The following is a 55,417-nucleotide window of genomic DNA, read 5'->3' on the forward strand; positions in this document are numbered from 1 at the left end:
GCGTTAGCCTCACTGATGGCGCTGCCGAAACCGCCAACGGCGGTCTTTTGTCACAGCGACGTCATGGCGATCGGCGTATTGTCCCAGGCGAAAAAGCTGGGCTTGCGTGTACCGCAGGATCTGTCGATTGTCGGCTTTGACGATATCAAGCTGGCGCAGTATTGCGATCCACCGCTGACCACCGTGGCACAGCCCCGCTTCCAGATTGGTCAGCAGGCAATGTTGCTGCTGCTGGAACAGTTGCATGGGCAAACCGTGAACAGCGGTTCCCGGTTACTGGACAGTGAATTGATCATCAGAGGCAGCACAGCGGCCCCTAAACGCTAGTCAAATATTTTTGGGTTAAGTAACATGGCTGACCCAGCGCCGGCCAAACCGGCGTAATGATCATTGTTGTGGTCATTTTGCCAGAACCGCTCCCCGGAGCCTGCCTACACCTACAGGGCAGTAAGCTTATGCAAAATGGCCGATAAAATAGCTAGAGGATAGGTTTTAACCTCATCACGACACAGCGGAATTATAGTGGCACAGAGAGACTATGTAGGCCGCGGGCGCTCAGGAGCAGCGCGGCGCAAGACCCCCAGCCGTAAAAAACGCAGTTCTCCAAAGGTATCCAAAACCGTGGTGGCGCTTGCCGTCGCCATTCTGGTTGTCTTTATCGGTGGTCTTTATTTCATTACCCACAACAAACCGGATGAAACGCCGATGTTGCCTACGCATGGCACACGCCCGGGCAACGGTCTGCCACCGAAGCCGGAAGAGCGTTGGCGTTACATCAAAGAGCTGGAGAACCGCCAGATCGGCGTCAAGACACCTACCGAGCCAACCGCCGGGGGAGAGGTCAACTCCAAAACGCAGTTGACCGACGAACAGCGCCAATTGCTGGAGCAGATGCAGGCCGATATGCAGCAGCGCCCAACGCAACTGTCTGAGGTGCCTTACAACGATCCTTCACAGCTGCGTAACGGTGGGCGGCCACAACAGTTACAACAGCCGGTACAGCAGCAGATAGCGCCACCGGTACAGCAACAGCAGACCACTCAGCCTCGCAACCCGTTCAACAACGGCGCAGCACCCGTGCAGCAGCAACCGGTACAACAGCCGAAGCCGCAGGTACAGCAACCAAAACCACAGGCCGTGACTCCGCAAGTGCAGACCCGTCAGCCAGAAGTGAAACAAGAAGTAAAAACGGAAGCGGCCAAGCCGGAAACCAAACCGGAGTCGAAGCAGAAGTGGATGGTGCAATGTGGTTCGTTCCGCGCAGCCGATCAGGCCGAGTCGGTACGGGCACAGCTGGCGTTTGAAGGGGTTGAAAGCCGGGTCACCGCAGGCGGTGGCTGGAATCGTGTGATGCTCGGCCCATACAGCAGCCGCACCGCCGCAGACAAAACCCTGTCGCGCCTGAAAGGCATTGGCATGTCAAGTTGCATTCCCCTCTCCGTCGGGGGTTGAAAAGCGTCAATCTCCCCCCATCTATAGTCTCAATATGCCTCGTAGTCTCTGCCAACGCAGAGGCTGCGGGGACTTCTTTCCGTCCGCAACGAGGGTCTGCTCGTGACAACAATTGTAAGCGTACGCCGCAACGGCCAGGTAGTGATCGGTGGCGATGGCCAGGCCACACTGGGCAACACGGTAATGAAGGGCAACGTCAAAAAAGTCCGTCGCCTGTATAACGATAAAGTGATTGCCGGTTTCGCCGGGGGTACCGCTGATGCTTTCACCCTGTTCGAACTGTTCGAGCGTAAGCTGGAAATGCACCAGGGCCATCTGGTAAAAGCGGCCGTTGAGCTGGCAAAAGACTGGCGTACCGACCGCATGCTGCGCAAGCTGGAAGCCCTGCTGGCGGTAGCCGATGAGAATGCCTCGCTGATCATCACCGGTAACGGTGACGTGATCCAGCCTGAAAATGATTTGATTGCGATCGGTTCTGGTGGCCCTTATGCCCAGTCTGCCGCTCGTGCGCTGTTGGAAAATACCGAATTAAGCGCCCGCGAGATCGTGGATAAATCCCTCAACATCGCCGGTGACATCTGTATTTACACCAACCATTTCCACACCATTGAAGAATTGCCTTCCAAAGCGTAAGGATCGAATACCATGTCTGAAATGACCCCGCGCGAGATCGTCAGCGAACTGGACAGCTACATCATTGGCCAAAACAAAGCCAAACGTGCCGTCGCCATTGCCCTGCGCAACCGCTGGCGCCGGATGCAGCTCAACGAGATGCTGCGTCACGAAGTGACCCCAAAAAACATTCTGATGATCGGCCCAACTGGCGTCGGTAAAACCGAGATCGCCCGCCGTCTGGCTAAACTGGCCAACGCTCCCTTCATCAAGGTAGAAGCCACCAAGTTCACCGAAGTGGGCTATGTGGGTAAGGAAGTGGACTCTATCATCCGCGATCTGACCGATGCTGCCGTGAAAATGGTGCGTCTGCAATCGATCGAGAAAAACCGCACCCGTGCGGAAGAGATGGCAGAAGAACGCATTCTCGACGTGCTGATCCCGCCGGCCAAAAACAACTGGGGCCAGGCCGAAGAGCAGCAAGAACCCTCTGCCGCTCGCCAGGCATTCCGCAAGAAACTGCGTGAAGGTCAGTTGGACGATAAAGAAATCGAAATCGATCTGGCTGCGGCCCCGATGGGCGTGGAAATCATGGCTCCTCCGGGCATGGAAGAAATGACCAATCAACTGCAATCGATGTTCCAGAACCTCGGTGGGCAGAAGCAGAAACCGCGTAAAGTGAAGATCAAGGAAGCCTTCAAGCTGCTGATCGAAGAAGAAGCAGCCAAGCTGGTAAACCCGGAAGAGCTGAAAGAGCAGGCGGTGGAAGCCGTTGAGCAGCACGGTATCGTGTTTATCGATGAGATCGACAAAATCTGTAAGCGCAGTGGCCAGAGCTCCGGCCCAGACGTGTCCCGCGAGGGCGTCCAGCGCGACCTGCTACCGCTGGTGGAAGGCTGTACGGTATCGACCAAGCACGGCATGGTGAAAACCGATCACATTCTGTTTATCGCCTCCGGTGCATTCCAGACTGCCAGCCCTTCCGACCTGATCCCGGAACTGCAAGGCCGTCTGCCAATCCGCGTTGAGCTACAAGCGCTGACCACGGAAGATTTTGAACGTATCCTGACCGAGCCAAGCGCGTCGCTTACCGAGCAGTACAAAGCGTTGATGGCTACCGAAGGCGTCACCATCGATTTCACCGCTGACGGTATCCGCCGCATCGCTGAAGCCGCCTGGCAGGTTAACGAAAGCACCGAAAACATCGGCGCACGTCGTTTGCACACCGTGCTGGAGCGTCTGATGGAAGATATTTCGTACGATGCGAGTGAAATTGGCGGCCAATCCATTACAATTGACGCCGAATACGTGCGCAATCATCTGGATGAACTGGTAGCGGATGAAGATCTGAGTCGTTTTATCCTATAATCGCTCTATCACTGTCCTGTCAGTTATCTTTGTGGGAGGCATTGCCTCCCACATTTATTTTTAACGGACACCGTCTTTTGACTTACTGAAGCGAAATATGAGCTCATCAACCACCACCACCCCGGCCAGAGCCTGGCTGGAAAGTTTACGACCACGAACCCTGCCATTGGCCTTTGCCTCCATCGTTGTCGGTTCCGCGATCGCCGCCTGGCAGGGCAGCTTGAAGCCCGGCGTGGCGCTGTTGGCTCTGCTGACCGCAGGTCTGCTGCAGATCCTCTCCAACCTGGCCAACGATTACGGTGATGCGGTAAAAGGCAGCGATAAAGAAGACCGTATCGGTCCGTTGCGCGGCATGCAAAAGGGCATGATCACCCAAAGCCAGATGAAACGGGCCTTGATGCTGACGGTAGTGCTGATCGCCATTTCCGGTTGCTGGCTAATCGCCGTCGCCTGTGAAAAACCCAGCGATGTGGTGGGCTTCCTGGTGCTGGGCGGGCTAGCGATTGTCGCGGCCATTACCTACACCGTGGGCACCAAACCTTACGGTTATCTGGGGCTGGGCGATATTTCGGTATTGGTGTTTTTCGGCTGGCTCAGCGTGGCAGGCACTTACTATCTACAGACTCACACTTTCGATAGCGTCGTAATGTTGCCAGCCACCGCCTGTGGTCTGCTCGCAGCGGCGGTGTTGAACATCAATAATCTGCGCGATATCGAAAGTGACCGCGCTAACGGCAAAAATACCCTGGCCGTCCGCCTTGGTCCACAGAATGCGCGCTATTACCACGCAACGCTGCTGATTGCCGCCGTGGTCTGCTTTGCCCTGTTTACCCTGCTTAACCTGCACAGCCTATGGGGCTGGCTGTTTGTGCTGGCCATCCCGTTTCTGTATCGCCACGGAATGCGTGTCTTACGTGACCCTACGGCCGTCGGCATGCGTCCAATGCTGGAACATATGGTCAAGGCCGCGTTGCTCGCCAACGTGCTGTTTGCGATTGGCGTGGTGCTCAGTTAGTTGAGACTTGCGTACCAGAACGCATCCTGGCACTGATGATTTTGCCAACGGGGCGAATAAAGGGATATACTGGTTATTCCAGCGGCAAACAGACGTAAAATCCTATGAAATACGATACTTCCGAACTTTGCGATATCTATCAGGAAGAGGTCAACGTAGTTGAGCCTCTGTTCTCCAACTTTGGCGGGCGTACTTCATTTGGCGGGCAAATCACTACGGTGAAATGCTTCGAGGATAACGGCCTGCTGTTTGAACTGCTCGAAGAAAACGGCCGTGGCCGCGTGTTAGTGATCGACGGCGGCGGCTCGGTACGCCGAGCTCTGATCGACGCGGAGCTGGCCCGTCTGGCGACTCAGAACGAATGGGAAGGCATCGTGGTTTACGGTGCGGTGCGCCAGGTGGACGATCTGGAAGAACTGGACATCGGCATTCAGGCGATGGCAGCAATCCCGGTAGGAGCCACCAGCGAAGCGATAGGCGAAAGTGATATCCGCGTTAATTTTGGCGGTGTGACCTTCTTCTCTGGCGATCATCTGTATGCCGACAACACCGGCATCATCCTTTCTGAAGATCCGCTCGATATCGAGTAACCGCAGAAAATGACAAAGGGCGCCTGAGGCGCCCTTTTCGTTGGAGCTAATGGATCAGACTTCTTCCATTTTACCCAGCAATGCGCGCAGGCGATCTTGCCACACGTGCTGCTCTTCTTTCAGCTGCTGGTTTTCACGCACCAGTGACTCGTGGTTACCCGCAGCACTCTGGACTTCCTGAGACAGGGAATTGTTTTTCTCTTTCAGCTCTTCAATTTCCATCTGCAACAGCGTGATGGTATCGATCGCCTGCTGAACTTTTGCTTCCAGTTTTTCAAATACTTCAAATGACATTCTTCAGTCCCCTCATGATAGCAAGGCGTACATCCATAAGTAGCGCCGCAACCTTAGCTGCAGCGACTGCGAATATGCTCGCGTAACCAACAGGCCCAACGCCTGTTTCGATAAAACCTTTCCCGCAATAAAAACGATTGTAAGTAGCCAGCCCCCCAGTGTCTAGCAACATACCGACCCAACGCGCACTCTGTTGCAATTTTCCTACCCTGGCTATCGGTCAAAGCTGAAAGTCACCGCTGCCAAACGGCTGGGTTGTTAACAAATAGAGACAAAATAGCTGGTCAGATCACCGTTTTATGGTGCAGAAAGAACACCGAACAACGCGAATTCGCTCAATTTTATGACGAAGTACACACATTTTGATTTCGCTATTTCTCGTTTATGCTCGTTAACGATAAATTTACATCACATCCTCAACCGATAAGAGGACGTGAAGAAAAACTCTGTAGCTCAAGGCCACAACGCCAACGCGCCAAGCCTAGATAACCTATAACCGTCGTCTGCAGGACAATAATATTATGAGCCAAACCATCAGTCCGACCTTAAAAGGCCAGTGCATCGCTGAATTCCTCGGCACCGGTCTGTTGATTTTCTTTGGCGTAGGCTGTGTGGCAGCGCTGAAACTGGCAGGTGCCAGCTTCGGCCAATGGGAAATCAGCATCATTTGGGGCCTGGGGGTGGCGATGGCCATCTATCTGACCGCCGCCATTTCCGGTGCTCACCTGAACCCGGCCGTCACGCTCGCGCTGTGGCTGTTCGCCTGCTTTGATGGACGCAAAGTACTCCCTTACATCGTTGCGCAGATTGCGGGTGCCTTTTGCGCAGCAGCACTGGTCTACGGGCTGTATTACAGTCTGTTCTTTGATTTTGAAGCCGCCCACCAGATGGTGCGTGGCAGCAACGAAAGCCTCGAATTGGCCGGCATTTTCTCGACGTATCCCAATGCACATATCTCCGTCGGCCAGGCCTTCCTGGTAGAAACCGTGATCACCGCCATCCTGATGTGCCTGATCCTGGCACTGACAGACGACGGCAACGGCATTCCACGCGGCCCGCTGGCACCGCTGTTGATCGGTATTCTGATTGCCGTCATCGGTGCCTCTATGGGACCATTAACCGGCTTTGCACTGAACCCGGCGCGTGACTTTGGCCCGAAAGTGTTCGCCTATCTGGCAGGCTGGGGCAGCGTGGCCTTCACCGGCGCTCGCGACATCCCTTACTTCCTGGTGCCTATCTTCGGCCCTATCGTCGGTGCAGGTTTGGGTGCCTTTGGTTATCGCGCGCTGATCGGTCGCCATCTGCCTTGTGACGTTTGCTTCGAGGAAGAGCAACCCGCCACTAAACCAGAACAACGTAAAGCGTGATTGGCACGGCTTTAAACGGTTAACCACAGTAGGACTCAAAATTATGACAACCGAAAAAAAATACATTGTCGCCCTCGACCAGGGAACCACCAGTTCACGTGCCGTAGTGCTCGATCACGATGCCAATATTGTTGCGGTTTCACAGCGTGAATTTACGCAGATCTACCCGAAGGCCGGCTGGGTAGAGCACGACCCGATGGAAATCTGGTCCTCACAAAGTTCCACCTTGGTCGAAGTGCTGGCCAAGGCCGATATCAGTTCGGACCAAATCGCCGGGATCGGCATTACCAACCAGCGTGAAACCACCATCGTCTGGGAAAAAGAGACCGGGAAGCCGATTTATAACGCGATCGTCTGGCAGTGTCGTCGCACCGCCGACATCTGTGAAAAACTCAAGCGTGATGGCCTGGAAGAGTATATCCGCCACAATACCGGCCTGGTGGTTGACCCTTACTTCTCCGGCACCAAGGTCAAATGGATCCTCGACCACGTCGAAGGCGCGCGCGAACGTGCCAAGCGCGGTGAACTGCTGTTTGGTACCGTCGACACCTGGCTGGTGTGGAAGATGACCCAAGGGCGGGTTCACGTGACCGACTACACCAACGCCTCACGTACCATGATGTTCAACATCCATGAGCTGGACTGGGACGATCGTATGCTGGAGGCGCTGGATATCCCACGCGCCATGCTGCCAGCAGTCCGCCCTTCTTCCGAAGTGTATGGCCAGACCAACATCGGGGGTAAAGGCGGGACGCGTATTCCTATCGCCGGGATCGCCGGTGACCAGCAGGCGGCGCTGTATGGCCAACTCTGCGTCCAGCCGGGTATGGCGAAAAACACCTACGGCACCGGCTGCTTCCTGTTGATGAATACCGGCAAAGAGGCAGTACGCTCCAGCCACGGCCTGCTGACGACCATCGCCTGCGGCCCACGCGGCGAAGTGAACTATGCGCTGGAAGGTGCGGTGTTTATCGGCGGCGCCTCTATCCAGTGGCTGCGCGACGAGCTGAAACTGATTAGCGATGCCGCAGACTCCGAATACTTCGCCACCAAGGTCAAAGACAGCAATGGCGTCTACGTGGTACCCGCCTTCACCGGCCTGGGTGCCCCCTACTGGGACCCGTATGCCCGTGGCGCCATCTTCGGCCTGACCCGCGGCGTCAACAGCAACCACATCATCCGCGCCACGCTGGAGTCTATCGCCTACCAGACCCGCGACGTGCTGGATGCTATGCAGGCCGATGCCAATACCCGTCTGCAATCGCTGCGTGTGGACGGTGGTGCGGTAGCCAACAACTTCCTGATGCAGTTCCAGTCCGATATCCTCGGCACCCGTGTCGAACGTCCTGAAGTGCGTGAAGTGACGGCGTTGGGCGCGGCCTATCTGGCCGGGCTGGCGATTGGCTACTGGAGCGATCTGGATGAAGTGAAGAGCAAAGCCAATATTGAGCGTGAATTCCGTCCGGGTATCGAAACTACCGAGCGTAATTTCCGTTACAGCGGCTGGAAAAAGGCCGTGGCTCGTGCGCAAGCCTGGGAAGATCACGACTGATTCGTTTTACCCTGCAACAGCGCTGCCTTCGGGCAGCGTTTTTTTTTGCCTCGCCCTGCCGCCTCCCCCCTGTGGTAAACTTTGCCGATATTTTCTTCCCTTTTCTCACTGACAGGTTTGCCATGAAACGTGAATTAGCCATCGAATTTTCCCGCGTTACCGAAGCCGCCGCTCTTGCGGGTTATAAATGGTTGGGGCGTGGTGACAAAAACGCCGCCGACGGTGCCGCCGTCAATGCCATGCGCATTATGCTCAATAGGGTGGATATCGATGGCCGGATCGTGATCGGTGAAGGTGAGATTGATGAAGCCCCGATGCTGTATATTGGCGAAAACGTCGGTACCGGGCTGGGCGATGCGGTGGATATCGCCGTCGATCCCATCGAAGGTACGCGCATGACCGCAATGGGCCAATCCAATGCGCTGGCTGTCCTGGCGGTAGGCGATCGTGGCACCTTCTTGCACGCTCCTGATATGTACATGGAAAAACTGGTCGTCGGCCCGCAGGCGCGTGGGGTGATCGATCTCAACTTGCCGCTAGCCACCAACCTGAACAACATCGCTGCCTGCCTGGGCAAACCACTGACGGAGCTGACGGTGATCACGTTGGCTAAACCGCGCCACGATGCGGTGATCGCAGAAATGCAGCAGCTCGGGGTGAAGGTTTTCGCTATTCCCGACGGTGATGTCGCCGCCTCGATCCTGACCTGTATGCCGGAAAGCGAAGTGGATGTGATGTACGGAATCGGTGGCGCACCGGAAGGCGTGATTTCCGCTGCGGTGATCCGTGCGCTGGATGGCGATATGCAAGCCCGCCTGCTGGCTCGTCATCAAGTCAAAGGGGATAACGAAGATAATCGCCGTATTGGCGAGCAGGAGCTGGCCCGCTGTAAAGAAATGGGCATCGAAGCCGGTAAGGTGTTGGTGCTGGATGAAATGGCGCGCAACGATAACGTGATCTTTGCCGCAACCGGCATCACCAAGGGCGATCTGCTGGAAGGCATCACCCGCAAAGGCAATATGGCCACCACCGAAACCCTGTTAATCCGGGGCAAATCGCGCACGATTCGCCGCATCCGTTCGACCCACTATCTGGATCGCAAAGACGCAGCACTGCACGAATTCCTGCTTTAACGCCTAGGGGCGCAGAGCGCGCCCCGTCTCTATCAGGCGGTATGTCCCTGATGCTGCATTCGGCTCGATAGCGGCCACCAGCACAGCAAAATCAACAACGCCATGGCAAACATCAGCAAGCCAAGGCTGAACTGCCCGGTTTGCGGCAGCATGGCCGACAGCCATGTCGCTAGGCCAGACCCCATATTCTGCATGCCGCCCACCAGGGCACCCGCCGCCCCGGCCAGATAAGGGAACGGCTCCATCGCACCGGTGGTCGCCAGGGGGAATAGCATGCCAGCACCAAAGAAGAACAACGCCGCGGGAACGATCAGCGTCCAGATATTCATCACCCCGAACCAACCAGGGATCCACATCATCAGCCCGGCCAACAGGCAGCTGATCACCGAATGCCACATCAGGCTGTGGAAGGTTTTTCCGTCACGCCCGGCATACCAGGCACCAAAGAACGCCGCCGGGATCGGCAGAATAAACAGGATACTGACGGTCAAACCGCTCAGGCCCAACACTCCGCCCATCAACACGCCACAGCTGGCTTCAAAGACGGCGATACCGGCCAGAGCGCCGATCAACATCACCAGATAGCAGCTGAAGGTGCCGTCCGCCAGCAGTTGGCGGAAGCTGGAGAACATGTGGCGTTTTTCCGTCTGCTGCGGCCGGGTTTCCGGCAACCAGCGGAACATGGCAAACGCTACACCGGCGCACAACACCAGCAGGAAGCCATAACAAGCCCGCCAGCCAAACATCATCGCCAATCCCCCGCCAATCACCGGAGCCAACAGCGGGCTGACCAGAATGCCCATATTCAGCAGGCTATTGGCATAACGTAGGGAAGTGCCTGCATACAGATCGCGCGGCATGGTTCTGGCCATCACACCCGCCACGCCGGTGCCCATACCCTGAACCGCGCTGGCGGCTACCAACATCGATAGGCTGTTGGCCAGCAAAGCGCCCAAGGCACCGAGCAGGAAAATCATCATGCCAGCCAGGATCACCGGGCGGCGGCCAATGCGATCGGAAAGCGGCCCGTAGATCAGCTGCGAGAAGCCGTAGGTCAGCAGATAAGCCGCCATAACGCGCTGCACGGAGCCGGAGGGCACCGAGAGATCGCGGGCAATATCGGCGATGATGGGGACATAAATGGTTTGCGCCATCTGACCGACGGCAACCAGCAGGATCAGCATCACCAGCAGGTGGAAGTTCTCAACTTTTCTCATTATCTTCATTAACTTATTCAGTATTGCGACACTCAACCCCGCCCAATACCCCAGGGGGAACCACAGAGCAGCTTCTCAGCGTCGCATAAGCTAACAAATCTGATTTTTTTAGCGAGTTTCGGGCAAATATAGATCGCCGTCACACTGGCACCTATCGCTACCAGTCTCGTAAATCAAACTGTACGTATCTGTTGTCATAACGGGAAAGAGTTAAAAATGATAAACTTGCATCAGATTAGCTTTAACACTTAATCGATAATTATTTCCATCAACTTGAAATAAGATACCGCCACAGGGATTTGGGTTTTATGAAAACACCAGAGCTGATTTTATTGCAGTTAAAAACCTTGGGTCCTCATTCTGCCAAAATGCTGGCAGAGCGGCTGGAAATCACGCCGATGGGGATCCGCCAGCATCTGCAATCCCTTGAACAACGTGAGCTGGTTTGCTACGAGGAAACGCGCGCCAAAGTAGGCCGCCCGACGCGTTACTGGTCTTTGACCCAACAGGGCCATGCCCAGTTTGCCGACGGACACGATCGGCTTTCGGCGATCCTGCTGGAGTCTGCACATGAGCTGTTCGGAGCCGAAGGCATAGAAAAGCTGATCCGGGCGCGCGAGGATAAACTCTATCACCGGTACGCCGATGAGCTGGCAGAGGAAGAAGACCATCTCAGCAAGCTCAACCGCCTGGTTAACCTGCGCCAGCGTGACGGCTACATGGCGGAACTGTTGGAAAGCCCGCAGGGCATGTTGCTGGTGGAAAACCACTGTCCGATCGGCGTGGCGGCCCATACTTGCAGCAACCTGTGCAACTCCGAACTGCAGCTGTTCCATCGCCTGTTTGGTAAAAGTTACCGGATAGAACGTACCGCGCATGCCATCTCCGGCTCACGACATTGTGCTTATTTGATCCGACCACGGGAGCGTTAAAAGTATGGCTGAATGGGTTAATGGCAAAGTGACAGGGGTACAACATTGGACCGATGGCTTGTTCAGCATCACCGTCAATGCCCCGATCGACAGTTTCACCGCCGGGCAGTTTGCCAAGCTGTCACTAGAAATAGGCGGCGAGCGCGTTCAGCGCGCCTATTCTTACGTTAATGCCCCCAGCGATCCCAACCTGGAGTTTTATCTGGTCACAGTGCCGGAAGGAAAACTCAGCCCAAGCCTCCATCAGTTGCAGCCCGGAGCGGAGGTGATGGTCACCAAAGAAGCCGCCGGATTCTTTGTGCTCGAAGAAGTGCCAGACTGCGACACCTTATGGATGTTGGCGACCGGCACCGCCATCGGCCCTTATCTGTCGATCCTGCAAGAAGGCAAAGATCTGGAGCGCTTCAACAACCTGGTGCTGGTGCACGCCGCACGATTTGCTCGCGATCTCAGCTACCTGCCGCTGATGCAGCAGCTGCAACAGCGTTTTAACGGCAAACTGCGCATTCAAACCGTGGTCAGCCGCGAAGAGGTGGCTGGCTCATTGACCGGGCGCGTTCCTGCTCTGCTGGAAGACGGCCGACTGGAAGCGGCAGTCGGTTTGACCCTGGATGCCGAAACCAGCCATGTGATGCTGTGCGGCAACCCGCAGATGGTGCGAGATACCCAGCAAACGCTGAAAGAGAAGTACCAGATGCGCAAACATCTGCGCCGCAAGCCGGGCCATATCACCAGCGAGCATTACTGGTAGTTCAGCGGAATTTTACCGGTTCGGCCTCTGGCCCGAATCGGTTATCCCCTGGGGTGCCCAGAAAAGCCCCCAGATCGATCGCCATCATCACCACAATCAGCGTCGGAATAAAACGCCCCACGCCCCACTGCCAGACCGGTGCCAACATCTGCCAGTTACCGGCTGCCAATATCCACGCCAGGATCAACAGCAACGCCCACCAGCCCTTTTTATTCCTATCGTGCAGGCGCTTGACCAGCACCGCCGCCGTTGGCCACAGCAGCGCCACAATGCAAAAGGCGATGGTCTGGATCGCTACCACATCGTAGTTGGCCAGCGTGAAAGCCACCGCCATCAGCACTACCCAGACAGCCATCCAGATCCAGAAGTCGCGCCGCCCGATACGGCCCTTAAAGGAAAAACACCATTGCTGTAAGCTCATCGATTCATGCACTCTTGGCCTGCCCATATTCTGCGCCGCAGTGTAACATAGGCCATACCGGGTTGAGCTAGCCCCGGAAAAACGCAGACCATCGCACCGCCTTGCGTCAGCAAACGACAATCACGCGGAATTTTTGACAATTCGCCCAGGTTATCGTTTTAATCGGAGTCATCTTTGTTACCGATGCCGTATACCATGCTGAAAAAAATCATCGTTATAGCCTGCCTGTGCTCCCCCATCGGCAGTGCTTGGGCCGATCCACCGGATACGCCTACCGAAGCCCCGGCGAACGCCCCCTACTTGCTGGCTGGCGCGCCGACCTTCGATCTGACGGTGGTGCAATTTCGCGAAAAGTACAACCGCGACAACCCAACGCTGCCGATTGGTGAATTCCGCGTAGTCCCCTCAAGAGAGGATGACTCTCCTTTGCTGACCCGCGCGGCCAGTAAGATTAACGAAAACCTATACGCCTCTACCGCGCTGGAAAAGGGCACCGGTAAGATTAAAACCCTGCAAATTACCCATTTGCTGTTGCAGGATGGCGAAGAAAAAGCGGCCAAAGCCATCGCAGTGAACTACATGGCAGCCCTGAGCCGCCAGTTTGAACCGACACTCACCGTGGAAGAAAGCATCATCAAGGTGAACAACCTGCTGGAAAAAGGCAAAGGCTCCTACTTCTACCAACAACAGGTCGGGGCAATACGCTATGTGGTAGCAGATAACGGCGATAAGGGGGTAACCTTCGCCGTTGAACCGATTAAGCTAACGCTATCTGAACCCTGATACCCCAGCAATTAATGACAAAAAGCAAAGCCTTTGCACTGATTCATCTCTATACTGTTGGGCAGGTAAACTGCCTGTCCGGCAGTTGTCATTTAGACTCTCGCGTCCCCTTTTTGGAGGAAAACACATGCGTCATCCATTAGTAATGGGTAACTGGAAGCTTAACGGCAGCGTTCACATGGTTAACGAACTGATCGCCGCCTTGCGTAAAGAACTGAGCAGCGTTGACGGTTGTGGCGTTGCCATCGCACCTCCAGTCATGTATCTGGATCTGGCCAAGCACGCACTGGGTGGCAGCCGCATCGCTCTGGGCGCACAGAACGTCGACATCAACCTGTCTGGCGCCTTCACCGGTGAAGTTTCTGCCACCATGCTCAAAGACGTCGGTGCTGAATACATCATCATCGGCCACTCAGAGCGCCGTACCTATCACAAAGAAACCGACGCAGCGATCGCCGAGAAATTTGCCGTGCTGAAAGCCGCTGGCCTGATCCCAGTGCTGTGCATCGGTGAAACCGAAGCAGAAAACGAAGCGGGTAAAACCGAAGAAGTTTGTGCGCGCCAGATCGACGCCGTGCTGAAAACCCAGGGCGCTGAAGCGTTCAAAGGCACCGTCATCGCTTATGAGCCAGTGTGGGCTATCGGTACCGGTAAATCTGCCACCCCAGCGCAAGCTCAGGCAGTACACAAATTTATCCGTGACCATATTGCCAAGCAAGACGCTGCAGTCGCTGCCGAAGTGATCATCCAGTACGGCGGTTCCGTGAACGATAAGAACGCTGCAGAGCTGTTTGCTCAGCCAGACATCGACGGCGCGCTGGTTGGCGGCGCATCACTGAAAGCTGACGCTTTCGCCGTGATCGTCAAAGCCGCTGCCCTGGCGAAAAAAGCCTGATTTTATCCGGCCTGAAATGACAAAACCCCGGTTTCCCGGGGTTTTTTATGGCTCAAAATTGGCGATCAGCGCTTGCTGATTTCGTCAAAAATCCCGCCGGTGGCAAAGTGCACCTTCTGCGCTTCAGTCCAGCCGCCAAAAGTATCATCCACGGTGAACAGCTTCAGTTTTGGAAACTGCTCGGCGAATTTGGCTGCAACGGCTGCATCACGTGGACGGTAGTAGTTGTTGGCCGCAATGGTCTGGCCTTCCGGTGAATACAGATACTTCAGGTAAGCCGTAGCCACATCACGGGTGCCGCGCTTATCAACGACCTTATCCACCACCGATACCGTCGGTTCAGCCAGAATGGATTCGCTCGGGGTGATGATTTCAAACTTGTCTTTACCCAGCTCTTTCTCTGCCAGCAAAGCTTCGTTTTCCCAGGCGATCAGCACATCACCGATGCCGCGCTCAACGAAGGTATTGGTTGCGCCACGTGCACCGGAATCCAACACTTCCACATTTCGGTACAGCTGTTTGACGAACTCCTGAGCCTTGGCTTTATCGCCACCGTTCTTGTGCAGAGCATAACCCCAGGCAGCCAGATAGTTCCAACGGGCACCGCCAGAGGTTTTCGGGTTCGGTGTAATAACCGACACGCCAGGCTTCACCAGGTCAGCCCAATCATGGATCTGTTTTGGATTATCCTTACGCACCAGGAAAACGATGGTCGAGGTGTAAGGTGCCGAGTTGTCTGGCAGGCGCTTGATCCACGCTTTATCAATACGACCACGCTCGGCAATCGCGTCCACGTCGTATGCCAACGCTAGCGTGACCACATCCGCTTCGATGCCGTTAATCACCGAGGTCGCCTGCTTGCCGGAACCGCCGTGTGACTGACGCACGGTAACCTTATCGCCGGTCTGCTGCTGCCAATACTTACCAAACGCCGTGTTATATTCCTGGTAGAACTCACGCGTAGGATCGTATGAGACGTTCAGCAGTTGAATATCTTTCGCCATAGCACCCGATGCCAACAGCAGTAAAGTCAGACCCACACCCCATTTTTGCATTGCCGTTCCCCCAGAAAATGACGCAACCTCAAGCGGTTGATTTAGCATCAAAGCCTGCCAGAAACTTCCCTCACAATTAAAGAATAAAAAATGTTGTACTAGACCATTCTGGAATATAGCGGCTACCGATAAAAAAAAGCCCCCAACAAAGGAGGCTATTTCGCGGCGTTCAAGCTGGATTAGTACAGCTTTTTCGCCGTTTCCAACCAGTCACCCTTGAACGGACGCTTCATGTTTTCGATCGCGTCAACGATGTCGTGGTGCACCATCTTCTCGTTCTGGATCCCTACGCAGCGGCCACCGTAACCTTGCAGCAGCAGGTCGATGGAGTACGCGCCCATGCGGGAAGCCAGAATACGGTCGTAAGCAACCGGTGAACCACCACGCTGGATGTGGCCCAATACGGTAGCACGGGTTTCACGCTTGGTTTCCTGCTCGATATGGCGTGCCAGTTCGTCGATATCACAGATATGCTCGGTGATCGCCACGATGGCATGCTTTTTACCTTTGGCGATACCGGCTTTGATTTCGTCAACCAGATCGTCACGGCTGAATTCGATTTCCGGCAGAACGATAAATTCACAACCACCGGCAATGGCCGCCGCCAGGGTCAGGTCGCCACAGTAACGCCCCATCACTTCCACGATAGAGATACGTTGGTGTGATGAAGAGGTATCGCGCAGGCGGTCAATGGCTTCCACCACGGTTTCCAACGCGGTGAAGTAACCGATGGTGTAGTCGGTGCCTGCAACGTCGTTATCGATGGTGCCAGGCAAACCGATGCAAGGGAAACCCTCTTCGGTCAGGCGCTTCGCCCCCATGTAGGAGCCGTCACCACCGATGACCACCAGCGCATCAATGCCGCGGTTTTTCAGGTTTTCAATCGCCTTGGCGCGCACGCTGTCATCCCTGAACTCTGGAAAACGCGCAGAACCCAGGAAGGTGCCGCCGCGGTTGATCATATCAGACACGCTATAGCGGTCTAATTGCTCCATACGATCTTCGTACAAACCAAGGTAGCCATCGTAAATACCAAATACTTCCAGACCTTCTGTGAGCGCGGCACGCACAACGCCACGAATGGCAGCGTTCATACCTGGGGCGTCACCGCCACTCGTCAGTACACCGATTTTCTTGATCATGACTACCTCTGAACTGTAGATGCAATTTCTTAAGAATTCTGTATTCGCCGACTCACCGGGTATCTCTCCAACGGCGCAAAACCAGCTTTACGGCTTTTATTGCTGGATATTATAACAAAAACACCCAGCTGAATTGATTCAGGTCACGCAACATCAAGGAAAAAACTTCACATGGCACGGCGTGCTAACACCGTGTTTTCTCAATCCACCCAACATTGACCTATGTCAGTTGATTATAGTTCCCAATGCCCCTGTCGGCCCTGAGGAACAACAGAACAGGGATCTTGGTGAATAATCACGTCGGCTCCGGGGAAACGATGCAACAATGCCTGCTCCACCTGTTCTGCCAGAATATGCGCCTGCATCAACGGCAGGGTGTCTTCCATTTCCAGATGCAACTGGATAAACCGCGTTGGCCCAGACTGCCGCGTACGCAGATCGTGGGCACCTTTGATACCCGGCCAAGACGATACCACATCGATAATTGCCTGACGCTCTTCATCCGGCAAGGCGCGATCCAGCAGGGACTGCACCGCCTCGTACCCCATACGCAGCGCGCTATAGAGAATATAAACCCCAATGCCCAGGGCAAACAGCGCGTCCGCACGATGAAATCCGTACCAGCTTAGCCCAAGTGCTATCAAAATAGCACCATTCATCATCACATCTGACTGATAATGCAGCATATCGGCCCGTACCGCCTGGCTGCGCGTTTTTCTGACTACCCAACGTTGATAGGTCACCAGGATGAAAGTGCTAATCAACGCAATGATAGTTACAGCTACCCCTATGCCCGGCGAATTCAGGGGCTGCGGGGAATACAGATGCTGGAAGCCGGTCAAGAACAGGAACAGGGCAGAACCGGAGATAAACATGCTTTGCGCCAGCGCCGCCAGCGACTCGGCCTTGCCATGGCCAAAGGTGTGCTCTTCATCAGCCGGCTGCAACGAGTAGCGTACCACCAGCAGGTTGGTTAACGATGCGGCAATATCCATCAACGAATCCACTAAAGCCGCCAACAGGCTGACCGACCCGGTGAGATACCAGGCAACAATCTTGATCAACAGTAGAATGGAAGCCATTCCGGTGGCGGCTAAAGCAGCGGACTGTACCAGCCGCGCGTATTGCTGTTCCATAAAAAACCCCAACTAACGTTTATGGGCTTCAGTATAACGGAATGCGGGGTAAAAAAAGTCCCGCCATCATGACGGGATGCGTGTCAGCTAAGCAAAAAAATCTGGCAAAACGTGCAGTAATGTCGCTCTCCCTAGATAAGTATTCATAAGGTATCCAGGTTTGAAGGCGCGTCCACATACTGTCCACACTCAACGGTTTTTGAAAATCCTCAGCCTTCCAGAAAATAGCCAACAAATTGTTTTTTAAGTAAATTTATTTAATAGGAATAAAAAAAACCCCCTCATCATGAGGGGGAAGACAGGGATGGTGTCTATGGCAAGGAAAAACAGGGGATTACTCGGTCATACTCAACTTCTGGGCAGAAGTTTGCTGCAAACCAGAAATCTGTTGCTTCATCAACTGCACACGCTGCTGATGCTTCTGGTCTAAAACACTTTTTTGCTCTGGCGTCAGCAGGTTATACATTTGGTTGCGTACCCGGGCCATTTCGACCTGGCGCTTAACCTGTTCCTGAGCCATCTTTTCCGCCTGGGCCTGCACGGCGGCTTCATCAAATTTATCTGCGGTGACCAGCTTATGCATGGTTTCCACTTCATCTACATTAACACCAGGCAGATCGTAACGGGCCTGGCGCATCAAATCGCGCATTTGCTGGCGTTGCTGTTCGGTCAAGCGAACGCCGTCGAACATGTGATTCTGGCCAAGCGCTCTCAACAGTGCATCATTAGCAGGAGGTTGGACAGTTTCCGGTGTAGTATCAGCAGCAAAGGCAGCGGTAGAACCAAATGCCAAAATTGATGCCATAACTACTGCGGTCACCTTAACCATTTTTACTCCTCGAGCTTTCTCACTTTGCGAATCAACGAGGAGCAGTGTATCGCTGCACCTGCAAACATGCGTCAGGGCATGTAAAACTACGTAAAGTCATGGAATAGCAACAGTTGATGACGTATTTTGCGTCAGGAGGTAAATCACATATGCACAAAATTCTGTTAGTTGACGACGACCGCGAGCTCACCTCGCTACTGAAAGAACTGCTTGAAATGGAAGGCTTTAACATCGTCGTGGCTCACGACGGTGAACAGGCGTTGTCGTTACTGGACAGCTCCATCGATCTGCTGTTGCTCGATATCATGATGCCGAAGAAAAACGGTATCGATACGCTGAAAGAATTGCGTCAGCACCACCAGACTCCGGTGATCATGCTCACCGCTCGCGGCAGCGAATTGGACCGGGTACTTGGCCTGGAACTCGGTGCGGACGACTATCTGGCAAAACCCTTTAACGATCGCGAACTGGTTGCGCGCATCCGGGCCATTCTGCGCCGTTCCAACTGGAGCGAACAGCAACAGAATGTGGATACCAGCGCACCTACGCTGGACGTTGACGGCCTACAGCTGAACCCCGGCCGCCAGGAAGCCAGCTTCGACGGGCAAGTGCTGGATCTGACGGGCACCGAATTTACCCTGTTATATCTGCTGGCACAGCATCTCGGCCAGGTAGTATCCCGTGAACTCCTCAGCCAGGAAGTGCTGGGCAAACGCCTGACGCCATTCGATCGCGCCATTGATATGCATATCTCCAACCTGCGGCGCAAACTGCCGGACCGCAAAGATGGGCATCCTTGGTTCAAAACCCTGCGCGGACGGGGCTACTTGATGGTATCTGCAGCATGATCAACAGCTTGACGGCACGCATCTTCGCCATTTTCTGGTTCACATTGGCCCTGGTGCTGATGTTGGTGTTGATGGTGCCCAAACTCGACTCCCGCCAAATGACCACGCTGCTGGAAAGCGAACAGCGGCAGGGGTTGATGCTGGAACAGCATGTCGAAGCCGAACTGCAAAACGATCCGGCCAACGACCTGATGTGGTGGCGCCGCCTGTTCCGCGCCATCGAAAAATGGGCACCGCCGGGCCAGCGCCTGTTGTTGGTGACCAGCGAAGGGCGGGTGATCGGCGCGCAGCGCAACGAAATGCAGATCGTGCGCAACTTTATCGGCCAGTCGGACAACTCCGACCAACCGCAAAAGAAAAAATATGGCCGCGTCGAGCTGGTTGGCCCGTTCTCGGTGCGCGATGGTGAAGACAACTACCAGTTGTACCTGATCCGCCCGGCCAGCAGCTCGCAGTCCGATTTTATCAACCTGATGTTCGACCGGCCGCTGCTGCTGCTGATCGTCACCATGCTGATCAGTGCCCCACTGTTGCTGTGGCTGGCCTGGAGTCTTGCCAAACCGGCGCGTAAGTTGAAAAATGCCGCCGATGATGTAGCCCGTGGCAACCTTAAGCAACACCCTGAGCTGGAAGCCGGGCCGCAGGAGTTTCTTGCCACCGGGGCCAGTTTCAACCAGATGATCAGCGCGCTCGAAAGGATGATGACGGCCCAGCAACGGCTGATCTCCGATATCTCCCACGAATTGCGCACCCCGTTAACGCGTCTACAGCTGGCAACCGCCCTGATGCGCCGCCGCCACGGTGAAGGCCATGAGCTGGCGCGTATCGAAACCGAAGCCCAACGGCTGGATTCGATGATTAACGATCTGCTGTTGCTATCCCGTGGCCAACAGAAAAGCGAGCTGGTGCGCGAACTGCTGAAGGCCAACGAACTGTGGGCCGACGTGCTGGACAACGCCAGTTTCGAAGCCGAACAGATGGGCAAACAGCTGGAGGTCACCTCCCCTCCTGGCCCATGGACGATTTACGGCAACGCAGGTGCCCTGGACAGTGCGCTGGAGAATATCGTGCGTAATGCCCTGCGTTATTCCAATACGCGCATCGCGGTGGCATTCAGCGCCGATAATCAGGGGATCACCATCGTGGTGGACGATGATGGCCCTGGCGTCAGCCCGGAAGATCGTGAGCAGATCTTCCGGCCGTTCTACCGCACCGATGAAGCACGCGATCGCCAATCCGGCGGCACCGGGTTGGGCTTGGCCATCGTTGAATCCGCCGTCAATCAGCATCGCGGCTGGGTGAAAGCGGAAGACAGCCCGCTAGGTGGCCTGCGTCTGGTGTTGTGGTTGCCGCTGCATCAGCGTTAATCGCCAGCACCCAAAGATTTTGCTATTCTGCGCCCCTCGTCATGAGGGGCTTTTTACATGCTGAATATCGTTTTATTTGAACCTGAAATTCCGCCGAATACCGGCAACATCATTCGCCTGTGCGCCAACACCGGTTTCCAACTGCATCTGATCGAACCTATGGGCTTCCCGTGGGACGACAAACGCCTGCGCCGTGCCGGGTTGGATTATCACGAATTTGCCTGCATCAAGCGCCATGCCGACTATGCCGCCTTCCTCGCCAGCGATAATCCACAGCGGCTGTTTGCCCTTACCACCAAAGGCACACCGGCACATAGCGCCGTCAGCTATCAGGCTGGGGACTATCTGCTGTTTGGCCCGGAAACCCGTGGTCTGCCCGCCAGCATTCTGGATGCCTTGCCCGCACAGCAGAAGATCCGTATTCCCATGCAGGCCCAAAGCCGCAGCATGAATCTGTCCAATGCCGTCTCGGTGGTGGTTTACGAAGCCTGGCGCCAACTGGGTTATGCGGGCGCACTGCTTAAAGAGTAATCTCTATTGGGCGATCGCCTGCCAGCCAGGCGACGGTTAAACCCCGTCGCCTTATTTTTAACGCCGTACTATTTTTTACTATAAATAATAAATGAGGTTCTTTGGCCAATTTTATCGTACAGCGAACGGGCAGAAGAATTGAACTCCTGGGTCATCCAGTAAACACGGCTTGACTCTCTCACTTCCGCCTGTTGATAAGCTTCATTAAATAAGCTCTCCGCTACGTTTTGTCCCCGCGCGCTTTTATCAACGAACAGATCTTCAATATAACAATAGTTTTTATCGCTCCACGTCGAGGCGTGATAAACCAAATGCATAAAGCCCAGGATCTGCCCCTGATCGTTAACGGCGACCAGGCCGACCAAATCCTGTTTTTGGCACAGGCGGATAAAGGTTTTTTCGGTAATTTCGGCGCTGACATCGGCACGATAAAAGTGCAGATACTGCTGCCACAGATGTTCCCAACCCGCTCTATCTGAAGCGATTATTTCCCTGATGGTAACGCCATTTTTAGTCATCAACATAGTCCTACCCCTGCATGTTCAAAGTGGCGCAAGTATAGGCGATGCCATAGGGTGGGGTTAATGGACCAATCCGTGATAGACACCGGACCATTTCAAGCGGCTAATTAAGCCTCTCGTTTAAACAGCGCGTTAGCAACTGGGAAAACTGCTCGACGTTATAGGCTATCTCAATAGGATCCAGAGCCGCGAAACCCAGCAACCAGCCAGATAAGGGAATATCTGCAGTACAAAACTCGGCAACGCTTCTAAGCGTTAAATTATACTCAGAAGCGCGATGGGCAACAGCTTGCTCCAGCTGTTTACTTTCCACCAGGCAGAGTATTTGCAAGCCGCAGTTAGGCACTATAACCTTCACCTTTAAGCCGCAGTGCTTGTTGATCTCGTTAATAAACAGCGCCGCACGGGATGAATATATTTTCTTCATGGTAAGGACATGTTCTCGATAATGTCCCTGCATAATGAATTTTGCCAGCGTACGCTGAGCGATCCCCGAAACCTGGCTGTCCGTATTCGCCCGCGCGGTGGTCATGGGTTTTACCAGCGCTTCTGGCAATACCATATAAGCCACATGCAGATCCGGGAACAGGGTTTTACTGAAGGTGCCCATATAAATGGTGCGCTGATGGGGGTCTAACCCCTGCAAACAGGCCGTCGCAATGCCTTGGTAGTGAAACTCGCTGTCATAATCATCTTCGATGATCCACATATCCCGTGTTTTAGCCGCCTCAATTAATGCCAACCGCCTGGCCAGCGAAAGTGCTCGCCCGGTAGGATATTGGTTAGAAGGGGTGACATAGACAAATTTGCCGTTAGCTTGAGAGCGAATGATTTCATCGGTACAGATCCCCTGCTCATCCACGGTAATCGGGATAGGCTTTAGCTGGGCCGCCCGCAAGGCCTTAATCGCACCGGTATACCCCGGATTTTCGATAAAGACGCTATCGCCAGCATCCGCCAGGACCTGCGCACATAAAGACAGCGATTGCTGCGTACTGCTCACAATCAGAATTCGATCGGCCTGCGCCTTCACGCCCCGCTCGGCCAGCAGGAAATCGCAAATCGCCTCCCGCAGGTGAATATTGCCCTGCAAGTTGCTGCCCGCCGAGATAGACAGCCCCTCTTCTTTGACGGTTTGCTGATATAGCCTGAGCCAGGTATGGATCGGAAAATTTCGGGTTTCAGGCATGCCGGGGCTAAATGCCCGCTGCTGGGGCAAGTTGCCTGATTCAGGCCTGATATGCTGTGACGATCTCCGGCTCAATGTGACCTGGCCGCCGAAAGGTGCAACTGAGCGCTCGCTAGTCAGGCCCAGCAAAGGTTGCTGTCTTTGCGCGACAAAGCTTCCCCGCCCCACCTCTCTGCAGACGTATCCCTCGGTTTCCAGCGCCGTATAACAGTTCTCGATGGTCCCTCGAGATAACTGCAGTGAGGCTGCCAACGCACGGCTGGCCGGTAAACGTTGGCCGGTGATGAACTCACCCTGCTGGATCATCGTCTTGAAAGCAGCAGCCAGCGCCGTAGTTAATGAAACTTCGGGAACTGTTTGCTTGGCGAGGTTTTTTTGCAGCAAGAGAGTCTGGAGCTGCTTTTCGGTCAGGCGGTTCAAGGCGCAGCTCCACGGAGAGAGAAAATAACGCTGTCGTTAATCAGAAGGAAATCGTCACATGATCAATACCGCAAGCTTTTGCATAGCGAGCAATGGTTTCAACGCTCGATTTCGTTACGTTGTTTTCCATTCTGCTGACTGTTGAAGCATTCACACCCATTGCCTTTGCGACTTGTGCACTAGTAAGTCCTGCGATATTTCGCCACTCTGCCAAGGTTGCCTGCAAACGCTCTTTGCGCATTTCATCCTCAATCGCAGCCTTAAACTCGCTGTTTTCCATCATCTCGGCCTGAACTTGCGAATGTGTTTTATACTTTGTCATTGATCATTTCCTCCAGTCGCTGCATGGCCAGATCTATCTCATTTCTTGGTGTTTTTGGCGTCTTTTTAATAAAAATTCTGAGCATAAAGATCCTCTCACCCTTCTGATAAACCCACATGCCACGTGCGATATCTTTGCCCATGGAACGGATCTCATAGAGTCCATTACCTAGGGGCTTTGTATCTGGTTCTCTCAGTTGTCGGGGATCACTTTCAAGCTTGCTGATAATCCGGGACAGTTTTGCCGCAACGGTCGGGGGCAACGCCTTCAATTCCTTTTCCGCTTCGTAGTGATAGATTACTGTAAACATCTTTCCATCCCTGTGTCTTTGCCACTATTGCACTATAATGCAACTTGCATTGTAGTGCAATTTTCATGTCTTTCTTCAGGGGGACACACAGGGATAAACCGGTATGTGATTTTGTTTCCACATGCCGGTTTACAAGGGGTTTAGTGGGTATTAGAGATAATTAGCAATAACGACTGAAAAGCTATTCAGATACCGTCGCCGTACTCAAACCCGTGATTGGCACCGTTGAAGTACTGGTCCATATCCATCGATGGCGTATCGCTCTCCGGGCGGCCAACAATACGTGCGGGCACGCCTGCGGCGGTAGTATGTGGTGGCACGGGCTGTAGCACCACGGAACCGGCACCGATCTTGGCCCCTTTGCCCACTTCGATATTGCCGAGGATTTTAGCCCCCGCACCAATCATCACGCCTTCGCGGATTTTAGGGTGGCGATCGCCGCTGGTTTTGCCTGTCCCGCCCAGGGTTACCGACTGCAGGATAGAGACGTTATTCTCCACCACGGCGGTTTCACCGATCACAATGCCGGTGGCGTGGTCGAGCATGATGCCGCAGCCGATGGTGGCCGCCGGATGAATATCCACCCCAAAGGCAACCGAGATTTGATTTTGCAGGTAGATCGCCAATGCCTGACGGCCCTGCATCCACAACCAATGGCCGATACGGTATGCCTGCAAGGCATGGAAACCTTTCAGGTATAGCAACGGCGTTGAATATTTATCTACTGCGGGGTCGCGCAGCCGCACCGCCAGAATATCGCGGGCCGCTGAGACGATCATTTGAGCGTCGGAACGATAGGCGTCTTCCACCACCTCACGCACGGCGATTGCCGGCATGATCGGATTAGCCAGTTTGTTCGCCAGAATGTAGCTGAGCGCACTGCCCAGATTTTCATGCTTGAGCAAGGTCGCGTGGAAAAAGCTAGCCAGCATCGGTTCACAATCTGCCAGTGCTCTCGCCTCTGATTTAATGCTGCTCCAGACCTGTTCTAACTCTTCTGACGACATCGCTTCCTCTCTGCCAAAACAGGCTGCCCCGCCTGATCCCGGCAGGGTAACCTAATCAAATTGTCGTGACGCGATACATTGCTGCACCGCAGCCAAGGTCAGGCACTGTGCTTTTCGTCTTTCTTGGTTCGCCCAAGTAGAGTCAACGCTGCCTCGCGGGCATTTTTATTACAGTACAGCACCTGATAGATCTGTTCGGTGATCGGCATTTCCACGCCAAAGCGCTGCGCCAGTGCCAATACCTCTTTGGTATTGCGATAGCCTTCAACCACCTGGCCGATGCTATCCTGCGCTTCCTGCACGCCCTTGCCTTGCCCCAGCATAATACCGAAACGACGGTTGCGCGATTGATTATCCGTGCAGGTTAACACCAGATCGCCCAACCCAGCCATGCCCATAAAGGTGGAAGGATCGGCACCCAATGCCGAACCGAGGCGGCTCATTTCCGCCAGACCACGGGTGATCAATGCGGTACGCGCGTTGGCACCAAAACCGATACCGTCGGACATACCGGCACCGATGGCAATCACGTTTTTCACCGCGCCCCCCAGCTGTACCCCGATGAAATCCGGGTTGCTGTAAACGCGGAAGCTTTTGCCACAGTGCAACAGCTGCTGTAAATCTTCAGCAAACTGCTCGTCGGTGGCGGCGAGGGCGATCGCCGTTGGCAATCCGGCCGCCAGCTCTTTGGCAAACGTTGGCCCAGAAACGACCGCCAGTGGGATGGTATCCCCCAGAGCCTCACGAGCCACGTCTTGCAACAGCCGCCCCGTTTCCGCTTCCAGACCTTTGGTCGCCCATACGATGCGGGCATCCGGGCGCAGGTGAGGTTTCAACTGACGCAATACGTCACCAAACACGTGGCTGGGCACCACCACCAGCACATCACGGCTGGCCGCTAATGCACGAGCAAGGTCGGTTTCGAGCAACAGGGTATCGGGGAAAGGAACGCCGGGAAGGAACGCCTGATTGCAGCGATCGCGCTGCAGAATCTGGATCTGCTCGGGGTTATGCCCCCACAGCACTACCGGGTGGCCATTACGCGCCAGCGTAATGGCTAAAGCGGTGCCGTACGAGCCGGCACCGATTACAGTCATTGAAGCATTGACGGTATTCATCAGGCATCCTGATGAGGTTCAGCGCTTTCGCCTTCCGCCTGCTGCTGCAAATAGCTCATGAACAGCGCGTCAAAGTTTACCGGTGCCAGATTCAACTGCGGGAAGGTACCGCGAGAAACCAGGCTGGTGATGCACTCACGTGCATACGGGAACAGGATGTTCGGGCAGTATGCACCCAGGCAATGTGCCAGTTGCGTGCCTTCGATACCGGAGATGGAGAAGATACCTGCCTGCTGAACTTCACACAGGAATGCAGTTTCTTCACCCAGAGAGGCGGTAACGGTAACGCGCAGTACCACTTCGTAGACGTCGTCTGCCAGGTGGCTGGAAGCCGTATCCAGATCGAGCTTAACTTCTGGCTGCCATTCTTGCTGGAATACCTGCGGAGCGTTTGGCGCTTCGAATGAGATATCCTTGGTGTAAATGCGTTGGATCTGGAAAGCCATCTCTGTGCTGTTTTGTTCTGACATGTGTGTAATACCCTTGGTTAACTATCCTTAGAGACACTCAGTGGTTGCAATACCCACATCTTGGCAGTGGGACCGCCGCTGGTTTACAGCAGCGGATCCAGCCCACCGCGAGCATCAAGTGCATGTAAATCATCACAGCCGCCAATATGTTGGCCATCGATGAAAATCTGAGGCACGGTGGTTCGCCCACTGCGCGCGATCATTGCTTCGCGCTTGACGTTATCACCATCGATGGCAATCTCGCTAAACGCAGCTCCCTTGCTGTTCAGCAGCGCCTTGGCGCGATGACAGAACGGGCAGGTTGCCTTGGTGTAGATCTCAATGTTAGCCATGGAAACCCCTTCAATCACACTAAAATTTACTTGCCACGCGCCAACGGCAGGTTTTCCCCACTCCAGCCGGCAATGCCGTCTTTCAGGGTATAGACCTGTTCAAACCCGGCTTTGCTCAGGTTTTCTGCGGGTTCGCGTGAGGTGGTGCCATTGGCACAGACCACGATGACCGGCTGGGCCTTGTGTTTATCCAGTTCGCCGAAGCTGCCGGTTTTGATCTCGCTCGCCGTCAGGTTGATCGCGTTGGCGATATGGCCTCTGCGGAAATCATCACGGGTACGGGTATCGACCACTACCGCATCTTCTTTATTAATCAAGCGAGTAGCTTCACCGCGGGCGATCTCTTTAACCTTGGAGAAACGGCTCTTGAAGGTCATGACGATCACGGCAGCCAGCAGACCGACCCAGGCCAGACTAAGTATGGGGTGCCGGCTAACAAATTGCATAATTTCTTGCAGCATGGGGTGTAACAACTCCCGTCAGTTAAGGGAAAAATAAGTCAAGGTTTCAGAGTATACCTGCCGAATGCGTCAAATACAGCCAATAAGCAAACGGGAATGCAGAAACTGCGGAGTACACTGGAAAATTACCGTCATGACGTTGAGAAAGTCGAGGCTGTTCACCGCATCTTTGATCTCTTTGGGCTCTTTTTAGTCGGTCACAATGTAGTATCATCGGGTTCCAGAGGGTGAATAGCCATCATTCCAGTGCCCACGGGCTGATGGCTATTCACAACTTAAAACGATCATAAAGAGGTTACTGCAATGTCGAGCAAGAAAAAGCCCATGGTACTGGTGATCCTGGACGGTTACGGCCACCGGGAAGAGCAACAGGACAACGCGATCCTGAACGCCAAAACGCCGGTCATGGACCGTCTGTGGCAACAACAGCCGCATACGCTGATTGCCGCTTCCGGTCTGGATGTCGGCCTGCCTGATGGCCAGATGGGTAACTCGGAAGTCGGTCACGTGAACCTCGGCGCTGGCCGCATCGTGTATCAGGACCTGACCCGTCTGGATAAAGAGATTAAAGACGGTGATTTCTTCACCAACGCAACGCTGACCAGCGCCGTCGACAAGGCCGTGAAGGCAGGCAAAGCGGTACACATCATGGGCCTGATGTCCCCTGGTGGCGTCCACAGCCATGAAGATCATATCCTGGCGATGATCAAGCTGGCCGCACAGCGCGGTGCCAAAGCGGTTTACCTGCATGCCTTCCTGGATGGCCGCGACACTCCGCCGCGCAGTGCTGAAAATACACTGAAACGTTTCAGTGACGAATTTGCCACGCTGGGTGCCGGGCGTATCGCCACGGTGATCGGCCGTTACTATGCGATGGATCGTGATAATCGTTGGGACCGCGTACAGCTGGCCTACGATCTGATGACCCAGGCCAAAGGCGAATTCACCGCCGACAACGCCGTGGCCGCGCTGCAGGCTGCCTATGCCCGTGACGAAAACGACGAATTCGTTAAACCAACCGTGATCCAGGCTGCGGGCGAAGCCAGCGCCGAGATGAACGACGGCGACGCGTTAATCTTCATGAACTTCCGTGCCGACCGTGCTCGCCAGATCACCCGCGCCTTCGTCAATGCCGATTTCGACGGCTTCCCACGTAGCAAAGTGGTCAAGTTTGGTGATTTTGTCATGCTGACCGAATACGCCGCCGACATCAAAACCGCCTGTGCCTATCCACCTGCCTCGCTGGCCAACACCTTCGGTGAGTGGCTGATGAAGCATGACAAAACCCAGCTGCGCATTTCGGAAACCGAAAAATACGCCCACGTCACCTTCTTCTATAACGGCGGCGTCGAAGAACCGTTCAAAGGTGAAGACCGTATTCTGATCAACTCGCCAAAAGTGGCCACCTACGATTTACAGCCAGAGATGAGCTCCGCCGAGCTGACCGAAAAGCTGTTGGCAGCCATCCACAGCGGTAAATATGACGCCATCATCTGTAACTACCCGAACGGCGACATGGTTGGCCACACCGGTGTCTATGATGCAGCCGTCAAAGCAGTAGAAACCCTGGATAACTGCATTGCGCAGGTAGTTGAAGCGGTGAAAGCCGTTGACGGCCAACTGCTGGTCACCGCCGATCACGGTAACGCCGAGCAAATGCGCGATCCGGCCACCGGCCAGGCGCACACTGCCCATACCAGCCTGCCAGTGCCGTTGATCTACATCGGTAAAGCCGCCAAAGCGGTGGAAGGTGGCAAACTGTCCGACATCGCTCCAACCATGCTGTCACTGATGGGAATGGAAATCCCGCAAGAGATGACTGGTAAGCCGCTGTTCATCGTGGAATAATCCTTCCCCATGAGGGAGAAGGCGAATTTTGCACTATCAAGGGTAACCCGAAGCGCAAACTCAGGCAGCCAACCGCTGCCTGAACGCTCCGCGCCACGGAAGTTAACCACACTCTGCGCCAGCGTGTTTTTCGCTGGCGCATTGTTGTTGCCATTCACCAGCAACGCCGCGGAAGATAACAAATCCCAGCTCAAAGATATTCAGCAGAGCATCGCGGAAAAAGAAAAAGCGGTTAAACAGCAGCAACAACAGCGCAGTTCGCTGCAAAATCAGCTCAAACTCCAGGAAAAGACCATCGCGCAAGCCAGCCGTTCGCTGCGTGATACCCAAGGTACGCTCGACATACTGGGCAAAGACATTGCCGGGCTGAACACCTCCATCGCCAAGCTACAAACACAGCAGTCCACTCAGCAGGAAATCCTCGCCAAACAGCTCGATGCCGCCTTCCGCCAGGGGCAACACAGCGCCTTGCAATTGGTGCTCAGCGGCGAGGAAACCCAGCGCAGTGAGCGCATGCTGGCTTATTTCGGCTATCTGAACGAAGCACGTCAACAGTCGATTGAACAACTCAAGCAGACCCGCAAGCAATTGGCAGAGCAAAAGAGCTCGCTGGTGGCCAAACAGGGTCAGCAGAAATCCTTGCTTGGCGAGCAACAAACCCAGCAGCAAAAGCTGGAACAGGCGCGCATCGCCCGTAAAAAAACCCTGACCGCGTTAGAAGCCTCGTTGGAAAAAGATCAACAGCGGCTGGTGGAACTGCGCCAGAACGAAAGCCGTCTGCGCGATCAGATCGCCCGTGCCGAACGTGAAGCCCGCGCCCGAGCCGAACGCGAAGCGCGTGAAGCGGCCAAGGTGCGTGAGCAGGTCAAAGTCAAAGAGCAGCAGGCGAAGAAAACCGGCACCAGCTATAAACCGAGCGAAGGTGAGCGTTCACTGATGGCGCGAACCGGCGGTTTGGGCAAGCCTGCGGGGCAAGCCGTATGGCCAGTGCGTGGCCGCATCGAACATCGCTTTGGCGAGCAACTGCAAGGTGAGTTACGCTGGAAAGGCATGGTGATTTCCGCAGCCGAAGGCAGCGAAGTCAAAGCCATTGCCGATGGCCGCGTGCTGCTGGCTGACTGGCTGCAAGGCTATGGCCTGGTGGTCGTGGTCGAACACGGTAAGGGCGATATGAGCCTGTATGGCTATAACCAGAGCGCTTTGGTTAGCGTCGGGGCGCAGGTGCGTGCCGGTCAGCCTATCGCCCTGGTCGGTACCAGCGGTGGTCAGGGAACGCCATCGCTCTATTTCGAAATCCGTCGCCAGGGTCAGGCCGTTAACCCACAGCCGTGGTTGGGAAGATAGATTTGTACTATAGCAAAACGCGTACTGCCCTGTTGTTGAGTGCGCTGCTGTGCGTTAGCGCAGCGCAGGCAGGCAAGCTCTCTATCGTGATCGATGACGTGGGCTATCGCCCACATGAAGAAAATGCCGTACTGCAAATGCCGACGGCGATCTCCGTTGCCGTGCTGCCCAATGCGCCTCACGCCCATCTGATGGCCACCAAAGCCCATAGCCAAGGCCGTGAAGTGCTGATCCACATGCCCATGGCTCCCCTCAGCAAACAGCCGCTGGAGCGCGATACCTTACAACCCTCCATGAGCAGTGAAGAAGTGCAGCGTATCATCCGTAATGCGGTGAATAACGTGCCTTTTGCGGTGGGCATGAACAACCATATGGGCAGCGCCATGACCTCCAGCCTGCCGGGCATGCAAAAGGTCATGCAGGCGCTGGAAAGCTACCATCTCTATTTTCTCGACAGCATGACCATCGGCAACAGCCAGGCCACGCATGCGGCGGCGGGCACCGGCGTGAAGGTGATCAAACGCAAGGTGTTCCTTGACGATACGGCCAACCCGGACGATATCCGCCGCCAGTTTAATCGTGCCGTCGAGCTGGCGCGCCGCAACGGATCGGCCATTGCCATCGGCCACCCGCGCCCGGCAACGGTAAAAGTGCTGCAACAGATGCTGGCTACGCTGCCCTCCGACATCGTACTGGTGAAACCCAGCTCGCTGCTCAATGAGCCGCAGCAGAGCGGAAGCGGCTATGTGCCGCCATCCAAGCCACACAAACCGCAGCCGAAAAATCCGTTCACCGGTGGCATCAAGCAGTGCAAAGTTAAATTGCCGCAGGAAGGCATGAATGCCAGCCATGCGCTGGGCATCATTGCAGAAAGCGTGGCGCAGTCGCCGGTCGTGCTGGTGATCAAACGCCATTGGCAGCACTGGGTAGGTTCGGAGCCAACCAAGCCGTAGCCCCTCACCCCAACCCTCTCCCACAGGGAGAGGGAGCTGATCCAGTGTCGCGAGTTAACCTGTGCGGCTTCGAAAAGTATGGGGAGCACCAACGAACGCGATCAGCCTGCGCGGCTTCGGAAAGAGTGGGGAATATCAACAAACGCAGATCGGTCCCCTCTCCCTTTGGGAGAGATACCGTCTTGTCGGCTATCCGGCAAGCGGTATTTCCGCATTAAATGTCTTTCCTGATTTCACCACACCATAGGCCAGTTGCAGCAACTTTCGCATCGCCGCACACACTCTTTCTTTGCCCGACTTCCCACGCAACTTCAGCCTTTCTGTTAAGTCTTTAACCACAACATTGTATTGGCCTGCCACTACCGCGGGCATGTATAACGCACTTCGCAGCTCACCGTGCCCCACTTTCGATAACCGGCTTTTCCCTTTAAACATCCCCGACTCACATCGCTGTGGATTCAGTCCTGCGTACGCTACCAGGGCCTTGCTGCTGGTGAACCGACGCAGGTTTCCTGCGAAGGCCAGCAGGCTGGAGCTCAGCATCTCTCCCACTCCAGGGATACTTTTTAGCAACTCGCTGTCCCGTTTCAGGTCAGGGTTATCATCGATGTGCTGACTGATTTTCTTTTTCGTTTCTCGTATCAGTTCATCCAACGTGGCGATGTGCTCATTGAGTGAAGGGACGATGACTGCTTCGGCCACCTCCAGGCGATTTTCTTCCATCTGACGCATCTCTTCCAGGTTCTTAAGATGCCTGACCAACGCGGTCAACTGGCGCTCGCTCAACGGGGCTGGGAACCACGGGGCAGGCTGATGCAGTGCGCAGTAGCGGGCTATCATCGCTGCATCGCTTTTGTCCGTTTTGTTCCGGGCCAGTTCTGTATTGCCGAAGGAATGGATACACGCCGGGTTCATCAGACTGACGTGGTAGTTGTTGTCTGCCAGATAAGTGGCCAGTTCCGTGCTGTAGCTCCCGGTGGCTTCCATACAGACATGACAGTCGCCAAAGCGGCTCAACCAGGCTGCGAACTCGCGGCATCCAGAAGGGGTATTGGCAAACTTTTTGGTTTTATACTTCTGATTGTCCAGCAGTACGGCGACATCAAATTTGTGTTTAGCGATATCAACGCCGACAGGGGTTCTACGCATTATGGCACTCCATAACCATGTCTGAAATTTATCGCCGGACCATCCTTATATGTAGGTGCTCATAGGCACAGGATACCGTTCGGTCTACAAGGCGACAGGGAAATAGACAGCCGGGGCACAATCTCTCCCACGGGCTCATAGGCACTAGGGTTAGGGGGAGCTCACCGGCTATCTCCCGATGATCAGTCGGGGATCTTCTCCGCTAAGGCGGAGAAGATCAAGACATAAGGGTTAGGGTGAGGGGTATCACATCAATCCCAGCTCAGCACCACTTTCCCCGACTGCCCGGAACGCATGGCGTCAAAGCCCTGCTGGAACTCATCAATCGAGAAACGGTGGGTGATGATCGGCGTCAGATCCAGACCGGATTGGATCAGTGCCGCCATCTTGTACCAGGTTTCGAACATTTCGCGGCCGTAGATCCCTTTGATAAACAGCCCCTTGAAGATCACCTGAGTCCAGTCAATCGACATATCTGAAGGTGGGATCCCCAGCATCGCAATACGGCCGCCGTGGTTCATGGCATTGAGCAACGAACGGAACGCCGGTGGCGCGCCGGACATCTCCAGGCCCACGTCAAACCCTTCGGTCATGCCCAACTCGGCCATCACGTCCGTCAGGTTTTCTTTGCTGACGTTTACCGCACGGGTCACGCCCATCTTGCGCGCCAGCTCCAGGCGATATTCGTTCACGTCGGTGATCACCACGTGGCGTGCGCCAACGTGTTTACATACCGCCGCGGCCATAATGCCGATTGGGCCTGCGCCAGATACCAGCACGTCTTCCCCAACCAGGTCGAAGGAGAGCGCGGTATGCACGGCGTTGCCAAACGGGTCGAAGATCGAGGCCAGCTCGTCCGAGATATTGTCCGGGATTTTGAAGGCGTTAAACGCCGGGATCACCAGATATTCGGCAAAAGAACCTGGGCGGTTTACGCCCACGCCGGTGGTGTTGCGGCACAGATGCGTACGGCCACCGCGGCAGTTACGGCAGTGGCCACAGGTGATGTGCCCTTCGCCAGAAACGCGATCGCCAATGCTGAAACCTTTGACTTCCTGACCGATGGCGACCACTTCACCCACATATTCGTGGCCCACGACCATCGGTACCGGAATGGTTTTCTGCGACCATTCGTCCCAGTTATAGATATGCACATCAGTACCGCAGATAGCGGTTTTGCGGATCTTAATCATGACATCGTTGTGGCCCAGCTCAGGCTGAGGCACATCGGTCATCCAAATACCTTCTTCCGCTTTCAGTTTTGCTAATGCTTTCATCGAATTACCTTATGCAATAACGCCAAGCGTCTTACCGATGCGGATAAACGCCTCAACGGCACGTTCAATCTGCTCCGGTGAGTGATCGGCTGACATCTGGGTGCGGATACGTGCCTGACCTTTTGGCACCACCGGATAGAAGAAACCAGTAACGTAGATGCCTTCCTTAAGCAGTGCGTTGGCGAAATCCTGCGCCAGTTTTGCTTCACCCAACATCACCGGGATGATGGCGTGATCGGCCCCGGCAAGCGTAAAGCCCGCTGCGGTCATTTTTTCGCGGAACAGGCTGGCATTGGCCCAAAGGCGATCGCGCAGGGCGTCCCCGTCTTCGAGCAATTCCAACACCTTAATCGACGCTGCCACAATGGCCGGCGCCAGCGAGTTGGAGAACAGATAAGGGCGTGAACGCTGGCGCAGCCACTCCACCACCTCTTTCTTGCCAGCGGTATAGCCGCCGGAAGCGCCGCCCAGCGCCTTACCCAAGGTGCCGGTGATGATATCGACGCGGTCCATCACTTCGCAGTATTCGTGCGTCCCACGCCCGTTGGCGCCGACAAACCCCACAGCATGGGAATCATCGACCATCACCAGCGCATCGTATTGGTCCGCCAGATCGCACACGCCCTTCAGGTTGGCGATCACGCCGTCCATGGAGAACACCCCGTCGGTGGCGATCATGATGTGGCGCGCCCCGTCCGCCTTGGCCTGCTTCAGTTGCTCGGCCAGTTCACTCATGTCGTTATTGGCATAGCGATAGCGCTTGGCCTTGCACAGGCGTACGCCGTCGATGATCGAGGCATGGTTCAGCGCGTCGGAAATAATGGCGTCTTCCGGGCCCAGCAGGGTTTCAAACAGGCCACCATTGGCGTCAAAACAAGAGGAGTAGAGGATCGCATCTTCCATTCCCAGGAAATCGGCCAACTTTTGTTCCAGTTGCTTATGGCTATCCTGTGTACCACAGATAAAACGCACTGACGCCATGCCGAAGCCATGGCTATCCATCCCGGCCTTTGCCGCCTCGATAAGCGCCGGGTGGTTAGCCAGCCCGAGATAGTTATTGGCGCAGAAGTTGATCACCTGGCGACCATCAGCCACCGAGATATCGGCCTGTTGGGCAGAAGTGATAATGCGCTCTTGTTTAAACAGCCCTTCGGCGCGAGTGGTAGCAAGCTGCTGTTCCAGCTGCTGGTAAAAAGACGCAGACATTCGGTCATCTCCAGGATAGGGGCATTTTCGGCATATTTTACTGCGTTGCCGGCAAACTGACGACATTCCGCCGCAGAGAATCTGAAAATTGCAGCAGATATCACGGCAAACCGGCGCATAGTGTAACGGCACGGGATATTAAGAGCCGTACCGATGTTCCCAATGGCATGAAATGCTATTATAGGCAGCATATAGGGTGGGGCATTGTGCACCACCGGGAAGAACACAGGGGTAAACCCAATGATTATCGTCACTGGCGGCGCTGGCATGATTGGCAGCAACATCATCAAGGCACTGAATGAAAACGGATATCGCGATATCCTAGTGGTGGATAACCTGAAAGATGGCACCAAATTCGTTAACCTGGTCGACCTTGATATCGCTGACTATGTCGATAAAGAAGACTTTATCGCCAGCATCATGGCCGGTGACGATCTGGGTGACATTGACGCCATTTTCCATGAGGGTGCCTGTTCCTCTACCACCGAGTGGGATGGCAAATACATGATGGATAACAACTATCAGTATTCCAAAGACATCCTGCACTACTGCCTGGATCGTCAGATCCCGTTCCTGTATGCCTCTTCCGCTGCCACCTACGGCGGCCGCACCGATAACTTTATCGAAGAGCGTCAGTTTGAGCAGCCGCTGAACGTTTACGGTTACTCCAAATTCCTGTTCGACCAATACGTGCGCGAGATCCTGCCAGAAGCGGATTCGCAGGTGTGTGGCTTCCGTTACTTCAACGTTTACGGCCCGCGTGAAGGCCATAAAGGCAGCATGGCCAGCGTCGCGTTCCACCTGAACAACCAGATCAACCGTGGCGAAAATCCAAAACTGTTCGCCGGCAGCGAAAACTTCAAGCGTGACTTTATCTACGTCGGCGACGTGGCGGCGGTCAACCTGTGGTTCTGGAAGAACGGCGTATCCGGCATCTTCAACTGCGGTACCGGCCGTGCGGAAACCTTCCAGGCGGTGGCCGATGCGGTAGTGGAATACCATCAGTCCGGTGCCGTGGAATACATTGAATTCCCGGAAAAGCTGAAAGGCCGCTACCAGGCTTACACCCAGGCCGATCAAACCAAGCTGCGCGCTGCCGGTTATGACGCACCGTTCAAAACCGTGGCTGAAGGCGTGAAAGAATACATGGCCTGGTTGAATCGTCCCGCTTAAGCGCTGAAGGAAGTTACTCACGGTATGAAAATACTGGTCATTGGCCCTTCGTGGGTTGGCGATATGATGATGTCGCAAAGTCTCTACCGCACCCTGAAGGCCGAGCACCCGTCGGCAGAAATCGATGTGATGGCACCTGCCTGGTGCCGTCCCCTGCTGGCGCGGATGCCCGAAGTCAACCAGGCATTGGCAATGCCGCTGGGCCACGGTGCCCTGGCATTGGGCGAACGCCGCCGTCTTGGCCATGCGCTACGCGCTAATGGTTATGACCGTGCCTATGTGCTGCCCAACTCATTCAAGTCTGCCCTGGTGCCCTTCTTTGCCAACGTGCCGCAGCGTACCGGCTGGCGCGGCGAGATGCGCTATGGCCTGCTCAACGATCTCCGCGTACTGGATAAAGCAGCATTCCCATTGATGGTGCAGCGCTATGTCGCACTGGCTTATGACAAGCAGCGGATACAGCGCGCCGAAGATCTGCCGCAGCCGATACTCTGGCCGCAGTTGCAGGTCAGTGACGAAGAGATTGCCGAAACCACGTCGGCGTTTAATCTCACCGATCACCGGCCCATTATCGGTTTTTGCCCAGGCGCCGAATTCGGCCCAGCCAAACGCTGGCCGCATTACCATTACGCCACGCTGGCACAGATGTTGATCGACGCAGGCTATCAAATCGCCCTGTTTGGCTCAGCCAAAGACCACGAGGCCGGTGAGCAGATCCGTGACGCATTGGCAGAAAAGTCTCGCGATTTCTGCTTCAACCTGGCCGGGGAAACCCAGCTCGAACAGGCAGTGATCCTGTTGGCCTCTTGCCGGGCCGTGGTCAGTAACGATTCCGGCCTGATGCACGTTGCAGCAGCGTTGAATAAACCTCTGATAGCCTTGTACGGGCCAAGCAGCCCGGACTTCACGCCGCCGCTGTCCCATCAGGCCAAGGTGATCCGCCTGATCAGTGGTTATCACAAGGTACGCAAAGGCGATGCCGACCAGGGCTATCACCATAGCCTGATCGACATCCAGCCACAGCAGGTGTTAGACGCGCTGACGCCGTTATTAGCCGCCAGCGAGGAATAATCATGCAGGTGCTGATCGTAAAGACCTCTTCGATGGGGGATGTGCTCCATACGCTGCCGGCCTTGACCGACGCGATGCACGCCATCCCCGGTATCCGCTTCGATTGGGTAGTGGAAGAGGGGTTCAGCCAGATCCCTACCTGGCATCCGGCAGTGGATCGCGTGATCCCAGTGGCCATCCGCCGCTGGCGTAAAAATTGGTTCGGCAGTGAAACACGCCAACAGCGCTGCGATTTCAAGCGCCAGGTGCAGGAGCGCGACTATGACATCGTGATCGATGCACAGGGCCTGATCAAGAGCGCGGCGTTGGTGACGCGCATCGCGCACGGCAGCAAACACGGCCTGGACTGCAAAAGCGTCCGCGAGCCTTTTGCCAGCTGGTTCTATAATCATCGCCATGAGATCGACAAGCAGCAGCATGCGGTGGAACGCATTCGCGAGCTGTTCGCCAAGAGCCTGGGATATGCAAAGCCGCAGAGCACAGGTGATTACGCCATTGCCGCTCGTTTTCTAAGCCAACCACCCGCCGATGCCGGGCAATATCTGGTGTTCCTGCATGCCACTACGCGGGATGAAAAACACTGGCCGGAGGAAAACTGGCGCGAACTGATCGCGCTGATCGCTCCGAGCGGCATAAACATCAAGCTACCTTGGGGGGCTGAGCACGAACGCCAACGCGCTTTACGGCTGGCAGAAGGGTTTGAACACGTTGAAGTGTTACCCAAGCTCAGTCTGCAACAGGTTGCCGAAGTGCTGGCTGGGGCAAAAGCCGTAGTGTCGGTCGATACCGGATTAAGCCACCTGACCGCCGCGCTGGATCGCCCGAATATCACCCTGTTCGGCCCGACCGATCCGGGGCTGATCGGCGGTTACGGGCAGAATCAGCACTCACTGATTTCGCCGGAAAAAAGCATGGCCACCCTCACCGCCGACGCCGTTTGGACAGAACTGCAAAAGGTTATTGCATGAAAAAGCTGCATATTATCAATTTAGGCAAGATGGGCGGGGTTGAGCGCCTGTTCCTGCAGTATATCAATGATACCCACGACGGCAGTAACGAGGTGATTTGCGTCAGCAGCGAAGTTGGCGAAGAGATCCGCCAACAGATGCCGAACCAGCAGGTCACCTTTGCCAACCGGCTGTTCAATTCGCTCCCTCTGCGTTGCCCACAGTTCCTGCGCAAATACCTGCTGCAAAGAAAAATCGAGCGGGCAAACGCCGACGTCATTATCGTGTGGGATCTGATCCCAGGGCTGGCGGCCAAGCCCAAGCGTGGCAAACTGGTCTATTATGATCATGGTTGCTCATGGCGCTACGCCAAAAACCACAAGACCTTGCGCTTCTTCGCCATGCTGGATGGCATGATTTCTGCCTCCCATGCCTCAAAACGAGTGATGGAGCTGCGCTTTAATCTGCCTTGCCCGAATCCGGTGGTGATCAACCGCATCAAAACGCCTAGCGGGATCGGTGAAACGCCAAAATCATTGGCACAGCCGATCAGGATTGGGACTGCCTCGCGCCTGGTGAGCCTGAAAGGCATCAGCGTTTCTCTGCTGATGATGCAGGAGCTACTGCGCCGTGGGCACGACGTTTATCTGGAAATTGCGGGCAAAGGCCCGGATCGGACAGCGTTTGAAGCCCTGGCAGCCAAGCTGCAGCTCGGTGAGCGGGTGGTTTTCAGCGGCTTTCAGGATAACGTGGCAGATTTTTTCAACCGCACACAAATCTATATGAGCACGCCGATCACCGAACCCTTCGGCTTATCCTGCATGGAGTCGCTCTATTTTGGCGTACCGGTGATTTTCCCCATGGTAGACGGCCAGCCGGAAGCGGTGAAAGACGGCTACTGCGGCATTGGCTTGACGCCGACGGTATCCATTGAAGAGCACCAGCGGTTAACCGGCATCAAGGTCGATTTCCCACACGAGGTTTACGATCCCCTCTCCGACAGCCTGGTCACGCCGAAGCTGTTGTCGCATATCGATTGTGCGGATGCGGTAGAGAAACTGCTGGTGGCAGAAACCTACCACCAGATGAGCCAGAATGCCCGGCACTACCCCGCTCAACATTTCAGCTATGCTCTGTTCAAAACAGAATTCGACGACACGCTGCAATCCTTTATTGCTTAACCGTAATGTGAGCCGGAAACCTTACTCCATGTTTAAAGAAACAGCCCCGCACCCGATTTTCAGCTACCTGATCTATCTGGGATGCGCCATTGCCTTTTGTACCATCCCTTTTGGCTTCGACACGGGGCGTAACCTGTTTTATGTCTCCAGCTATATTTCCTTTATTGCCGTTTGTCTGCACTTAAGGTACTTCCTGAAAAACAAAAGAAACCTGATCCTGCCGCTGCTGTTTTTCTGCGTAGGCATGGGGACGATTTTCTGGATGAACCATTTCAAGCAGCCCGGCGAATACATCAATATTTACCGCTCGTATATGTCGACCGGTAAGCTGCAGATTGCCACAGCGTTTATTTTGTTGATCGCACTGAACGAGCGTCTTTGCATGCAACGTGCCTTCATTGTCGTAGCTCTGGTCTGTGGTTTGGCCGTCAATGGCTATGCGCTTTATCAGGGCCTGCAGTTAGATATCTCGCGCGTGGAGCTTAACTTCGACCGGGCTACCGTCGTTGCCTACCTGATGACCGCCATCAGCCTGGTCATGATGAAGGCGATACTGATGCTGCGGACCAAGTATCGCATCCCGCTGTACGTGGTTGGCTTCCTGCTCACCTTCTCCACTCTCATCCTAACAGGGACGCGGGCGGCCATACTGGTGTACCCCGTTGCCATCTGCCTGTCGCTGTTGGCAACCAAAGACCTGGTGACCCGCAAGCATAAGATCCAACTGGTCGCCTCGGTGCCTTTATTGCTATTGGCCTGCGGTTTCGCCTTTAAGTCACAGATAGAACAGCGTGTTGCCGATTTCAAAACCAATCTGCAGATGATCGACCAGCCCGAAGTGGATAACTCGATTATTTCCCGCCTGACGATGCAGGTCATTGCCATACGCACCGGCTCGCTTGCGCCAATGGGACAATCTGCCGAACAGCGTGGGGAAGAGATCCGCGCCATCGTTGCGCAGGAGCCGCGGTTGTACGGGGTAACGCCTTACATCAACGTGCATCTGCATAACGAACTGCTGGAAACCTATTCGCTCAAAGGCCTTTGGGGAAGTTTGTTGTTACTGGCGCTGTACATCGGCCTATTCATCTCCTCATTTAAGCCGTATCGCAATGCGCTGTTGCTGGGGGTGACCTTCAGCCTGTTTGTCTACGGGCTTAGCGACGTTATCTTCTTCAGTACCGAAGGCACGGCAGTCTTCTGCCTGGCCATCATCGCCAGCGTGCTGTCGGTGAAAAAGCGTCAGGAACCGTCGGTATGAGTTCGTCACCGATGCTGCTCAGCTTTATTGTGCCGGTATACAACAATGAAGACTTTGTCATCGCCAGCCTGAGCTCGTTATACGATCAGATCGGTGATGATATTGAAGTGGTGATTATCGATGATGGCTCAAGCGATGCGTCTGCGGCCCTGGTGAGCCAATTCCTGGCGGCAAGACAGCACCCGCATAGCAAATTCATTACTCAGGCAAACGGCGGCGTTGCCCACGCCCGTAATGTCGGTTTGCAACACGTCAGTGGACGCTACGTCGCATTTCTGGACGGCGATGACCTGCTGAGCAGCGACTATCTGGCGATCCTGCGCCCGCTGTTACTCAAAGGCAGAGATGACCTGATTGATTTCAACTATCAGAAATTCTCTGGAAACCCGCCAGCAGTGCCCGCCAATAGCGAGATACGCTACCGTAGCTACGATTTCGAACAGCACGGCCTGGCCAGTCTGAAGCCGCTGTTTGAACACTCAATGTGGCACGTCTGGAGCCGGATTTACCGGCGTACGCTGCTGGCTGGGGAAACGTTCGAAAACGGCCGCCGCTATGAAGACGTTATCTTCACGCCGTTCCAATATTTCAAAACCCGCCACATCGCGCATCTCGACCACCCGCTCTACTTATATCGGGATAATGACCGTGGGATCACCCGCAACATCCGGGCGAAAGATAGTGAAGATATGCTGTTTGCCATGCAGAAGATGCTGCGCTTCGTGGACGCTCATCGCGGTGATGAGCCACTGCGGCAGCTGGCTGCCCTGATGCTCGCCAACGCTTTCTCGGAGTTAAAGGCCATGTCGAAGGCGGTCTACGGCTATTATCGCTACCCGCCGGAAACCCTGGCGATCCTGCGCCAAACGGCGGCCCTGTGTAGCAACAGCGACGTTCCGCACAAGAAAGTCCGCCAGATGCGCTTCGCGCGCGTGGATAGCTGCCTGTCTAAAATCCGTCGCTGGCTGAAGAAACGCACCGGGTAACCGATGCGTTTTTTTCTCAAGGGTTCAGTGGTACGTGAGCCACGATCTCATCAAAAACCCGCTGCGGTTGTATGACACCCACCGGGCCTTCCGCTTCCAATGGCATGGTGTAGCCCGTGCGTGACTGATGAATGATACGGTGCAGTTGGTGATCCTGGATCGGCCCGGTTGAGCGCGGGTCTGCGGTGACAAACAGGCTGATGGTCTTGGTTTTCAGGGCCACCGCCAGATGAAGCGGCCCGGTATCTCCGGTCACCAGCACATCCAGGCTACTGATCAGCGTCAGCGCTCCTTGCAGCCCGGTTTTGCCGATCTGGTTGTCAACGCAAGCCTGGGTATTGGCATTGATCAGCCGCTGGAACTGCTGGGCTTTTCCTTCTTCCATCGGCGCACCAATCAGCACGAAGCGCATGTTGTCATAGCGAGCAACCAGCATATCCGCCAGTTTGGCAAAGTGCCCCACCGGCCAGCAGCGTGATTCTGTTGAAGCGCCTAGCTGGAAACCAATGGTGCAGAAATCAGGATTTTTACTGCCTGGCGTATAAGGTGCCGGTATTTCCATGGTCGGATCGTCGCTACGGCAACCCAGAATAGAAACCAGCTCCAGCTTACGGCGGATAAAGTGGCCGTAATAATGAAATACGTAGTTGGTCAACCAAGGCTCCAGCCCACAGATCCCCGAGCTGTAGTTATCCCGGATGACATATTTGGCCCCGGCCATAATGGCGCTGATAATGTCATAAGGCAGATGTGAATGCATGATCAGCGCCAAATCAGGCTGATGCTCACGCAACGATTTCAACAGCGGCCCCAGGGTCTTTATTTTGCTATTCCAGTAGACTACGCGATCGTAATAGCGGCCGTTTTCTACCAGTTCCCTATTCTTTTCATGTACCACCAGCGTGATATGCGCTGCCGGGTAGCGTTCGCGCATCGCTCTTAACACCGGGGTATTGAACATGAAATCCCCCAGTGCCGTCGTGGAATAAATCACGATATTCTCGAACTGGAGACGGCTGTCGAAAGTCGCTGGCGGCTGGAAACGGCCGTGCTTTGCCGTATAGCGCCGCAAGAACCAGTCAGCGGCCTTGATTTTCCATTTTTTTGACATGTTAATTCACTTTCAGTTGATAGTATTCAGCCAAGGTCATGCCAACCGTGCGCTGTTGCAACCAGGCAAACAGCAGCTCCAAATCGCGATATAACGCGTCAATATCCTGCTCGGTCTTGAACGTCGGGCTGCCTCCCGGCATAAACTCGGAGGAGTGCAGCATAAATTCGACGTAATCGTGCCCCTGTGCCAGAGAGCGTTCGACCACCAGCTTCATCTTGTCCAGATTGTTACCGGAGGGACGCAGCCAATGCACCGACGGCGAACGCTTTTTACCCCGCAGGCGGTCATAGCCCTGTTTCACCGCATTCATCAGCGCCGAATGTTTATACTGAATGCTCATTGGCACTTCCAACAGCGTGGAATTACCGGGTTTGGCGATATTGGCCGGATCGATAAAATAGGCCTGCGAGGGGAAATGGCGATAGTCGGTCCCGCCGTTGCCCTGCGGATTGCCGGGCGAATACTGCCAGTTAACGCGCGGAGTGACGGAACAATCGACCTGATAGCCATATTCCAGCAGCAATGAGGCATAAAACTCATTAAACGCCCAGCGCCCGGCACGGTGGCTGAGCATCTTGGTCTGGAAGGTATCTTCCAGCAGCTTGGTCATATGATCGACCTTGGCACGAATTTGATCGGCCGGGTATTCGATCAGATAGGGTTTATGCCGCCAGTCATCATCGGTGAGCGGCGTCAACGGTGGGCTGTTCCAGGCGTGCAGATGCATGCCCACTTCGCCGGTGCCGCGTGCTATCACGTCGCGGGCAAATTCAACGTACTGGGTATCCACCGCCATTTCATAGTTGGTCAGATAAACCGGCTTGCAGGCATATTTTTCACACAGCGCCTGAAAGCGCGGCAAAAAACGCGTGTTCTCGGTCGAAATGCGATCGTGGTTTTGCCACAGATTATCGCCTTCGGTATCAATCGTGATAAGAAACGCCGGTTTAGTCATACATTGGGAACCTGATAGTCACAGATTTACATTATGTTACGCAGCCCCATTCCTCAGGGCAAACGACTTTATCGCCTCGTTTGGACAACATTGAGCCGTAATTGTCACTCTATGCCACTATTTTTTTCTGTGCAGGCAAGAAAACCGAGCAACAGTAGCCACATGCAATCGGGTCATTTAGAATCAAAGATTGGTTTCCCTGAAAGCGACTGACTATGAACGACGCGCCAGCCCCTGTTTCTGCCACGCCCATACAGCGTATTCTGATCGTCAAGCTGCGCCATCATGGCGATATGCTGCTGACCACTCCGGTCATCAATACGCTGAGGCAGAACTATCCCGATGCTCAAATCGACATCCTGCTGTACAAAGAAACGCAGGAGATGTTGGCGAGCAACCCGGCGCTGTCGCAAATCTTTGTCATCGATCGCCAGTGGAAAAAACAGGGCACCAAGGCACACTTGGGTCACGAACTGCATCTGATCCGTCAGTTGCAGGCACAACGCTACGATCTGGTGGTCAACCTGGCCGACCAGTGGCGCAGCGCGTTGATTACTCGCCTCACCGGTGCCCGCATTCGTCTGGGATTCGATTTCCCCAAACGCCGTGGCTTCCTGTGGCGTTACTGCCACACTCAGTTGGTGCCGGTAGCCGGGCACGAGCATCTGCATACCGTTGAACAAAATCTCTCGCTGCTGCAACCGCTGGGTTTACCTGAGCAAAACCAGCAGGTCACCATGAGCTACAGCCCACAAGATTGGCAGGCCAGCCACCAGCTTTTGCAACAAAATGGCGTCACCGGCAGCTATATCGTGGTACAACCCACGTCGCGCTGGTTCTTTAAATGCTGGAGCGAAGAAAAAATGGCGGCCACCATCAGCGCATTGCAGGCCGAAGGGCACCAGTTGGTGATCACCTCAGGGCCGGATGCCAAAGAGCAGGACATGGTGGCGCAAATACTGAAACAGTGCCCACAACAAGGGGTGGTTTCTCTGGCCGGGCAGTTGACCCTGCGTCAGCTGGCGGCGTTGATCGACCATGCCAAACTGTTTATCGGGGTAGATTCAGTCCCCATGCATATGGCGGCGGCATTACAAACGCCCTGCGTGGCGCTGTTCGGGCCATCCAAGCTGGTATTTTGGCGCCCCTGGCAGGTTATCGGCCAGGTGATTTGGGCCGGGGACTACGGCAGCCTGCCGGACCCGGATGCCATCAATACCGGCACCGATGAGCGCTACCTGGACCTTATTCCTACAGACGTGGTGATTGCAGCCGCGCGGAGCACGCTTGCATGAAAGCATTTCGCCTGGCGATTGTCCGCCAAAAATACCGCCCGGATGGCGGGGCAGAACGATTCGTTTCCCGTGCCCTGGAGGCGCTGGAACAACAAGATCTGGATCTGAACGTCATCACCCGCGAATGGCAGGGGGACGTTAACCCTAACTGGCACATCCACCTGTGCAACCCGATGAAGTTCGGGCGCATCAGCCGCGAACGCGGTTTTGCCGAAGCGGCTAGAGCCCTGTGGCAGAAAGAGAGCTTCGATCTGGTGCAAAGCCATGAACGCATCCCCGGCTGTGATATCTATCGCGCCGGTGACGGCGTCCATCGCCGCTGGCTGCTGCAACGGGCACGCCTGCTGCCGGAGTGGCGGCGCAAATGGCTGTTCTCCAACCGCTATCACCGCTATGTGATGTGTGCCGAACGCGCCATGTATGCCGCGCCAGAGCTGAAAGCGGTGATCTGCAACGCCGAGATGATCAAACGGGAAATCATCGCCGATTTCGGCGTGCCGGCCGATAAAATCACGGTGATCTACAATGCCATCGACAATCAGAAATTTTTACCGGCCAATGAGCAACAGCGGCAGCAGTTGCGGGCGCAGTATCAGATCCCGCAACAGGCGCACTGTCTGATCTTTGTCGGTTCAGGCTTCGAACGTAAAGGGTTGGCAGCCGCAATTCGCGCCGTAGCCGCCACCGACAGCTACCTATTGGTGGTGGGTAAAGATAAAGCAGAAAAACGTTACCGCTCACTGGCACAAAAGCTGGGTTGTGGTGACCGGGTGCGCTTCATGGGCGTGCAGAAACAGACGCTGCCGTTCTATCAGGCCGCCGATGCCCTGTTGCTGCCAACGTTGTACGATCCGTTCCCCAACGTGATTTTGGAAGCCATGTCATGCGGGCTCCCGGTGATCACCAGCACCACCTGCGGTGGCGCTGAGTTCATCACTCCTGGGCATAACGGCTTTGTCTGTGATGCATTGGACGTCAGCGCCCTCACCGATGCTATCGTTGCACTGCCACGGCAAGCCTTGGGATCGAGCATGGGAGAGGCGGCGCGGTTGCGTATCATGTCGGCCACGCCAGCACACCTCTCAGAACAGCTCATATCGTTGTATAACCGACTGCTGGACTAACTTATGCGTATTCTGATGATTATCGACGGCCTGCCGGGCGGCGGAGCAGAAAAGGTGGTACTGACCCTGTGCCAGGGCATGCAGCAGTTGGGGCATGATGTCAGCCTGATCTCATTGCGGGACGTCTGCAACTACCCGATCCCCACCGGCATTAATTATCAGGTGCTCAGCGATAACTGCCGATCGCCTTGGCGTAAGCTGACCGAGCTGGCACGCCGCGCCGCGATGTTGGATCGCGCGGTTGCCGCCAACGAGCAGCAGCACGGCCGTTACGACCTGGTGTTCTCCAACCTGCACAAGACCGATCGTATCGTCAGCCATAGCAAAGTGCTGGACAGCACCCGGCTGTGGTTCTGCATTCACGGCATTCTGTCCACCTCCTACCTCGGTCACCGTACCGGCCTCGATCGCTGGCTGAAAAGCCGCAAGGTCGCGGGTGTCTACCAACGGCAGAATATCGTTGCCGTCTCACAGGCGGTGGGCAACGATCTCCAGCAAAATCTGGGGATTGCTCCTAACCGGCTGGCGGTGATCAACAACCCGTTTGATATCGCCGCCATCGAACAGCAGGCAGCAGAGCCTTGTGAGCTGGCAGGCAAAGACTATCTGGTGCACGTAGGCCGTTTTCATCCACATAAACGCCACGACCGCTTGCTGAAAGCCTACGCACTGTCTGGTATCCAGGCCCCTTTGGCGCTGGTGGGCGCCGGTAATGAAGCGCAAATCAACGAGACCAAACGCCTTGCCGCAGAGTTAAACATTAGCGATCGCGTGCTGTTCCTCGGTTTTCAGGCCAATCCCTATCCCCTGATCAAACACGCCGCGATGCTGGTGCTCAGTTCAGACAGTGAAGGGTTCGGTAACGTGCTGGTTGAAGCCTTGCTGTGCGACACGCCGGTCGTCAGCACCCGTTGCCCTGGCGGGCCTGAGGAAATTCTGGAAAAAGCGGGGTTAACCCGTGCGCTAGCGGAATTAAATGAAGCCTCACTGGCGGAGAAAATGGCAGAGATTTATGCTCATCCGCCGGTCATTAATCACCAGCAGCTGCTGAGCTATGGCCTGGAGCCTATTTGCCAACAGTATCTGGCGTTAAAGAAATAACTCCAGGCAGGTTTACCCTGCCTGGTTGTTAATTAATTCAAGGCCTGTATTTCTTGCCACACCTCATCGACGGTAACATCGACGCAATCACCCGACTCGGTTTGCAGGATCCGATATTGTCCGCTCCACGGATGCCAAGACTCTTTATCCGTATCGCCAAAGAAGACCACCATGCTTTTATTCAGTGCCGCGGCCAGATGCATCTGGCCACCGTCGCTGCACAGCACCCTGTCGCATAGCTCGAAACCGGCCAGTAACTCGCGTACCGATGCTGTTGGGTAAAGCGCTACCCTTTCGTTCTGGCAGCCAGCCAACAGCTGCTCCGCCCGCTTTTGATCGCCGATGTCATCAGGCGTTAGCGTTCCCTGTGGTGACCAGAAGATCAGCACGCCAGTGGTAGGATCGGCAATCAGGCGGTTGATGATTTCGGCGTAGCGCTCAATGGGCCAGCGCCGTTTCGGACTGCGGCTGCTGATATGCACGGCAAATACCCGCTCAACCGGGGGCAGCAGACTGTGTAAACGTTGCTGCGCTTGGTGCTGTTCTTCCGCAGTGAGGAAGACCTTCACCGGAGGAATGGCAATGGAGCGATCGGTGATGGCAGACAGGTAGCTGAAGGTGTGTTCCACCTGATGCTTGCCGTGAAAATCCGCCGCGCGGAAAGGGTGATGAATTTCACTGGTACCAAGATCTGCACCGATAATATTTTTAACCCCGGCCATTTTTGCCAGGCGCAGGCTATATTTGCACGGTACCGGATTAGCCAGAATAGCCGCATCAAACTTAATTTTTCTCAGCTGCAAAAATATCATCAGCCGTTCAAAATAGACCCCAAGGGTGGTCTCATTCTTAGCCTTGTGTTTGGCCTTCTTATAAACAAAAACCTTGGTGAGATGCGGGTTATTTTTCACCACATCCTGGCTGACTTTATTGATAAGCAGATAGAGGTTGGCGTCAGGGTAAGCGGTTTTCACCCCTTCAATCAGCGGGGTGGTACACACGAGATCGCCAATATTGTCGCGGCGGATAATTAAAATATTCTTCATTACAAACCTATCGGCGACATCTCTCGCCTGTTGTCCCAACCTGACACCGAGCCACCAAGTTAGCGCCTTTCCCTTCCGGTTATGGTACTATTCTGGATAACCCATATAAATGAAATTGATAGAATGCTGCTCCGTTTATATCAGGTACTACTCTACCTTATCCAACCCCTGATCTGGCTCCGCTTACTGCTGCGCAGCCGCAAAGCACCAGCCTACCGTAAACGCTGGGCGGAACGCTATGGTTTCTGCGCCGGGAAAGTAGTATCGGGCGGCATTATGCTGCATTCCGTTTCTGTTGGCGAAACCCTGGCGGCGATCCCTCTGGTTCGCGCCCTGCGCCATCGTTACCCTTACCTGCCGATTACTGTGACCACAATGACGCCAACGGGTTCCGAACGGGTGCAGTCAGCTTTCGGTAAAGATGTGCATCATGTCTACCTGCCTTACGATCTGCCGGGTTCGATGCGCCGTTTCCTCGACCAGGTGGATCCCAAGCTGGTGATCATCATGGAAACCGAGCTGTGGCCCAACCTGATTAACGCCCTGCACCAGCGCCAAATCCCGCTGGTGATTGCCAACGCGCGCCTTTCCGCCCGTTCGGCGGCTGGCTACAAGAAAATCGGCGGTTTTATCCGTGATATCCTGCGCCGCATTACTCTGATCGCTGCGCAAAATCAGGAAGACGGCGAGCGCTTTATCGAACTGGGCCTGAAGCGTTCACAGCTGACCGTCACCGGCAGCCTGAAGTTCGATATCTCCGTAACGCCAGAGCTGGCGGCCAGAGCCGTTACGCTACGCCGCCAATGGGCACCACGCCGCCCGGTGTGGATCGCCACCAGCACTCACGAAGGTGAAGAAACCATTCTGCTGGAAGCCCACCGCCGGCTGCTGGAAAAGCACCCCGACCTATTACTTATCCTGGTGCCACGCCATCCGGAGCGCTTCCCAACCGCCAAAGAGCTGACGCAAAAAGCGGGCTTCAGTTACACCACCCGCAGCAGCGGCGAAATCCCTTCCGGCAGCACGCAGGTGGTGATTGGCGATACCATGGGCGAACTAATGCTGCTGTACGGCATTGCCGATCTGGCCTTCGTCGGTGGCAGCCTGGTTGAGCGCGGGGGACATAATCCCCTGGAAGCGGCAGCCCATGCCATTCCGGTGTTGATGGGCCCACATACCTTCAACTTCAAAGATATCTGCGCCAAACTCTCCGAAGCAGGCGGGATGATCACCATCAGCGATATCGATTCCTTGGTGAAAGAGATAGAAACGCTGCTGACCGATGAAGATTATCGCCGCTATTACGGCCGCCACGCGGTTGAAGTGCTGTATCAGAACCAGGGGGCGTTGCAGCGCCTGCTGCAGTTGTTGGAGCCACACCTGCCGCCACGGAGCCACTGAATGAGCCACCGTAACAGCCTGTCGGTAGTGATGATCGCCAAAAACGAAGCCGAGTTGCTGAGCGAGTGCCTGCAATCGGTCGCCTGGGCTGATGAAATCATTGTGCTAGATTCCGGCAGTACCGACGGTTCCGTCGCTTTGGCGGAAAGTCTGGGTGCCAAAGTGTTTGTCCATACCGACTGGCAAGGCTTCGGCAAGCAGCGGCAGAAAGCACAAAGCTACGCCACTCAGGATTACGTGCTGATGATCGACGCCGACGAGCGCGTCACGCCAGAATTGCGCCACTCCATTGAGCAGGTATTAGCCAACGCCGACGATAACGTCGTCTACAGCCTGGGCCGCCGTAACCTGTTTCTTGGCCGCTTTATGCGCCACAGCGGCTGGTATCCCGATCGGGTCAACCGGCTGTATGCCAATCAGCGCTATCGCTATAACGACGACCTGGTCCATGAATCCCTCAACACCGGCGGTGCAAAAGTCGTGCCGCTGCAAGGCGATCTGCTGCACCTGACCTGCCGTGACTTTTTTGCCTTCCAGCGCAAACAGCTGCATTACGCCGAGCAGTGGGCAATCCAACGCCACCAGGCCGGTAAGCGCTGCGGTTATCTGTCGATCCTCACCCACACGCTGGGAGCGTTCTGCAAAACCTGGCTGCTGCGGGCCGGTTTCCTCGACGGCAAACAGGGCTTGCTGTTAGCCGTGGTCAACGCGCAATATACCTTCAATAAATATGCCGCACTGTGGGCATTGGGCCGCAACTATTCAGAGAAGTAAACCATGAGCAGCAAAGCCATCTACCCAGGTACCTTCGATCCAATGACCAACGGCCATTTGGACCTGGTCACCCGAGCCTCACTGATGTTTGATCACGTGATCCTGGCCATTGCCGCCAGTTCGAGCAAAAAACCGCTGTTTTCGCTGGAAGAACGCGTTGCCCTGGCCACGCAGGTGACCTCTCATCTGGATAACGTCGAGGTGCTGGGGTTCAGCGAGTTGATGGCGCACTTCGCCGCCCATCAGAACGCCAATATTCTGATACGCGGCCTGCGTGCGGTATCCGACTTTGAATATGAATTGCAGCTGGCGAACATGAACCGCCATCTGATGCCAACGTTGGAAAGCGTGTTTCTGATGCCTTCCGAGCAGTGGTCATTTATCTCTTCTTCCTTGGTGAAGGAAGTGGCACGCCATGGCGGCGACATCGCACCGTTCTTGCCGGATGTCGTCACCAAAGCGCTGATGGAAAAGCTGGCCGCGCAGTAATCATCGCTGGCAGCGGCGGCAGAAGAAGGTGCTGCGCTGCCCGTGTTTGGCGCTCTCGATCGGTGTGCCACAGGCGCGGCAAGGTTCACCTGCCCGGCCATAGACCTGCAGTTCCTGCGCGAAATACCCCGGCTTACCGTCCGACTGCAGGAAGTCACGCAGCGTTGTTCCCCCTTGTTCAATTGAACGCAGCAACACCGCCTTGATCGTTTCGGCCAACAGATCCGCCTGCGCCTTGGTCAAGGATCCCGCCTGACGATCTGGCAGGATCCCGGCGGTAAACAGCGATTCGCTGGCATAGATATTCCCCACGCCAACCACCAGCTTGTTATCCATCAACCAAGGCTTGATCAGCGTACGCTTATTACGGGACTTCTCGTACAGGTAGGCGCCATTGAACTCTTCACCCAGCGGTTCCGGGCCAAGATGAGCCAACACGTTGCTGGCGGCCAGATCGTCACACCATAGCCAGGCACCAAAGCGGCGCGGGTCGGTGTAGCGCAGGATAAAACCGTTGCTCATCACCAGATCGACGTGGTCATGCTTACCTGGCTCGATTTCCTCTGCCAGCATACGCAAGCTGCCAGACATCCCCAGATGCACGATAATCCAGCCGTGGTCCAACTCGATCAGCAGATACTTGGCACGGCGCTGTACGCTGCGCACCGGCCGATCGCTCAGCGCCAGGATCTGCTCGGAGACCGGCCAACGCAGGCGAGCGTTACGCACCATCGCATACTGGATGGTATGGCCAACAAGATAAGGCTCGATACCACGGCGGCTGGTTTCGACTTCTGGTAATTCAGGCATGACTGGCTCCCTCTCCGTTTGCAACCCCTATAAAATGAAAAAACCCGGCCGAGGCCGGGTTTTCATTAATCCACTAAAATTATTTAATTTTAGCTTCTTTGTAGATCACGTGTTGACGGACAACTGGATCGAATTTCTTCAGTTCCAATTTTTCCGGCTTAGTACGCTTGTTCTTCGTGGTGGTATAGAAGTGACCAGTACCAGCAGAAGAAACCAGCTTGATCTTCTCGCGAACACCTTTAGCCATGATGCAGTTCCTTAATACTTCTCACCACGGGCACGCAGATCGGCCAAGACCGTCTCAATACCCTTCTTATCGATAACACGCATACCTTTAGCAGATACACGCAGAGTTACAAAGCGCTTCTCAGCCTCAACCCAAAAACGGTGTGAGTGCAGGTTAGGCAGAAAACGGCGTTTGGTCGCGTTCATTGCGTGGGAACGGTTGTTACCGCTCACCGGGCGCTTGCCAGTAACTTGGCAGACTCGTGACATGTCTTATTCTCCAAAAATCAAATCAGCTCGAGCTTCGTATAGGGTATGGCCGCCTCGTCAGGCTTTTAGAGCCCATCTCAGCAAACTTCATACTGAGGAGACTCTCGTCATCAGGTCAGAAACCTCACATCAGGTTGGAAACCTGCTGAGATAGGCTCTTAACGCCAAACCCAAGATTCTCAAAGGTGGCGTAGTATACGCTCTGAAGCGTAAGTGCTCAAGTCCCGAACAGCTAAAGATCCCTCAAGGATCGCGAAAAAGTTGCTTATAGCCATCCGCGCTCGGCAAAAGAGACGCATTCACCCCGGCCTATCACCAAATGATCGAGCACTCGGATCTCCAATAACCGGCAGGCATTAACCACTTGCTCGGTTATCAAACGGTCGGCGTGACTGGGTTCAGCCTTACCCGAAGGGTGATTATGCGCCAGAATGAGGGCTGCTGCATTAGCCTTCAACGCCGCACGCACAATTTCTCTTGGGTGGACAACGACGCTGTTGATGGTACCAGCAAACATCTCCTGATGGCGAATAACCCGGTGCTGATTGTCTAAAAACAACACTAAAAACACCTCTCGCTCGTGGTGAGCCAGCAAACTGTGCAGATAATGCTGGGTAATTTTCGGGTTCAGCAGCGCGTTTTCCAGCAAATGGGGGCCGGAAAACAGCCGGAAGGCCAATTCGGAAATTGCCTGCAGCTGCGCATAGGTGGCAATCCCCAACCCTTTCTGACTATGAAACTGTTCGTAGTCCGCCGAAACCAAGTGATACAGCGAACCAAAGTGCGTCAGCAACTGTTCGGCCCGCTGTGAGACGTGAACCCCAGGTAGCCCGGTTCGCAAGAAAATTGCCAACAACTCCCTATCGGAGAGCGCCGCAGCACCATCACGCATCAATTTTTCCCTGGGTGCCAAAGCCCCAGGCCATAACGACATATCCTGATTGCTCATTGCCACCTCCCTGCCTGCTACAGCAGCATGTCACGGGGAATTTCATCGTGCGACAGGTGATTGATAATATTGCGAAGTGTTACGAAAACCCGCATGTAACTGGCTGCATACACAGCAGAATCGCTCCACCTGGCAGCGGTTATGCTAAAATGTCCGCCTCTTTCGGATTTCAATCGGACAATCATGATGACGGGACTTTCCGGCAAACATATTGTGCTTGGCATCAGTGGCGGTATCGCCGCTTACAAATGCCCTGAGCTGGTGCGCCGCCTGCGCGACAGAGGCGCCGAGGTAAGAGTGGTGATGACCAGCGCTGCCAAAGCCTTCATTACCCCACTGACGCTGCAGGCCGTTTCCGGCTATCCGGTTTTCGACGATCTGCTGGATCCCGCAGCAGAAGCTGCCATGGGCCATATTGAATTGGGCAAATGGGCCGATCTGGTGATCCTGGCTCCGGCCACCGCCGATCTGCTGGCCCGCGTTGCCGCCGGCATGGCCAACGATCTGCTGACCACGGTCTGCCTGGCTACCGATGCTCCGATCGCGGCAGCACCGGCCATGAACCAACAGATGTATCGCGCAGCCGCCACTCAGGCCAATCTACAGACCCTACAAGGGCGTGGTGTGCTGCTGTGGGGGCCTGACAGCGGTAGCCAAGCCTGTGGTGATATCGGGCCTGGCCGCATGCTGGATCCGTTGGCGATAGTGGAACTGGCTAACGCTCATTTCTCTGCGCCGCAGGATCTGCAACATTTAAAGATTATGATCACCGCAGGCCCCACCCGTGAGGCACTGGATCCGGTGCGGTTCGTCAGCAACCACAGCTCCGGCAAGATGGGTTTTGCTATCGCCAAGGCCGCCGCCGCTCGCGGTGCGCAAGTCACGTTGGTCGCCGGGCCAGTCAGCCTGCCTACGCCGCCTTGGGTAACCCGTGTGGATGTCGTCAGCGCGCTGGAAATGCAGCAAGCGGTACAACAGCACGCCGCGCAGCAGAACATCTTTATCTCCTGCGCTGCCGTGGCGGATTACCGGGCAGAACAGATTGCCGATGAGAAAATCAAAAAGCAGGGTGATGAAATCATCCTCAAGATGATCAAGAATCCAGATATTGTCGCGGGCGTTGCCGCGATGAGCAAAAATCGTCCCTTTGTCGTCGGGTTTGCGGCTGAAACCCAGAATGTGGAAGAATATGCGCGACAAAAACTACTGCGTAAAAAACTGGATTTAATCTGCGCTAACGATGTATCGCTTGCAGAGCACGGTTTTAACAGTGATACCAATGCCCTGCATCTTTTTTGGCAGGATGGAGACAAGCGCCTGCCGCATAGCGACAAGGCACTCCTTGGCCAACGTTTACTAGACGAGATAGTCAGCCGTTATGATGAAAAAAATCGACGTTAAGATCCTTGACCCACGTATCGGTCAAGATTTCCCACTGCCGACCTATGCCACCCCAGGCTCTGCCGGGCTTGATCTGCGTGCCTGTCTGGACAGCGCGGTTGAGCTGGCACCAGGCGAAACCACCCTGCTGCCTACCGGCCTGGCTATCCACATCGCCGATACCGGTCTTGCTGCAGTGATCCTGCCGCGCTCCGGTCTGGGCCATAAGCACGGCGTCGTGCTGGGTAACCTGGTTGGCCTGATCGATTCCGATTATCAGGGCCAACTGATGGTATCCGTATGGAACCGTGGCCAGAAATCCTTCACTATCGAGCCGGGTGAACGCATCGCACAGATGGTATTTGTGCCGGTAGTGCAAGCCGAGTTTAATCTGGTGGAAGAGTTCGATAGCAGCGAACGGGGTACCGGTGGTTTTGGCCACTCCGGTCGCCAATAGAACCTGCCCGTAACCGAATGATTTACAGGGATGGCGCCTGCAACCGCGCCGCTTGCAATGCGGCACGGTTGGTCTGGCAATTGAGAGTAACGCACGGAGAATAAGGGTCTGAAAGACCTGTTAGCCATTACACCGTACAACAGCGATCTTATAAGCCGCACAGAGTTTACTCTGCAACGGCCGGTGCGCGG

General features: G+C 55.1%; 59 protein-coding genes (1 of these 59 only partly in view). 33 read left to right on the top strand and 26 right to left on the bottom strand.

Annotated elements, in window-relative coordinates:
• The 6 genes from cytR to rraA form a co-directional block, all read left to right on the top strand.
• A protein-coding gene (cytR, locus tag KGP21_RS27855) for a DNA-binding transcriptional regulator CytR (RefSeq protein WP_024482873.1) crosses the window boundary here: on the top strand, positions 1-327 show its 3' end. Its footprint begins 702 nt before the window's first position; the window shows 327 of its 1,029 coding nt (coding positions 703-1,029); the start codon falls outside the window, past its left edge; its stop codon occupies positions 325-327.
• A 195-nt stretch (positions 328-522) separates the two neighbouring features.
• Complete coding sequence (ftsN, locus tag KGP21_RS27860) at positions 523-1,452, top strand: cell division protein FtsN (protein ID WP_223500530.1); 930 nt, start codon at positions 523-525, stop codon at positions 1,450-1,452.
• A 102-nt stretch (positions 1,453-1,554) separates the two neighbouring features.
• Positions 1,555-2,085 (top strand): ATP-dependent protease subunit HslV, encoded by a 531-nt coding sequence (gene hslV / locus KGP21_RS27865; RefSeq protein WP_021807222.1) that lies wholly within the window; start codon positions 1,555-1,557, stop codon positions 2,083-2,085.
• A gap of 12 nt (positions 2,086-2,097) precedes the next feature.
• Positions 2,098-3,432 carry an HslU--HslV peptidase ATPase subunit gene (hslU, locus tag KGP21_RS27870; RefSeq protein WP_021807223.1) on the top strand — a complete coding sequence of 445 codons (1,335 nt, stop codon included), beginning with the start codon at positions 2,098-2,100 and terminating at the stop codon, positions 3,430-3,432.
• A 97-nt stretch (positions 3,433-3,529) separates the two neighbouring features.
• On the top strand, positions 3,530-4,447 hold the full coding sequence (locus tag KGP21_RS27875) for a 1,4-dihydroxy-2-naphthoate polyprenyltransferase (RefSeq protein ID WP_021807224.1): 918 nt from the start codon (positions 3,530-3,532) through the stop codon (positions 4,445-4,447).
• Between the two features lie 104 nt (positions 4,448-4,551).
• A complete protein-coding gene (rraA, locus tag KGP21_RS27880) occupies positions 4,552-5,037 on the top strand; it encodes a ribonuclease E activity regulator RraA (RefSeq protein WP_021181888.1) in 486 nt (161 codons plus the stop codon).
• Between the two features lie 54 nt (positions 5,038-5,091).
• On the opposite strand, the gene zapB is transcribed toward rraA, so the two are convergent.
• Complete coding sequence (gene zapB / locus KGP21_RS27885) at positions 5,092-5,331, bottom strand: septal ring assembly protein ZapB (RefSeq protein ID WP_021181887.1); 240 nt, start codon at positions 5,329-5,331, stop codon at positions 5,092-5,094.
• 521 nt (positions 5,332-5,852) lie between these two features.
• Here zapB and KGP21_RS27890 point away from each other — a divergent pair.
• From KGP21_RS27890 to glpX, 3 genes are all read left to right on the top strand, one after another.
• Positions 5,853-6,698 (top strand): MIP/aquaporin family protein, encoded by an 846-nt coding sequence (locus tag KGP21_RS27890; RefSeq protein ID WP_223536644.1) that lies wholly within the window; start codon positions 5,853-5,855, stop codon positions 6,696-6,698.
• Positions 6,699-6,741: 43 nt separating this feature from the next.
• Positions 6,742-8,250, top strand: coding sequence for a glycerol kinase GlpK (glpK, locus tag KGP21_RS27895; protein WP_021181885.1), 1,509 nt, complete (start codon positions 6,742-6,744; stop codon positions 8,248-8,250).
• 122 nt (positions 8,251-8,372) lie between these two features.
• On the top strand, positions 8,373-9,383 hold the full coding sequence (gene glpX, locus KGP21_RS27900) for a class II fructose-bisphosphatase (protein ID WP_024482881.1): 1,011 nt from the start codon (positions 8,373-8,375) through the stop codon (positions 9,381-9,383).
• 32 nt (positions 9,384-9,415) lie between these two features.
• Here glpX and emrD read toward each other — a convergent pair whose 3' ends face one another.
• Positions 9,416-10,600 carry a multidrug efflux MFS transporter EmrD gene (gene emrD / locus KGP21_RS27905; protein ID WP_223536645.1) on the bottom strand — a complete coding sequence of 395 codons (1,185 nt, stop codon included), beginning with the start codon at positions 10,598-10,600 and terminating at the stop codon, positions 9,416-9,418.
• A gap of 308 nt (positions 10,601-10,908) precedes the next feature.
• Here emrD and KGP21_RS27910 point away from each other — a divergent pair, with 308 nt between their 5' ends.
• Entirely contained in the window at positions 10,909-11,532 is a 624-nt protein-coding gene (locus tag KGP21_RS27910; protein ID WP_071683731.1) for a metalloregulator ArsR/SmtB family transcription factor, read from the top strand.
• A gap of 4 nt (positions 11,533-11,536) precedes the next feature.
• Positions 11,537-12,283, top strand: coding sequence for a ferredoxin--NADP(+) reductase (gene fpr / locus KGP21_RS27915; RefSeq protein ID WP_121608327.1), 747 nt, complete (start codon positions 11,537-11,539; stop codon positions 12,281-12,283).
• Between the two features lies 1 nt (position 12,284).
• Here fpr and KGP21_RS27920 read toward each other — a convergent pair whose 3' ends face one another.
• Complete coding sequence (locus tag KGP21_RS27920; protein ID WP_021181880.1) at positions 12,285-12,704, bottom strand: DUF805 domain-containing protein; 420 nt, start codon at positions 12,702-12,704, stop codon at positions 12,285-12,287.
• Positions 12,705-12,899: 195 nt separating this feature from the next.
• On the opposite strand from KGP21_RS27920, the gene KGP21_RS27925 reads away from it, so the two are divergent.
• Positions 12,900-13,487: a DUF1454 family protein gene (locus KGP21_RS27925; protein WP_209529740.1), complete on the top strand. Its 588-nt coding sequence runs from the start codon at positions 12,900-12,902 to the stop codon at positions 13,485-13,487.
• Positions 13,488-13,614: 127 nt separating this feature from the next.
• Positions 13,615-14,382: a triose-phosphate isomerase gene (gene tpiA / locus KGP21_RS27930; protein ID WP_021181878.1), complete on the top strand. Its 768-nt coding sequence runs from the start codon at positions 13,615-13,617 to the stop codon at positions 14,380-14,382.
• A gap of 65 nt (positions 14,383-14,447) precedes the next feature.
• Here tpiA and KGP21_RS27935 read toward each other — a convergent pair whose 3' ends face one another.
• The 4 genes from KGP21_RS27935 to cpxP form a co-directional block, all read right to left on the bottom strand.
• The gene (locus KGP21_RS27935) at positions 14,448-15,437 is read right to left on the bottom strand and encodes a sulfate ABC transporter substrate-binding protein (protein WP_021807231.1); all 990 of its coding nucleotides are present in this window, start codon (positions 15,435-15,437) and stop codon (positions 14,448-14,450) included.
• 179 nt (positions 15,438-15,616) lie between these two features.
• Positions 15,617-16,579: a 6-phosphofructokinase gene (pfkA, locus tag KGP21_RS27940; protein ID WP_021181876.1), complete on the bottom strand. Its 963-nt coding sequence runs from the start codon at positions 16,577-16,579 to the stop codon at positions 15,617-15,619.
• Positions 16,580-16,812: 233 nt separating this feature from the next.
• On the bottom strand, positions 16,813-17,715 hold the full coding sequence (fieF, locus tag KGP21_RS27945) for a CDF family cation-efflux transporter FieF (protein WP_021807232.1): 903 nt from the start codon (positions 17,713-17,715) through the stop codon (positions 16,813-16,815).
• Positions 17,716-18,049: 334 nt separating this feature from the next.
• Positions 18,050-18,544: a cell-envelope stress modulator CpxP gene (gene cpxP / locus KGP21_RS27950; protein ID WP_021181874.1), complete on the bottom strand. Its 495-nt coding sequence runs from the start codon at positions 18,542-18,544 to the stop codon at positions 18,050-18,052.
• A gap of 149 nt (positions 18,545-18,693) precedes the next feature.
• Here cpxP and cpxR point away from each other — a divergent pair, with 149 nt between their 5' ends.
• From cpxR to trmL, 3 genes are read left to right on the top strand one after another with little or no spacing between them, the layout of a single operon-like run.
• Positions 18,694-19,392, top strand: a complete 699-nt coding sequence (gene cpxR / locus KGP21_RS27955; protein ID WP_021181873.1) for an envelope stress response regulator transcription factor CpxR — start codon at positions 18,694-18,696, stop codon at positions 19,390-19,392.
• Positions 19,389-20,759: an envelope stress sensor histidine kinase CpxA gene (gene cpxA, locus KGP21_RS27960; RefSeq protein ID WP_021181872.1), complete on the top strand. Its 1,371-nt coding sequence runs from the start codon at positions 19,389-19,391 to the stop codon at positions 20,757-20,759. Before cpxR ends, cpxA begins: the two co-directional genes overlap by 4 nt.
• 57 nt (positions 20,760-20,816) lie before the next feature.
• Positions 20,817-21,290 (top strand): tRNA (uridine(34)/cytosine(34)/5-carboxymethylaminomethyluridine(34)-2'-O)-methyltransferase TrmL, encoded by a 474-nt coding sequence (gene trmL / locus KGP21_RS27965; protein ID WP_209555062.1) that lies wholly within the window; start codon positions 20,817-20,819, stop codon positions 21,288-21,290.
• A gap of 68 nt (positions 21,291-21,358) precedes the next feature.
• On the opposite strand, the gene KGP21_RS27970 is transcribed toward trmL, so the two are convergent.
• From KGP21_RS27970 to KGP21_RS28010, 9 genes are all read right to left on the bottom strand, one after another.
• The gene (locus KGP21_RS27970) at positions 21,359-21,814 is read right to left on the bottom strand and encodes a GNAT family N-acetyltransferase (RefSeq protein WP_094981591.1); all 456 of its coding nucleotides are present in this window, start codon (positions 21,812-21,814) and stop codon (positions 21,359-21,361) included.
• 100 nt (positions 21,815-21,914) lie between these two features.
• A complete protein-coding gene (locus KGP21_RS27975) occupies positions 21,915-23,420 on the bottom strand; it encodes a PLP-dependent aminotransferase family protein (RefSeq protein ID WP_059199348.1) in 1,506 nt (501 codons plus the stop codon).
• Between the two features lie 40 nt (positions 23,421-23,460).
• Positions 23,461-23,742: a helix-turn-helix transcriptional regulator gene (locus KGP21_RS27980; protein WP_024482898.1), complete on the bottom strand. Its 282-nt coding sequence runs from the start codon at positions 23,740-23,742 to the stop codon at positions 23,461-23,463.
• A complete protein-coding gene (locus tag KGP21_RS27985) occupies positions 23,729-24,052 on the bottom strand; it encodes a type II toxin-antitoxin system RelE/ParE family toxin (protein ID WP_024482899.1) in 324 nt (107 codons plus the stop codon). Before KGP21_RS27985 ends, KGP21_RS27980 begins: the two co-directional genes overlap by 14 nt.
• Before the next feature lie 185 nt (positions 24,053-24,237).
• Positions 24,238-25,059 (bottom strand): serine O-acetyltransferase, encoded by an 822-nt coding sequence (gene cysE / locus KGP21_RS27990; protein ID WP_021181867.1) that lies wholly within the window; start codon positions 25,057-25,059, stop codon positions 24,238-24,240.
• 98 nt (positions 25,060-25,157) lie between these two features.
• Positions 25,158-26,177: an NAD(P)H-dependent glycerol-3-phosphate dehydrogenase gene (gene gpsA, locus KGP21_RS27995; protein ID WP_071683747.1), complete on the bottom strand. Its 1,020-nt coding sequence runs from the start codon at positions 26,175-26,177 to the stop codon at positions 25,158-25,160.
• Positions 26,177-26,647, bottom strand: a complete 471-nt coding sequence (gene secB, locus KGP21_RS28000) for a protein-export chaperone SecB (protein WP_021181865.1) — start codon at positions 26,645-26,647, stop codon at positions 26,177-26,179. The genes gpsA and secB overlap by 1 nt, the downstream gene beginning before the upstream one ends.
• Before the next feature lie 83 nt (positions 26,648-26,730).
• On the bottom strand, positions 26,731-26,979 hold the full coding sequence (gene grxC, locus KGP21_RS28005; RefSeq protein WP_024482902.1) for a glutaredoxin 3: 249 nt from the start codon (positions 26,977-26,979) through the stop codon (positions 26,731-26,733).
• Positions 26,980-27,005: 26 nt separating this feature from the next.
• Positions 27,006-27,440, bottom strand: a complete 435-nt coding sequence (locus tag KGP21_RS28010) for a rhodanese-like domain-containing protein (protein ID WP_021807259.1) — start codon at positions 27,438-27,440, stop codon at positions 27,006-27,008.
• Positions 27,441-27,743: 303 nt separating this feature from the next.
• Between KGP21_RS28010 and gpmM the strand changes: the two genes are divergently transcribed.
• The 3 genes from gpmM to KGP21_RS28025 are packed head-to-tail and all read left to right on the top strand — an operon-like array spanning position 27,744 to position 31,585.
• The gene (gpmM, locus tag KGP21_RS28015) at positions 27,744-29,288 is read left to right on the top strand and encodes a 2,3-bisphosphoglycerate-independent phosphoglycerate mutase (RefSeq protein WP_021807260.1); all 1,545 of its coding nucleotides are present in this window, start codon (positions 27,744-27,746) and stop codon (positions 29,286-29,288) included.
• A 9-nt stretch (positions 29,289-29,297) separates the two neighbouring features.
• On the top strand, positions 29,298-30,632 hold the full coding sequence (envC, locus tag KGP21_RS28020; RefSeq protein WP_039996198.1) for a murein hydrolase activator EnvC: 1,335 nt from the start codon (positions 29,298-29,300) through the stop codon (positions 30,630-30,632).
• Between the two features lie 2 nt (positions 30,633-30,634).
• On the top strand, positions 30,635-31,585 hold the full coding sequence (locus KGP21_RS28025; protein WP_223536646.1) for a divergent polysaccharide deacetylase family protein: 951 nt from the start codon (positions 30,635-30,637) through the stop codon (positions 31,583-31,585).
• A 189-nt stretch (positions 31,586-31,774) separates the two neighbouring features.
• On the opposite strand, the gene KGP21_RS28030 is transcribed toward KGP21_RS28025, so the two are convergent.
• The 3 genes from KGP21_RS28030 to kbl form a co-directional block, all read right to left on the bottom strand.
• Entirely contained in the window at positions 31,775-32,734 is a 960-nt protein-coding gene (locus KGP21_RS28030) for an IS110 family transposase (RefSeq protein ID WP_059199085.1), read from the bottom strand.
• A 251-nt stretch (positions 32,735-32,985) separates the two neighbouring features.
• Positions 32,986-34,011, bottom strand: coding sequence for an L-threonine 3-dehydrogenase (gene tdh, locus KGP21_RS28035; RefSeq protein WP_021181859.1), 1,026 nt, complete (start codon positions 34,009-34,011; stop codon positions 32,986-32,988).
• Positions 34,012-34,020: 9 nt separating this feature from the next.
• A complete protein-coding gene (gene kbl, locus KGP21_RS28040; RefSeq protein ID WP_179248763.1) occupies positions 34,021-35,217 on the bottom strand; it encodes a glycine C-acetyltransferase in 1,197 nt (398 codons plus the stop codon).
• A 240-nt stretch (positions 35,218-35,457) separates the two neighbouring features.
• On the opposite strand from kbl, the gene rfaD reads away from it, so the two are divergent.
• The 6 genes from rfaD to KGP21_RS28070 are packed head-to-tail and all read left to right on the top strand — an operon-like array spanning position 35,458 to position 41,836.
• On the top strand, positions 35,458-36,390 hold the full coding sequence (rfaD, locus tag KGP21_RS28045; RefSeq protein WP_021807264.1) for an ADP-glyceromanno-heptose 6-epimerase: 933 nt from the start codon (positions 35,458-35,460) through the stop codon (positions 36,388-36,390).
• A 24-nt stretch (positions 36,391-36,414) separates the two neighbouring features.
• The gene (gene rfaF, locus KGP21_RS28050; RefSeq protein WP_223536648.1) at positions 36,415-37,461 is read left to right on the top strand and encodes an ADP-heptose--LPS heptosyltransferase RfaF; all 1,047 of its coding nucleotides are present in this window, start codon (positions 36,415-36,417) and stop codon (positions 37,459-37,461) included.
• A 2-nt stretch (positions 37,462-37,463) separates the two neighbouring features.
• Positions 37,464-38,429 carry a lipopolysaccharide heptosyltransferase RfaC gene (gene rfaC / locus KGP21_RS28055; protein WP_021181855.1) on the top strand — a complete coding sequence of 322 codons (966 nt, stop codon included), beginning with the start codon at positions 37,464-37,466 and terminating at the stop codon, positions 38,427-38,429.
• Positions 38,426-39,589 (top strand): glycosyltransferase, encoded by a 1,164-nt coding sequence (locus KGP21_RS28060; protein WP_223536650.1) that lies wholly within the window; start codon positions 38,426-38,428, stop codon positions 39,587-39,589. Before rfaC ends, KGP21_RS28060 begins: the two co-directional genes overlap by 4 nt.
• Before the next feature lie 28 nt (positions 39,590-39,617).
• Entirely contained in the window at positions 39,618-40,850 is a 1,233-nt protein-coding gene (locus KGP21_RS28065) for an O-antigen ligase (protein WP_021807268.1), read from the top strand.
• The gene (locus KGP21_RS28070; protein WP_223536652.1) at positions 40,847-41,836 is read left to right on the top strand and encodes a glycosyltransferase; all 990 of its coding nucleotides are present in this window, start codon (positions 40,847-40,849) and stop codon (positions 41,834-41,836) included. The genes KGP21_RS28065 and KGP21_RS28070 overlap by 4 nt, the downstream gene beginning before the upstream one ends.
• Before the next feature lie 16 nt (positions 41,837-41,852).
• Here KGP21_RS28070 and KGP21_RS28075 read toward each other — a convergent pair whose 3' ends face one another.
• The gene (locus KGP21_RS28075) at positions 41,853-42,947 is read right to left on the bottom strand and encodes a glycosyltransferase family 9 protein (RefSeq protein ID WP_021181851.1); all 1,095 of its coding nucleotides are present in this window, start codon (positions 42,945-42,947) and stop codon (positions 41,853-41,855) included.
• A 1-nt stretch (position 42,948) separates the two neighbouring features.
• The gene (locus tag KGP21_RS28080) at positions 42,949-43,905 is read right to left on the bottom strand and encodes a polysaccharide deacetylase family protein (protein WP_059199339.1); all 957 of its coding nucleotides are present in this window, start codon (positions 43,903-43,905) and stop codon (positions 42,949-42,951) included.
• 215 nt (positions 43,906-44,120) lie between these two features.
• Between KGP21_RS28080 and rfaQ the strand changes: the two genes are divergently transcribed.
• Genes rfaQ through KGP21_RS28095 form a run of 3 tightly spaced genes read left to right on the top strand, consistent with a single transcriptional unit; the run spans position 44,121 to position 47,425 of the window.
• Positions 44,121-45,200, top strand: coding sequence for a putative lipopolysaccharide heptosyltransferase III (gene rfaQ / locus KGP21_RS28085; protein ID WP_024527877.1), 1,080 nt, complete (start codon positions 44,121-44,123; stop codon positions 45,198-45,200).
• Positions 45,197-46,324 (top strand): glycosyltransferase family 4 protein, encoded by a 1,128-nt coding sequence (locus tag KGP21_RS28090; protein ID WP_094981578.1) that lies wholly within the window; start codon positions 45,197-45,199, stop codon positions 46,322-46,324. The genes rfaQ and KGP21_RS28090 overlap by 4 nt, the downstream gene beginning before the upstream one ends.
• Before the next feature lie 3 nt (positions 46,325-46,327).
• Entirely contained in the window at positions 46,328-47,425 is a 1,098-nt protein-coding gene (locus KGP21_RS28095) for a glycosyltransferase (protein WP_223536655.1), read from the top strand.
• Positions 47,426-47,457: 32 nt separating this feature from the next.
• Here the strand turns inward: KGP21_RS28095 and KGP21_RS28100 are convergent, their stop codons facing one another.
• On the bottom strand, positions 47,458-48,471 hold the full coding sequence (locus KGP21_RS28100) for a glycosyltransferase family 9 protein (RefSeq protein WP_094981576.1): 1,014 nt from the start codon (positions 48,469-48,471) through the stop codon (positions 47,458-47,460).
• Positions 48,472-48,594: 123 nt separating this feature from the next.
• Between KGP21_RS28100 and waaA the strand changes: the two genes are divergently transcribed.
• Genes waaA through coaD form a run of 3 tightly spaced genes read left to right on the top strand, consistent with a single transcriptional unit; the run spans position 48,595 to position 51,135 of the window.
• Complete coding sequence (waaA, locus tag KGP21_RS28105) at positions 48,595-49,872, top strand: lipid IV(A) 3-deoxy-D-manno-octulosonic acid transferase (protein WP_223536658.1); 1,278 nt, start codon at positions 48,595-48,597, stop codon at positions 49,870-49,872.
• A complete protein-coding gene (locus KGP21_RS28110) occupies positions 49,873-50,646 on the top strand; it encodes a glycosyltransferase family 2 protein (RefSeq protein WP_021807276.1) in 774 nt (257 codons plus the stop codon).
• Positions 50,647-50,649: 3 nt separating this feature from the next.
• Positions 50,650-51,135, top strand: a complete 486-nt coding sequence (coaD, locus tag KGP21_RS28115; protein WP_021807277.1) for a pantetheine-phosphate adenylyltransferase — start codon at positions 50,650-50,652, stop codon at positions 51,133-51,135.
• Here the strand turns inward: coaD and mutM are convergent, their stop codons facing one another.
• From mutM to radC, 4 genes are all read right to left on the bottom strand, one after another.
• Positions 51,136-51,945, bottom strand: coding sequence for a bifunctional DNA-formamidopyrimidine glycosylase/DNA-(apurinic or apyrimidinic site) lyase (gene mutM / locus KGP21_RS28120; RefSeq protein WP_094981573.1), 810 nt, complete (start codon positions 51,943-51,945; stop codon positions 51,136-51,138).
• Between the two features lie 79 nt (positions 51,946-52,024).
• Positions 52,025-52,192 (bottom strand): 50S ribosomal protein L33, encoded by a 168-nt coding sequence (gene rpmG / locus KGP21_RS28125; protein ID WP_004392084.1) that lies wholly within the window; start codon positions 52,190-52,192, stop codon positions 52,025-52,027.
• An 11-nt stretch (positions 52,193-52,203) separates the two neighbouring features.
• Positions 52,204-52,440 (bottom strand): 50S ribosomal protein L28, encoded by a 237-nt coding sequence (gene rpmB, locus KGP21_RS28130; RefSeq protein WP_004931195.1) that lies wholly within the window; start codon positions 52,438-52,440, stop codon positions 52,204-52,206.
• Between the two features lie 265 nt (positions 52,441-52,705).
• On the bottom strand, positions 52,706-53,389 hold the full coding sequence (gene radC, locus KGP21_RS28135; protein ID WP_024527869.1) for a DNA repair protein RadC: 684 nt from the start codon (positions 53,387-53,389) through the stop codon (positions 52,706-52,708).
• Between the two features lie 183 nt (positions 53,390-53,572).
• Between radC and coaBC the strand changes: the two genes are divergently transcribed.
• The gene (gene coaBC, locus KGP21_RS28140; RefSeq protein ID WP_021807279.1) at positions 53,573-54,790 is read left to right on the top strand and encodes a bifunctional phosphopantothenoylcysteine decarboxylase/phosphopantothenate--cysteine ligase CoaBC; all 1,218 of its coding nucleotides are present in this window, start codon (positions 53,573-53,575) and stop codon (positions 54,788-54,790) included.
• Positions 54,768-55,226: a dUTP diphosphatase gene (gene dut, locus KGP21_RS28145; RefSeq protein WP_039996197.1), complete on the top strand. Its 459-nt coding sequence runs from the start codon at positions 54,768-54,770 to the stop codon at positions 55,224-55,226. The genes coaBC and dut overlap by 23 nt, the downstream gene beginning before the upstream one ends.
• The last annotated feature ends 191 nt before the right edge of the window (positions 55,227-55,417 follow it).

This window comes from Serratia sp. JSRIV004 (assembly GCF_019968705.1).
Taxonomy (GTDB): Bacteria; Pseudomonadota; Gammaproteobacteria; order Enterobacterales; family Enterobacteriaceae; genus Chania; species Chania fonticola_B.

Excerpts from the sequence above, each read along its gene's own strand:
- trmL (WP_209555062.1), top strand. The coding sequence starts at position 20,817 with ATGCTGAATATCGTTTTATTTGAACCTGAAATTCCGCCGAATACCGGC.
- KGP21_RS27920 (WP_021181880.1), bottom strand. The coding sequence starts at position 12,704 with ATGAGCTTACAGCAATGGTGTTTTTCCTTTAAGGGCCGTATCGGGCGG.
- zapB (WP_021181887.1), bottom strand. The coding sequence starts at position 5,331 with ATGTCATTTGAAGTATTTGAAAAACTGGAAGCAAAAGTTCAGCAGGCG.
- tdh (WP_021181859.1), bottom strand. The coding sequence starts at position 34,011 with ATGAAAGCATTAGCAAAACTGAAAGCGGAAGAAGGTATTTGGATGACC.
- rpmB (WP_004931195.1), bottom strand. The coding sequence starts at position 52,440 with ATGTCACGAGTCTGCCAAGTTACTGGCAAGCGCCCGGTGAGCGGTAAC.
- cysE (WP_021181867.1), bottom strand. The coding sequence starts at position 25,059 with ATGTCGTCAGAAGAGTTAGAACAGGTCTGGAGCAGCATTAAATCAGAG.
- cpxR (WP_021181873.1), top strand. The coding sequence starts at position 18,694 with ATGCACAAAATTCTGTTAGTTGACGACGACCGCGAGCTCACCTCGCTA.
- KGP21_RS28065 (WP_021807268.1), top strand. The coding sequence starts at position 39,618 with ATGTTTAAAGAAACAGCCCCGCACCCGATTTTCAGCTACCTGATCTAT.
- mutM (WP_094981573.1), bottom strand. The coding sequence starts at position 51,945 with ATGCCTGAATTACCAGAAGTCGAAACCAGCCGCCGTGGTATCGAGCCT.
- gpsA (WP_071683747.1), bottom strand. The coding sequence starts at position 26,177 with ATGAATACCGTCAATGCTTCAATGACTGTAATCGGTGCCGGCTCGTAC.
- rfaD (WP_021807264.1), top strand. The coding sequence starts at position 35,458 with ATGATTATCGTCACTGGCGGCGCTGGCATGATTGGCAGCAACATCATC.
- coaBC (WP_021807279.1), top strand. The coding sequence starts at position 53,573 with ATGATGACGGGACTTTCCGGCAAACATATTGTGCTTGGCATCAGTGGC.
- rraA (WP_021181888.1), top strand. The coding sequence starts at position 4,552 with ATGAAATACGATACTTCCGAACTTTGCGATATCTATCAGGAAGAGGTC.
- secB (WP_021181865.1), bottom strand. The coding sequence starts at position 26,647 with ATGTCAGAACAAAACAGCACAGAGATGGCTTTCCAGATCCAACGCATT.
- envC (WP_039996198.1), top strand. The coding sequence starts at position 29,298 with ATGAGGGAGAAGGCGAATTTTGCACTATCAAGGGTAACCCGAAGCGCA.
- KGP21_RS28110 (WP_021807276.1), top strand. The coding sequence starts at position 49,873 with ATGAGCCACCGTAACAGCCTGTCGGTAGTGATGATCGCCAAAAACGAA.
- tpiA (WP_021181878.1), top strand. The coding sequence starts at position 13,615 with ATGCGTCATCCATTAGTAATGGGTAACTGGAAGCTTAACGGCAGCGTT.
- KGP21_RS28090 (WP_094981578.1), top strand. The coding sequence starts at position 45,197 with ATGAAAGCATTTCGCCTGGCGATTGTCCGCCAAAAATACCGCCCGGAT.
- KGP21_RS27970 (WP_094981591.1), bottom strand. The coding sequence starts at position 21,814 with ATGTTGATGACTAAAAATGGCGTTACCATCAGGGAAATAATCGCTTCA.
- fpr (WP_121608327.1), top strand. The coding sequence starts at position 11,537 with ATGGCTGAATGGGTTAATGGCAAAGTGACAGGGGTACAACATTGGACC.
- KGP21_RS27925 (WP_209529740.1), top strand. The coding sequence starts at position 12,900 with ATGCTGAAAAAAATCATCGTTATAGCCTGCCTGTGCTCCCCCATCGGC.
- gpmM (WP_021807260.1), top strand. The coding sequence starts at position 27,744 with ATGTCGAGCAAGAAAAAGCCCATGGTACTGGTGATCCTGGACGGTTAC.
- KGP21_RS27910 (WP_071683731.1), top strand. The coding sequence starts at position 10,909 with ATGAAAACACCAGAGCTGATTTTATTGCAGTTAAAAACCTTGGGTCCT.
- KGP21_RS27985 (WP_024482899.1), bottom strand. The coding sequence starts at position 24,052 with ATGTTTACAGTAATCTATCACTACGAAGCGGAAAAGGAATTGAAGGCG.
- kbl (WP_179248763.1), bottom strand. The coding sequence starts at position 35,217 with ATGTCTGCGTCTTTTTACCAGCAGCTGGAACAGCAGCTTGCTACCACT.
- KGP21_RS28100 (WP_094981576.1), bottom strand. The coding sequence starts at position 48,471 with ATGAAGAATATTTTAATTATCCGCCGCGACAATATTGGCGATCTCGTG.
- cpxP (WP_021181874.1), bottom strand. The coding sequence starts at position 18,544 with ATGGTTAAGGTGACCGCAGTAGTTATGGCATCAATTTTGGCATTTGGT.
- rfaC (WP_021181855.1), top strand. The coding sequence starts at position 37,464 with ATGCAGGTGCTGATCGTAAAGACCTCTTCGATGGGGGATGTGCTCCAT.
- KGP21_RS27890 (WP_223536644.1), top strand. The coding sequence starts at position 5,853 with ATGAGCCAAACCATCAGTCCGACCTTAAAAGGCCAGTGCATCGCTGAA.
- rfaQ (WP_024527877.1), top strand. The coding sequence starts at position 44,121 with ATGAACGACGCGCCAGCCCCTGTTTCTGCCACGCCCATACAGCGTATT.
- KGP21_RS27875 (WP_021807224.1), top strand. The coding sequence starts at position 3,530 with ATGAGCTCATCAACCACCACCACCCCGGCCAGAGCCTGGCTGGAAAGT.
- hslU (WP_021807223.1), top strand. The coding sequence starts at position 2,098 with ATGTCTGAAATGACCCCGCGCGAGATCGTCAGCGAACTGGACAGCTAC.
- rfaF (WP_223536648.1), top strand. The coding sequence starts at position 36,415 with ATGAAAATACTGGTCATTGGCCCTTCGTGGGTTGGCGATATGATGATG.
- emrD (WP_223536645.1), bottom strand. The coding sequence starts at position 10,600 with ATGAGAAAAGTTGAGAACTTCCACCTGCTGGTGATGCTGATCCTGCTG.
- KGP21_RS28080 (WP_059199339.1), bottom strand. The coding sequence starts at position 43,905 with ATGACTAAACCGGCGTTTCTTATCACGATTGATACCGAAGGCGATAAT.
- KGP21_RS28060 (WP_223536650.1), top strand. The coding sequence starts at position 38,426 with ATGAAAAAGCTGCATATTATCAATTTAGGCAAGATGGGCGGGGTTGAG.
- grxC (WP_024482902.1), bottom strand. The coding sequence starts at position 26,979 with ATGGCTAACATTGAGATCTACACCAAGGCAACCTGCCCGTTCTGTCAT.
- KGP21_RS27980 (WP_024482898.1), bottom strand. The coding sequence starts at position 23,742 with ATGACAAAGTATAAAACACATTCGCAAGTTCAGGCCGAGATGATGGAA.
- KGP21_RS27935 (WP_021807231.1), bottom strand. The coding sequence starts at position 15,437 with ATGCAAAAATGGGGTGTGGGTCTGACTTTACTGCTGTTGGCATCGGGT.
- glpK (WP_021181885.1), top strand. The coding sequence starts at position 6,742 with ATGACAACCGAAAAAAAATACATTGTCGCCCTCGACCAGGGAACCACC.
- KGP21_RS28075 (WP_021181851.1), bottom strand. The coding sequence starts at position 42,947 with ATGTCAAAAAAATGGAAAATCAAGGCCGCTGACTGGTTCTTGCGGCGC.
- KGP21_RS28095 (WP_223536655.1), top strand. The coding sequence starts at position 46,328 with ATGCGTATTCTGATGATTATCGACGGCCTGCCGGGCGGCGGAGCAGAA.
- waaA (WP_223536658.1), top strand. The coding sequence starts at position 48,595 with ATGCTGCTCCGTTTATATCAGGTACTACTCTACCTTATCCAACCCCTG.
- radC (WP_024527869.1), bottom strand. The coding sequence starts at position 53,389 with ATGAGCAATCAGGATATGTCGTTATGGCCTGGGGCTTTGGCACCCAGG.
- KGP21_RS28070 (WP_223536652.1), top strand. The coding sequence starts at position 40,847 with ATGAGTTCGTCACCGATGCTGCTCAGCTTTATTGTGCCGGTATACAAC.
- dut (WP_039996197.1), top strand. The coding sequence starts at position 54,768 with ATGATGAAAAAAATCGACGTTAAGATCCTTGACCCACGTATCGGTCAA.
- cpxA (WP_021181872.1), top strand. The coding sequence starts at position 19,389 with ATGATCAACAGCTTGACGGCACGCATCTTCGCCATTTTCTGGTTCACA.
- pfkA (WP_021181876.1), bottom strand. The coding sequence starts at position 16,579 with ATGATCAAGAAAATCGGTGTACTGACGAGTGGCGGTGACGCCCCAGGT.
- KGP21_RS28030 (WP_059199085.1), bottom strand. The coding sequence starts at position 32,734 with ATGCGTAGAACCCCTGTCGGCGTTGATATCGCTAAACACAAATTTGAT.
- KGP21_RS28010 (WP_021807259.1), bottom strand. The coding sequence starts at position 27,440 with ATGCTGCAAGAAATTATGCAATTTGTTAGCCGGCACCCCATACTTAGT.
- glpX (WP_024482881.1), top strand. The coding sequence starts at position 8,373 with ATGAAACGTGAATTAGCCATCGAATTTTCCCGCGTTACCGAAGCCGCC.
- coaD (WP_021807277.1), top strand. The coding sequence starts at position 50,650 with ATGAGCAGCAAAGCCATCTACCCAGGTACCTTCGATCCAATGACCAAC.
- rpmG (WP_004392084.1), bottom strand. The coding sequence starts at position 52,192 with ATGGCTAAAGGTGTTCGCGAGAAGATCAAGCTGGTTTCTTCTGCTGGT.
- fieF (WP_021807232.1), bottom strand. The coding sequence starts at position 17,715 with ATGGAACAGCAATACGCGCGGCTGGTACAGTCCGCTGCTTTAGCCGCC.